Origin of the sequence: Pseudonocardia sp. MH-G8 (genome assembly GCF_002262885.1) — a bacterium.
In the GTDB taxonomy this organism is placed as follows: domain Bacteria; phylum Actinomycetota; class Actinomycetes; order Mycobacteriales; family Pseudonocardiaceae; genus Pseudonocardia.
The window spans coordinates 1-57,671 of the sequence record NZ_NKYF01000027.1; the positions used below are offsets into that span (position 1 = coordinate 1).

General features: G+C 70.0%; 42 protein-coding genes (1 of these 42 running past the window's edge). 22 read left to right on the top strand and 20 right to left on the bottom strand.

What is annotated here, in order from left to right; all coding sequences use genetic code 11:
* The 8 genes from CFP66_RS37350 to CFP66_RS37385 all read right to left on the bottom strand — a co-directional run.
* Nucleotides 1-1,199: SCO6880 family protein (locus CFP66_RS37350; protein WP_094930088.1), on the bottom strand; the 1,199-nt coding region annotated here is incomplete at its 3' end.
* Nucleotides 1,196-2,302: a hypothetical protein gene (locus tag CFP66_RS48250; RefSeq protein ID WP_094930089.1), complete on the bottom strand. Its 1,107-nt coding sequence runs from the start codon at nt 2,300-2,302 to the stop codon at nt 1,196-1,198. The genes CFP66_RS37350 and CFP66_RS48250, both read right to left, overlap by 4 nt.
* Entirely contained in the window at nt 2,299-2,940 is a 642-nt protein-coding gene (locus CFP66_RS37360) for a hypothetical protein (RefSeq protein WP_094930090.1), read from the bottom strand. The genes CFP66_RS48250 and CFP66_RS37360 overlap by 4 nt, the downstream gene beginning before the upstream one ends.
* Entirely contained in the window at nt 2,937-3,206 is a 270-nt protein-coding gene (locus CFP66_RS37365) for a hypothetical protein (protein WP_094930091.1), read from the bottom strand. The genes CFP66_RS37360 and CFP66_RS37365 overlap by 4 nt, the downstream gene beginning before the upstream one ends.
* Entirely contained in the window at nt 3,203-3,754 is a 552-nt protein-coding gene (locus CFP66_RS37370; RefSeq protein ID WP_143517499.1) for a hypothetical protein, read from the bottom strand. Before CFP66_RS37370 ends, CFP66_RS37365 begins: the two co-directional genes overlap by 4 nt.
* A 1,393-nt stretch (nt 3,755-5,147) precedes the next feature.
* Nucleotides 5,148-11,414, bottom strand: coding sequence for a hypothetical protein (locus CFP66_RS37375; RefSeq protein WP_094930093.1), 6,267 nt, complete (start codon nt 11,412-11,414; stop codon nt 5,148-5,150).
* A gap of 160 nt (nt 11,415-11,574) precedes the next feature.
* Nucleotides 11,575-13,902 (bottom strand): hypothetical protein, encoded by a 2,328-nt coding sequence (locus tag CFP66_RS37380; protein ID WP_143517500.1) that lies wholly within the window; start codon nt 13,900-13,902, stop codon nt 11,575-11,577.
* A complete protein-coding gene (locus CFP66_RS37385; RefSeq protein WP_198961932.1) occupies nt 13,899-20,468 on the bottom strand; it encodes a DEAD/DEAH box helicase in 6,570 nt (2,189 codons plus the stop codon). The genes CFP66_RS37380 and CFP66_RS37385 overlap by 4 nt, the downstream gene beginning before the upstream one ends.
* Nucleotides 20,469-20,782: 314 nt before the next feature.
* Between CFP66_RS37385 and CFP66_RS37390 the strand changes: the two genes are divergently transcribed.
* The 7 genes from CFP66_RS37390 (at nt 20,783) to CFP66_RS37420 (ending at nt 27,555) form a co-directional block, all read left to right on the top strand.
* Nucleotides 20,783-21,409, top strand: a complete 627-nt coding sequence (locus CFP66_RS37390) for a DUF2254 family protein (RefSeq protein WP_255413926.1) — start codon at nt 20,783-20,785, stop codon at nt 21,407-21,409.
* Nucleotides 21,410-21,917: 508 nt separating this feature from the next.
* Nucleotides 21,918-22,355 carry a hypothetical protein gene (locus CFP66_RS37395; protein WP_094930095.1) on the top strand — a complete coding sequence of 146 codons (438 nt, stop codon included), beginning with the start codon at nt 21,918-21,920 and terminating at the stop codon, nt 22,353-22,355.
* 236 nt (nt 22,356-22,591) lie between these two features.
* Entirely contained in the window at nt 22,592-23,593 is a 1,002-nt protein-coding gene (locus CFP66_RS37400; protein WP_158228361.1) for an ABC transporter substrate-binding protein, read from the top strand.
* Nucleotides 23,594-23,640: 47 nt separating this feature from the next.
* Nucleotides 23,641-24,459: an ABC transporter ATP-binding protein gene (locus CFP66_RS37405; protein WP_094930097.1), complete on the top strand. Its 819-nt coding sequence runs from the start codon at nt 23,641-23,643 to the stop codon at nt 24,457-24,459.
* A gap of 25 nt (nt 24,460-24,484) precedes the next feature.
* Nucleotides 24,485-25,318 carry an ABC transporter permease gene (locus tag CFP66_RS37410; RefSeq protein WP_094930098.1) on the top strand — a complete coding sequence of 278 codons (834 nt, stop codon included), beginning with the start codon at nt 24,485-24,487 and terminating at the stop codon, nt 25,316-25,318.
* Nucleotides 25,319-25,346: 28 nt separating this feature from the next.
* On the top strand, nt 25,347-26,570 hold the full coding sequence (locus CFP66_RS37415; protein ID WP_094930099.1) for an NAD(P)/FAD-dependent oxidoreductase: 1,224 nt from the start codon (nt 25,347-25,349) through the stop codon (nt 26,568-26,570).
* A gap of 46 nt (nt 26,571-26,616) precedes the next feature.
* Nucleotides 26,617-27,555 (top strand): ABC transporter substrate-binding protein, encoded by a 939-nt coding sequence (locus CFP66_RS37420; RefSeq protein WP_198961934.1) that lies wholly within the window; start codon nt 26,617-26,619, stop codon nt 27,553-27,555.
* Nucleotides 27,556-27,565: 10 nt separating this feature from the next.
* Here the strand turns inward: CFP66_RS37420 and CFP66_RS37425 are convergent, their stop codons facing one another.
* Together CFP66_RS37425 and CFP66_RS37430 are read right to left on the bottom strand one after the other, a co-directional pair.
* The gene (locus CFP66_RS37425; protein ID WP_094930100.1) at nt 27,566-29,122 is read right to left on the bottom strand and encodes a UbiD family decarboxylase; all 1,557 of its coding nucleotides are present in this window, start codon (nt 29,120-29,122) and stop codon (nt 27,566-27,568) included.
* 29 nt (nt 29,123-29,151) lie between these two features.
* Nucleotides 29,152-30,507, bottom strand: coding sequence for an MFS transporter (locus CFP66_RS37430; RefSeq protein WP_094930101.1), 1,356 nt, complete (start codon nt 30,505-30,507; stop codon nt 29,152-29,154).
* A gap of 135 nt (nt 30,508-30,642) precedes the next feature.
* Between CFP66_RS37430 and CFP66_RS37435 the strand changes: the two genes are divergently transcribed.
* Nucleotides 30,643-31,281, top strand: coding sequence for a UbiX family flavin prenyltransferase (locus CFP66_RS37435; protein WP_233160033.1), 639 nt, complete (start codon nt 30,643-30,645; stop codon nt 31,279-31,281).
* Here the strand turns inward: CFP66_RS37435 and CFP66_RS37440 are convergent.
* The 9 genes from CFP66_RS37440 to CFP66_RS37480 form a co-directional block, all read right to left on the bottom strand.
* Nucleotides 31,278-32,177, bottom strand: a complete 900-nt coding sequence (locus tag CFP66_RS37440; protein ID WP_158228362.1) for a LysR family transcriptional regulator — start codon at nt 32,175-32,177, stop codon at nt 31,278-31,280. The genes CFP66_RS37435 and CFP66_RS37440 overlap by 4 nt on opposite strands.
* Before the next feature lie 49 nt (nt 32,178-32,226).
* Nucleotides 32,227-32,751 (bottom strand): flavin reductase family protein, encoded by a 525-nt coding sequence (locus CFP66_RS37445; protein ID WP_233160034.1) that lies wholly within the window; start codon nt 32,749-32,751, stop codon nt 32,227-32,229.
* Nucleotides 32,748-33,113 (bottom strand): cupin domain-containing protein, encoded by a 366-nt coding sequence (locus tag CFP66_RS37450; protein ID WP_094930104.1) that lies wholly within the window; start codon nt 33,111-33,113, stop codon nt 32,748-32,750. Before CFP66_RS37450 ends, CFP66_RS37445 begins: the two co-directional genes overlap by 4 nt.
* A 1-nt stretch (nt 33,114) precedes the next feature.
* Nucleotides 33,115-34,593 (bottom strand): 4-hydroxyphenylacetate 3-hydroxylase family protein, encoded by a 1,479-nt coding sequence (locus tag CFP66_RS37455; RefSeq protein WP_304528785.1) that lies wholly within the window; start codon nt 34,591-34,593, stop codon nt 33,115-33,117.
* 3 nt (nt 34,594-34,596) lie between these two features.
* Nucleotides 34,597-35,271 carry a DUF2848 family protein gene (locus CFP66_RS37460; RefSeq protein WP_094930106.1) on the bottom strand — a complete coding sequence of 225 codons (675 nt, stop codon included), beginning with the start codon at nt 35,269-35,271 and terminating at the stop codon, nt 34,597-34,599.
* Complete coding sequence (locus CFP66_RS37465; RefSeq protein ID WP_094930107.1) at nt 35,268-36,080, bottom strand: carbon-nitrogen family hydrolase; 813 nt, start codon at nt 36,078-36,080, stop codon at nt 35,268-35,270. The genes CFP66_RS37460 and CFP66_RS37465 overlap by 4 nt, the downstream gene beginning before the upstream one ends.
* A complete protein-coding gene (locus CFP66_RS37470; protein WP_094930108.1) occupies nt 36,077-37,423 on the bottom strand; it encodes an MFS transporter in 1,347 nt (448 codons plus the stop codon). Before CFP66_RS37470 ends, CFP66_RS37465 begins: the two co-directional genes overlap by 4 nt.
* A gap of 296 nt (nt 37,424-37,719) precedes the next feature.
* On the bottom strand, nt 37,720-38,340 hold the full coding sequence (locus tag CFP66_RS37475) for a GntR family transcriptional regulator (protein ID WP_233160035.1): 621 nt from the start codon (nt 38,338-38,340) through the stop codon (nt 37,720-37,722).
* Between the two features lie 177 nt (nt 38,341-38,517).
* On the bottom strand, nt 38,518-39,042 hold the full coding sequence (locus CFP66_RS37480) for a flavin reductase family protein (protein ID WP_094930110.1): 525 nt from the start codon (nt 39,040-39,042) through the stop codon (nt 38,518-38,520).
* Between the two features lie 152 nt (nt 39,043-39,194).
* Here CFP66_RS37480 and CFP66_RS37485 point away from each other — a divergent pair, with 152 nt between their 5' ends.
* The 3 genes from CFP66_RS37485 (at nt 39,195) to CFP66_RS37495 (ending at nt 42,696) form a co-directional block, all read left to right on the top strand.
* Nucleotides 39,195-40,550 (top strand): MFS transporter, encoded by a 1,356-nt coding sequence (locus CFP66_RS37485; protein ID WP_094930111.1) that lies wholly within the window; start codon nt 39,195-39,197, stop codon nt 40,548-40,550.
* Complete coding sequence (locus CFP66_RS37490; RefSeq protein ID WP_094930112.1) at nt 40,547-42,025, top strand: 4-hydroxyphenylacetate 3-hydroxylase family protein; 1,479 nt, start codon at nt 40,547-40,549, stop codon at nt 42,023-42,025. The genes CFP66_RS37485 and CFP66_RS37490 overlap by 4 nt, the downstream gene beginning before the upstream one ends.
* A 146-nt stretch (nt 42,026-42,171) precedes the next feature.
* Nucleotides 42,172-42,696 (top strand): MarR family winged helix-turn-helix transcriptional regulator, encoded by a 525-nt coding sequence (locus CFP66_RS37495; RefSeq protein WP_143517502.1) that lies wholly within the window; start codon nt 42,172-42,174, stop codon nt 42,694-42,696.
* A 59-nt stretch (nt 42,697-42,755) separates the two neighbouring features.
* Here the strand turns inward: CFP66_RS37495 and CFP66_RS37500 are convergent, their stop codons facing one another.
* Nucleotides 42,756-43,511, bottom strand: coding sequence for a FadR/GntR family transcriptional regulator (locus tag CFP66_RS37500; protein WP_094930114.1), 756 nt, complete (start codon nt 43,509-43,511; stop codon nt 42,756-42,758).
* 100 nt (nt 43,512-43,611) lie between these two features.
* Between CFP66_RS37500 and CFP66_RS37505 the strand changes: the two genes are divergently transcribed.
* The 11 genes from CFP66_RS37505 to CFP66_RS37555 form a co-directional block, all read left to right on the top strand.
* A complete protein-coding gene (locus tag CFP66_RS37505) occupies nt 43,612-44,352 on the top strand; it encodes a gamma-glutamyl-gamma-aminobutyrate hydrolase family protein (RefSeq protein ID WP_094930115.1) in 741 nt (246 codons plus the stop codon).
* Nucleotides 44,343-45,392 carry an L-2-amino-thiazoline-4-carboxylic acid hydrolase gene (locus CFP66_RS37510; protein WP_094930116.1) on the top strand — a complete coding sequence of 350 codons (1,050 nt, stop codon included), beginning with the start codon at nt 44,343-44,345 and terminating at the stop codon, nt 45,390-45,392. The genes CFP66_RS37505 and CFP66_RS37510 overlap by 10 nt, the downstream gene beginning before the upstream one ends.
* Nucleotides 45,392-46,720: an MFS transporter gene (locus tag CFP66_RS37515; protein ID WP_094930117.1), complete on the top strand. Its 1,329-nt coding sequence runs from the start codon at nt 45,392-45,394 to the stop codon at nt 46,718-46,720. Before CFP66_RS37510 ends, CFP66_RS37515 begins: the two co-directional genes overlap by 1 nt.
* A gap of 1,854 nt (nt 46,721-48,574) precedes the next feature.
* Nucleotides 48,575-49,777: an ABC transporter substrate-binding protein gene (locus CFP66_RS37520; RefSeq protein ID WP_158228363.1), complete on the top strand. Its 1,203-nt coding sequence runs from the start codon at nt 48,575-48,577 to the stop codon at nt 49,775-49,777.
* A gap of 34 nt (nt 49,778-49,811) precedes the next feature.
* Entirely contained in the window at nt 49,812-50,570 is a 759-nt protein-coding gene (locus tag CFP66_RS37525; RefSeq protein WP_143517503.1) for an ABC transporter permease, read from the top strand.
* A complete protein-coding gene (locus CFP66_RS37530) occupies nt 50,567-51,463 on the top strand; it encodes an ABC transporter permease (RefSeq protein WP_158228364.1) in 897 nt (298 codons plus the stop codon). The genes CFP66_RS37525 and CFP66_RS37530 overlap by 4 nt, the downstream gene beginning before the upstream one ends.
* A gap of 102 nt (nt 51,464-51,565) precedes the next feature.
* Entirely contained in the window at nt 51,566-53,329 is a 1,764-nt protein-coding gene (locus CFP66_RS37535; RefSeq protein ID WP_094930121.1) for a CocE/NonD family hydrolase, read from the top strand.
* A 26-nt stretch (nt 53,330-53,355) separates the two neighbouring features.
* A complete protein-coding gene (locus tag CFP66_RS37540; RefSeq protein WP_143517504.1) occupies nt 53,356-54,237 on the top strand; it encodes an ABC transporter ATP-binding protein in 882 nt (293 codons plus the stop codon).
* 78 nt (nt 54,238-54,315) lie between these two features.
* Nucleotides 54,316-56,070 (top strand): CocE/NonD family hydrolase, encoded by a 1,755-nt coding sequence (locus tag CFP66_RS37545; protein WP_198961935.1) that lies wholly within the window; start codon nt 54,316-54,318, stop codon nt 56,068-56,070.
* Nucleotides 56,071-56,086: 16 nt separating this feature from the next.
* Complete coding sequence (locus tag CFP66_RS37550) at nt 56,087-56,509, top strand: transposase (protein ID WP_255413924.1); 423 nt, start codon at nt 56,087-56,089, stop codon at nt 56,507-56,509.
* 313 nt (nt 56,510-56,822) lie between these two features.
* A protein-coding gene (locus CFP66_RS37555) for a helix-turn-helix domain-containing protein (protein WP_158228365.1) crosses the window boundary here: on the top strand, nt 56,823-57,671 show its start. The gene runs 948 nt beyond the window's last position; 849 of the gene's 1,797 nt are visible here — the first part of the coding sequence; its start codon is at nt 56,823-56,825; the stop codon falls past the right edge of the window.

A 57,671-nucleotide genomic window follows, 5' to 3' on the forward strand; every position in this document is an offset into this window, starting at 1 on the left:
CGGGTCGCCCAGGCCCGGCGGATCTGGCCGCCGGTGACTTCGGCCTCGACCTTCGCGGCTGCCTGATCGGCGGGGTAGGGCTGGTAGAGCCAGGTGACGCGGCGTGGAAACACCCCGGGTGCGAGTAGGGGCGCGAGCACGGTCGGGCCGATGGCCTGGCGTGGGGCCTCACGCAGAGCCCAGCTGACCGAGACGGCGCCGTCGTGGCGGTAGTGGTCCCAGCGCTCGAGCGCGGCGACCGGGCCGGCGTCGGCCCAGTGCAGCAGCTGTGCGGCGTCGCTTCCGGTGGCGATGTCGCGGTGCGCCGCGGGGTCGAACGCGGCGCGGATGCGTCCGGTGAGCCAGCCGATCTCAGCGCGCCCGAGTACCGCCACGCCGCAGGTGCCGATCGTGGCCTCGAGTCCGGGCAACCAACGGCCCGCTTCGACGACGGCCGCGAACAGATCGGGAGGCTTCGGGGTGGCCTGGTTCGGGTCGAGGCACACGGTCAGGCGGACGTCGACCGCGGCACAGCTTGCCGGCGTCGCCGCCACCAACTCACCGAGCACCCGTTTGGCCAGCGCCGGAGCCGCCGGGTCGAGCTCACGGGCAACGTGCTCGGGGACGGTGGTGCCACCGGCGGGCACGGTGTCGACGGTGACCGCGATGTGGCGCACCAGCGGCTGGTAGCCCAGGTCGGCGAGGAACGCGCCCCACGACGCGACCCACGCGTCGGTCTGGTCGCGGTCGGCCAGGTCGAGGCCGACGGGGGAGCAGCGCAGGACCGCGGCGAGCGTCCCCGTGCGCCGGTTCCACAGCAGCGCGTGACGTCCACCGCGGCCGTCGTCGACGTCGAGAGGGAGGAGCGGGGCAAGTACCCCCGGCAGGTCGGCAGCGCGTGGGTGCTCGGTGAGCACCCCGGCTGAGAGCTCGGTCCAGCCAGCCACCCGGGCCCGGGTGAACCTGCCCCGGCGCACGAGCACGTCGGCGAGACTGATCCCGCCGACGCGTACGACGACGCCGGCCACGACGACGGCGGCCGCTCCGGCGAGTGGCAGGACAAGGCGCGGCGCGACCGACATCGCCAGCAGCGGTAGGAGGATCGCGAGGAACGCCGTGATGGTCGCGGCGCTGCTCAGTCCCGCGACGCCCCAGCCACGTTCGGGGCGCCAGTTGCCGTAAAGCCGGGGTTCCACCGCCCGGTTCTCCGCGGTGGTCATGACGGCCCGCCGTTCTGCGGTGGGGCGCCGGTCATGCGTTCGGCCGCACCACGGGCCATGGCCCCACCGGCCGCGACCGCCATGCCGGCCGCGCCGGCCCGTCCGGCGACCGCCGCTGCGCCCGCGGGCCGCGGTGATGCGCTCGTGGGGGCGGAACCGGGTCCGGTGGCTTCCATTGCGGCGGCGCGACGGACCGCGGGGGACTGGCCGTAGCTGCGGGCCATGGTCGCTGCGCCGACGGCTCCGAGGAATCCGGAGCCGCCACCGGAGGCGCCGCCGATCTGGGTGCCGGTCCAGGAGAAGAACTTGAGCATGACCGGCATCGCGATCACGGCCAGCACGAGCACCATCAGCCCAGTGATCAAGGTGCTGATGTCGCCCGGGGCGTTCGAGCTCGTCGTCGACAGGTAGGAGAAGCCGATGTAGTAGATGAATGCGGCGGCCGGCTTGTAGGCGACGATGGCGATCAGCCACACGATCAACCGGTCGAGCCATCCGCGCGTGGAACGGGTCAGGGACCCGGAAGCGGCGAGCGGCAGCATCGCGGCCAGCACCAGCAGCCCGGCTTGGCGGATCGCCATCAGCACCCACTGGACCAGGGACAGCACGGCGGCGACGACCGCGACGAGCAGGACGACGAACGTGCCCGCGGTGCTGGTGGTCAGTGCGTCGCGCATCAGCAGCGCGAAGTTGTTCGCCGCCCCGTTCAGTAGCTCCTGGGCCAAGGCGTCCCCGGCACGCAGGGCGGCCTGCAGGATGGTGAGGCCCAGTGCGGACACGACGGCGAAGCGGAACAGCCCGGTCGCCACCATGATCAGCGGCTCGCCCTTGCGGCTCAGAATCATCCGGATCGCCTGCACGAGGACCGATCCGACGAGGATCGTCGCGACCAGCGGCGCGGTCACGTCCTGTGCGGCGAGCACGGCCGAGTCCGCGGGGTTGACGCTGTCGGTCTCCGCCCACCAGGTCGAGGCCGTCACGACGAGGTCGGCGGCGCCGCGGGCGACCTCGGTGACGAGCGCCTGGAACGTCGAGGAGATCGCCTGCCCGGCCTGGCAGCCCAGGTCGAACGTCCCGCATTCCTGCGGCGGCTGGGCGATCACGACGTCCGCCCGAGCAACGTGTAGCCCTCGGTGCTGGGATGGATCGAGGGTGCCGGCAGGGGCACCCGCAGGCGCCAGTCGCCGTCGATCCAGCTCAGCGTCGCGTCGATTCGGGAGAGCCCTCCCAGGTCCCGGGCCTGGGGAGTCTCGGCCAGCAGCGACACGACGACGGCGTCGCCATGCGGGTCGCCGGCGAGAACCCGGTAGTGCAGCGCCTGCGGTTGCAGCGCCGCCCGGGAGGGCGAGTCCGACATCGGCAACGCCGAGCGCAGCCGGGCCAGCGTGGTCGGGATATCGCCGAAGCACTGCTCGATGACGGCGGCTTTGGCGACGTCGCCGGCAGCGGGGGAGACCCGCGCGGTGAGGTTGCTGGCGGCGATGGCCGCTCCGAGTTCGTCATGGGCGAACCCTGCGCTGCGACCGTCGTGATGGTCGCGTGGTCCATGGGAGTCCGAGACGGCAGCGATCCCACCGGGAACGGCCTCGACCACCACGACAGGTTCCGGGGGTACGCGCGGCGCCGGTTGGTCGGCGGTGAGGTACCCGATCGTGCCGATGAGCATCAGCACGACGGTCAGCCCGCCGCCGATCGCGAGACTGCGTCGCCATGCCGCCCAGCCGGTCAGGGGTGCGCTCACAGTTGGAACGCCCCGACGATGAGTGCCGCGACGGACGCCAGTCCGAGCCCGCCGAGGACCCACGCCGAACCGACGAGGCCCTCGTAGGCGGTGGCCGAGCGGTTGCGGCGGCCGATGATCAGCATGAGGGCGCAGATCAGGATGCCGATCAGTCCGGCGAAGATCACGCCCCACTTCAGCCAGCCGAGCAGCTGGGAGGCGAGTTCGTCCAGGCCCGGTGGAGCCGACGGGGGCGGGTCAGGTGGCGTGGCGAGCGGCGCAGTCATCGCGCGGTCCTTCCGATCGTGGGTACGGGGCGTGCCAGCGGCGCAGCCGTGCGCCGGGTCGAGGCGGGTAGTGGGGCGCCGACCGCTGCCCGTAGCTCGCGGGCGGCGGTGGCGTAGCGGCGCAGCTGTCGGGGGAGCTCGGTGAGCGGCCGGGTGAGCAGGTCGCGGACGTCGTCCAGCGGGACCGCGAGCTCTCGCCATCGGCGGACGAAGGGCAGCACCACCACGGCCGAGGTGTGCGGCTCGAGCAGCCGCAGCCGTGCTGTGACGGGGCGGGTCGGGCCGGATGCGTCGGCGGCGGTGACGGCGACGACGGGTTGGTGGCCGGCGATGGCGAGGACGTGGGTGGCTCGGGACGCGCGCACGAGTGAGTCGCCGGTCGCGCGGCAGACTAGGACGTCGACCGGTCGGCCGGTGAAGACGCCGCGGTCGAGGCCGGCGATCGCGCTCGCCACCGTGGTGGTGCCGACGCCGCCGGCCACACCCGCGACGGTGACCCGTGCCGGGCCTCGCCGCGCAACTCCGTCTCGCCCGTCGGTACTGACCATGTCCGCTCCTCGCGCCTGGAACCGCTGGCACGACGATGGCGAGCGGGCGTGGTCGCGGGATGGCGCGGACGTGGTCGATGTCTGGTGAGCGGCGACAACGCCGTGACCACGTGCCGTCGTGGCTGCTCGCTGCCGGGAGCAGCGACGCCCGCGAGCGACGGGGCGGATCCGGCTGCGCGAGCCAGCTACTCAATTGTCTCGACGCCCTCGGTCAGCGCCCGGAGAGCTGCGTCTGGTGGGCGAGGGACGGCGTCGGCGCGACGACCACGGCGCGCGCCATAGGACGACCACCCCGGAAGAGCACGGTCAGCGACGGTCGAACGAGGAGGCATTCGTGACGATCCGTCGTGTGGTGGTGCCCGGACCTATCGGTCGTGAGGAGCGCCGCTGGCAGTCCGTCGAGAACCTGTGCTGTCCGGTCTGCCGGCGCTCGGTGCGGGCTCAGCCGCCGGGCTACTGGCGTGTCGCCAACGGCCCGGTCCCCAGGTGGTCGCATCGCGATGGCCGCGCGTTGTGCCGCATCCGCACCGACGACGGCACTCGCTTCGTCGACCCCGTCCCCCGATCGGTGGCGGCTCGCTCCCACCAGGCTGATCGAGGTGGAGCTGCTGGTCCGCAGCTCGGCTGACGAACCCTGAGCCTGACGTGGGCGGCGCCGGCGGATTCGGGTCGAGCATCCGGCCGGCGCCAGTAACACGCAGCAAGAGGCGGTAGCTCAACTCATCGGATCGGCCACGAGGCGGGTGATCGCCAGCTGGCCCTCCGCCATCCGAGCTGACGGTCCGCGTTCGACCAGCCCCGCGGCGCTGCGAACGATGCCACCGACGGCGACGTGCACACCACCCAGGTTGATCGCCGGCAGAACGGCGCTCCTGAGCAAAGCCGTACCCAAAGTAGGAGGAGACCAGCATGCGAATCGTTCCGGCAGGGTCGCTGTCCAGGCGATGGCCGCGCATCACGGTTTTGGCACCGATCACTGTCTCTCTCGGATTGAGTGTCTCCGGCGGGGCGGCGGCCGCGGGGCCGCCGCCGCCCGGGTCTCCGATACCCGACGCCGGGCAGCCCGCGCCAGCTCCAGCTGCTCGCCGCCGGGGGCCAGCTCGGCGAGCTCGAACAGCAACTGCACCCCGGCACTGAGCCCTCTCCAACCTGGTCAGGGCAGCCGGGTTCGGACGGGAGTGAAGCTCCTGGTAGACGATATGTACGCGCCGCCTGTCCGGCGCGGAACGGCCAGCATGGCGGCAGGGGGCACGGCATACCGGCCGTGTCGGGCAGCAGAGCAAGGCCGAAGTGGCGCACCGCCGCGGCGAGACGCCTGACCTTGCGAAGCGAGCAGCTCCGACCGTGACGGTCGGGGCTGCTGCGTGTCCGCATCGGCCGAAGGCATCGCCGGTCAGGTCAGCGACGCCTGCCAGGCAGCCAGCAGGCGCGCCTCGATGCTGTACGAGCCGTCGCTGTGGGTGTCGAACACCTGCAGCGCCAGCAGCCGCTCAACGACATCTCTGGAGGAGCCGTCCATGTCGGCGGCGTCCTGCAGGTCGGCCCGGCTGACCTTCTGGTCGTCGACGAGTGCGACGATCGAGGCGTAGGCGCGCGCCAGGTCGGGGTCGTGGGTGAGACCGACACCATCGAGCAGGTCGCTGTGACCGGTCGGGCTGTTGACGTACGCCTCGAGCTCGTCCAAGGCGGTGGGCTCCTGCGCGCCCTCGCTGTCGGCGAGGGTGGCGGCGTGCTCGACGAGCATCGGCCACCCGCCGGTGAGGTCCCACAGCCGCTGCAGACGCTCGTCGTGGCTGAACATCTGCCGCGTGATCGTCCAGACCCGCAGCGTCTGCTGGTTGTAGCGGCGTAGTGCGACAGCGACGCCGTGCTCGAAGGCGCTGTCCCACAGCTCGGCCTGCTCCGGGCTGGAGATCAGGACTGCGGCGCGGGTGACGCCCGCGGCGGTCGGCACGTGGGTGAGTGCCAGGTCGAGCGCCTCCAGGCACGCCGACGCCTGCGGCTGGAGGCTGGCCAGGTCGTCGATGATGACCCGCCGCCGTCCGGCCCGTCCGCCCCGCAGCTCCTCCTCGAACGCGCGCCGGCCGCTGATCGGTGGGATGTCGAAGTCGCCGGCCTTGCTGGTGACCTCACGCAGCGCCTCGTCAACGTGGTCTAGGCCCGTGGCACGTGACCCGACGACGACGCGGACGTGCGTGCTGTGGTCGCCGAGGATGTCGTCGAGCTGCGCAGCGGTCAGCGGCGCGCTGCTGCTGTCGGACAGCTGCGGCCGGCCTTCCAGCGCCAGGAATGTCTCGGGCACCGACTCGGACTCGGCCATGAGCAGCTGCCGCTCAACCTCGGAACGGTTGCCGATCATGTTGAGCACGTTCGGGCTGCGCAGCCGCCACCCGCGCCCGTCGGTGTTCGGCGCGACGACTCCGAGGCCGTCCATCTCATTGAGGTAGGCACGAAAGCTCTCGCTGTCGAGCGACTCGAAGCCCGCACGCCACCAGCTCAGGCACTCCTCGCGCAGGTCTGCGTCCTGCAGGCGGGCGTCGAAGCCGAACCGGAACGCGTGGTCGGCCAGCACGTTGGCGATGACGTTGTATCGGGGGTCCAGGTTCAGGGTTTCTTGGAACGCCGAGGTGACGTCGGCGCGCAGGTCGCGGTTGCGCTCGATCACCGCGACGTCGTTGTCGGTGATGATGTACGGCGGCTGGTCGCCAGCCAGGCCGTCGCGCCGCTTGGCGTGTAGCGCCTCGACCAGCCGGTGGCCGAACATCTGCAACAGGAACGGCTGGTATGAGCAGTAGCCCAGGACTCGGTTGACGAGGTTGTCGTCGGCGAACTCGTAGCCGAGCACACCCAGCGGGACGGTCAGCAGGTCGGCGGCGAACTGCGGGCGCAGCGGCCCGATAACGGTGGGCCGCTGCGCGAGGTGGCTGAACGGACCGTTGCGGGCGCTCTTGGCGTACCGCTGTACCGAGTGAAGGCCGGCGAACACGACCTTGATGTTGTTGTCGGTGACGACGCCGATGTCGCGCAGCCGCTTGGTGTCTAGGAATGCTGGTGCGTCGGCCTCGAAGAACTGGTCGGACTCGTCGAGCAGGATGAGCAGCCGGTTGCGACTGTCCTTGTTGCGCCAGTCGAGCATCCCGGCGCGGACCTGGTCGTAGACGTTGCCGGTGTTCTTGGCCTTGCCGGACGGGGCGGACAGTACCTCGCGCTTGATCAGCTCGTTGCGCAGCCCGACCCACAGGGCGTCCTTGCTGAAGGCGGCACCGGCAGCGACCGAGTCCAGGCTCAGGTAGATCGTGATGCGCTGTCCAGTCTCGGCGGAGGACTCGAACTTCTCGGCTGCGTAGCGCAGCAGCGCGGACTTGCCCAGGCCGCGACCGCCGTAGAGCACCTGCGTGCCGTCGGGATCGATGACCTGCACGCGCTCGAGGTCGCGGCCGTAGAACATCTCCTCGGCGACCGCGCCGCGCTTCATTCGGATGTAGGGGTTGACGGCGGCGAACGGCATGAGGATCGACATAGTCACGCCGAGCTGGCGGTTGCCACGAGCGGCGAGGTAGGCCAGGGCGGCGTCGTCAAGGATGGCGACGGGACCGCCAGTGCGCTCGACGCGGGAGGCGAACTTCGCCCGCGCGGCGGCGCTCATGGTGCCGAAGTGCGCGATGAGCAGGCTGTCGCCGGACTGGTCGTGGTCGGCGTAGGTCATCAGCAGGTCCTCGGTGGGCTGGCCCCACACGAGCAGGACGCGCAGTCGTCCGCCGAGCTTGCTGCCGAACGCTGGGATCTGCGCGTCCCTGTTGGGCCGGACGTCGGTGATCTCGATGAACCGGCGCTCGCCGCTCTTGGGCATGTCCTCCAGGCGCCGGATCTTGGAACACTCGTAGCCCATGAGGCGGATCGCCGGCAGCAGCAGGTCGCGTTCGGTGATGCTGCGCCGGCCGGCCACCGGCGCGGTCGCGGCCTGACGCCAGGCGCCGAGTGCCTCGGCGATCTGCTCGGCGGCGGCAGGCGACAGGTGGCTGTAGTCGAGCACATCGCTGCCGGCGTAGCTCGTCCGCTCGCGGACGGCGGTGACCAGCTCGGTGGTGATGCCCTTGGGCAGCGCGTCCGGGATGGCGGGGAAGAACGCGCGCAGGTCGCGCCGGCTGTGGTCAGTACGGGGGACAGGCTCGCCGACGTCCTGGAAGTACAGCAGCTCCTCGGCGGTGAGCAGGTCGCCCTTCTCGATCGGGTCGCTGATCCGGGCCCGCTCCTCGTCGTCGATGTCCAGCGCGACGAGCCGGTCGCGCAGCCGCTGCGCGGCCTGCTTGCGGTAGTCCGGCAGCAGTTTGCTGATCGTGGCGAGGATGGCGCGGACCTGGCCGAGGTTGCCGCGGGTCGGGTCGGCGCTGGCCAGTAGCGCGGTGAGCTCGCCGTCTGCCTCCTCGGTGACGACGTTGCTGCGGCGGGCACGACGCAGGTCGGCGTCGACGGTGTTGCGTTCGGCGACCATCTCGGTGCGGCTGCGCTCCAGCGCCGTGGTGTAGCGGCTGCGGGCGTCATCGCCTAGGGCGTCATCGGCCAGGATGCCGGCATCCTGCATCTTGAGCAGGTACCGCGCGGCGGGGTAGTTCTCGTGCTGCAGCTGCAGCGTGAACGCCCCGATCCAGTCGCGCTGGACGGCGCTGATGAGCGCGGGAAGCGGGTCGGTGCTGTGCAGCTCGAGGGTGCCGACATCGGTGACGACGACGTCGTCGGCCTTGAGCAGCTCGAGGTCCAGCGCGACCGTGACGCTTGGCTCGCCGGCCTGCAGCGGCTCGCCACTGTCGAGCATGGTGAAGGTGTGCCGCAGGCTGGCGTGTGCGGCCTGTGCAGCGGCGCCCAGCAGGGGGTCGGCGGTCTGGGTCTGCGTCAGCAGTGCGGCCAGGGCGGCGTCGCGTTGGGCGAGCACCGCGCGGCGCATGTCAGCGACCTCGCCGGTCGTCCACTCGTCGCGTCCGGCGCGGGTGCGGGCCAGAGCGCTCGTCAATTCGATCCAGCTGCGGACGGGCCGCAGCGTCTCAAGGATCAGCGCGTGCAGGTCCTGCCGTCCAGATCCCTCGATCGGCTTGCCGCTGTGCCCACGGAAGTGGGCGTCAAGCTCGTCGATGTGCCGCTCGCGGACCGAGGCGTCGGACAGGTGCTGAACCCCGGTCTGTACCTCGACGAGGCGGTCAGCGTCGTTCGCGACGACGATGTCGAGCAGCCGGCCCAGAACGCCGTTGCTGTCGAGCCAGCGCTTGGCGATGTCGCTGCACCGCTTGAAGCGCAGCGTCCGGGGCCGTCGGGCTGCGCTGGCCTGCTCGACAACAAGCTTGAGGTCACGCTCGGCGTCGCTGACGTTGGCCAGGACGTTGAGGGCCGGGGTGGCGTTCAGGACGCCGCGCAGCGCGCGCCTGCCGATCTCGTCGGCGATGTTCGACAGGTTCGGGTCGAGCCGGCTGCTGAACTCGCCGAGCAGCGCGCCGGCTGCGGGCTCGCCGGTCACGAGCGCGACGCGCACGAGGCTGCTAACGGCGATGAGCAGACTGACGTTGTCCTCGGCGACCTGGTTGCTGTCCAGGTCGGCCAGTTCCTGGCGCAGCATCGCGCCGCAGGGTCCGGTGTCGATACGGACGGCTCGGGCTAGCCCGGCCATTCGGAAGGTACGGATGCGGGTGTCGCCCCACTCGGCTCGGGCGGCCAGATGGGACGCCATCCCGTAGCGGCAGGTGGACAGCAGCTCGGCGACAGACCGCTCGACGTCAGCAGGGGTGGGCCCGTGCTGCTCGGTACTGCTCCGCCCTGTGTCGCTCTGATCTGCGCTGCGCTCGGTAGTGGTGCGTGGGGCGGCCGGTGCGCTGGCGGGCCGCGAGCCGGGTTGCGTCGGGACGCTGCTGGTCCGCGCGGTGGTCGTGGCCGGCTCAGGTTCCCGAGATGCGGCGGGGGTGGCGGTGCCGGCGGGTTCGCCCAGGGCCTGGGCAGCTGGGTCGGCTGTCACGACCGGTGCGTCGTGAGCCGGCTGCGGGTGAGGCTGCGGAGGGGTCGGCTCGGCGGTGGTCTGGGCAGGCTCCGAGGGTTCGGTCGGCACGTTGACGTCAGCAGTGTCCGTGGTGACATCGGCGGCGGGGGCCTGCTGCGTCGACGCAACGGCTGCAGGTGCGGGCGGCGGTACGGCAGCGATAGCCGTCGGCTCCTGCCCGGCAGGCGGCTCGGGGTCCTGCCCGGTTGGCGGAGCTGTGCCGCTGGAGGGTGCTTCGAGCGTCAGCTGGTCGGCGAGCATGCTGAGCACGGCGAGGGCGGGCAGCGAAGCCACTGCTCCGCTGACGCGGGCCTGCAGCTCCAGGCGGGTCTCCGGCGCGGCTTGCGGATTGCGGACGAGCTCGACCAGCGCGGCGATCGCGAGCGCCAGCGCGCGCTGAGCGTCGGTCCAGTCGTGCGCTGCCAGCAGCTCTGCGGACAGCGTCCTCAGCTGCGCGACGTGCTCGGAGATGCCAGGGGCGTCGCTGGTGATGCGGGCTGTTGCGGCGATGCTCTGGCGCAGCGGCGCGTCCGCGTCCCGCGTGGCGCGCACCGCGAGCATCTGGGCGATCTCGTCCAGCGTCGGCCGCACGTCGGACGCGGCGCGCGGGTCCTCCTCGCCTGCCTCCTGGACGGCGGAGCAGGCATGGCTGTAGGTGCTCTGGGCGGCGCGCACGGCGAAGACGTCGTCGTCGGCGGGTCCACGGCCGGCCCGCAGGTCGGCCAGGATGTGCTCGGCGGAGACGACGGCCAGCGCGAAGCACTCGCGGGCGGCGTGCAGCGCCTGCTCGGCGTCGGCCGGAGAATCCGGAGCTGCCGCAGGTGAGGTCTGCGGGTCTGCGGGGCGGACGGTGCTGGCGACGGCCGCGGCCATGCTCTCCGGGGAGGTGCGGGAGTTGGGCAGGATTCTGCTGCCTTCTGGCGCTGTGGCGGCCTGGCTGGGCGAACCGGAGGGGGCGACGGGTTGGTCGTCGGGCGTGTCGTCGCGGTCCTCGAGGACGGCGTCGCGGTCGGCGGAGTGGGCGATGACCTGCTCGGCTGCGGTGCGGATCTTCGCGGCGGTGGAGGTGTCGACCGCGCCGTGGACGAACCAGGGCCGTGCGACCGCCCACGTCCACACGCGGGCCGACATCTCGTTCTGGGCGATGTCGGACCACAGCGCCAGGCGCAGCAGAGCGGGCGTCCAGCGGCTCTCGAGCTCGTCGTCGACCTCGTCCGAGCTGCGCTCATCCGGTCCGCCGGCGGTAGCCATGGATCGCGCAGCAAGGGTGTGCAGCCTGCCGTAGAGCGCCCCGGCGGTCAGGTGGAACGCCGCGTGCCGAGCGGTGGGTTCCTCGGCTCGCTGCAGCCTGCCAACGACGTCGCGGCACAGCCCCTGCGACAGCGTCTTGGGGGTCAGATGGATGCCGAGCGGCTCAAGAGCGTGCTTCCGGGCGCGGATCGGCAGGGCTGATAGGGCGTTGAGGACGTCTCGGGTGGTCAGCTCCTCGACGACGTCGCTGATCGGTCGGTCGACCGTGTTGAGCACCTCGGCCAGCTGCTCGAGCGCGGCGCGCAGCTCGTCGTTGATGTCGCGGATGAGCGGCCGGACGATGTAGCCGGCGTACGCATCGTCGCGGCAGCTTGATCGGGTGCGTGCCATGGATCTCCTCGGTGGTCCGCGCGGGCAGTGGGTGGGCGGTAAGTCGGGCGGGCGGCAACCATCTCGCACGGGTGTGACAGCTCGCGGTCAACCGGGGCATTCTGTCCCGGCCGCGGGCCCACGAGCGCGGTCGCGTGTTGCGGTCAGCTTGCGTCGGGACTCAGCTCCCACGCTCGTGCGGGCGTACGAACGTCCAGCCCTCGGGCAGCTCGGCCGGACCGGCCAGCCCGTGCCGCGCCCGGTACTCACGGTAGGCGGCACGTGCGTGCGGGCTGGCGCTCTGCCCCAGGTGGTCGATGCGGCGCAGGAAACCGGCGACGACGTGCGTGCTGACGAACCGTGCGTCGAGCCGTTGGAACCGGCGCGGCCGCGGCGGTCCGGTGACTACGGTGGGTGTGTAGCAGAGCAGCGGCACGATCGGCTGTCCGGCGACGGCCGGGAACGCGATTCCATCGGCGGTACGCGAGCCGGTGTCCTGGGTGAGCGCCCCGCGTTCCAGTAGCTGCGCGACGGCCGTGCCGAGGGCTTGTTCCGTCTGCTCGCTGCTGCTGCTGCCGTACACCTCCTGGGTCAGCTGGTCACGTGCCAGGCGGGCGACGCCGTCAGGATCGAGTAGGCCGAGGCGCCGGACGGCCCGAAGGATGCGCTGCGCCAGGGTGGCGCTGGTGCTGCCGGTCCGGTCGAGGGCGTCCCGGGTGACGATGCGTGGGTCGTAACGGTGCTCGATGTCGAGCTCGTCGTCGATGGTGACAGGCATGTCCAGCAGCGTGCTGGTGATCCGCAGCGTGGGGGTGTTGCGTGGCCAGGTGACGGTGAGCAAGATTCCGGGGAAATAGTCCATCGGCCAGGACACGCCGGTCAGCACCGCGGGGGAGCTGTGCAGGTCGGCGGTGGCCATCTGGGTGGCGTCGGTGACGTCGAGCTGGTAGCCGTCGTGGTTGAGCAGCAGGCGCATGCGGGAGCCGTCGCGCCGGTCGTTGATCAGAACGTGCGCGGCCGATTGCGGCAGCGTGAGCAGTCCGGCGTCGATGTGTGCGGCGCGCAGCGCGACGGTCCAGCTGATCTGCGAGTCGCTGACATCGAGCTCGTCGTCGGCGTACCCGTCCTCCGGGTCCAGGTCCGGGTCCGGCTCAGGAGTGGGCGGTTCGACAGCGGGAGGCGGTACGGGCGGGGCGAGCGTCTCGGCCCAGCCGAAGCCGCGGGGTACGGTTGGGTCGAGCAGCGCATGGGCGCTGCCGGGTGCTTCGGCCCGCCAGATTCCACCGCCTTGCCAGGAGTCGTCCAGGCGCAGGTGCACCTTGTCGAACAGCAGTCCGTCCTCGGCGTCGCCGCGCAGGTAGTCGGCGAAAATGAGGTTGGCGTGCAGCACGACGACGGCGTATCCGGCCCCGTGCATCGGGGTGGCGCTGCCGTCGACGCAGCGCAGCCTCGATCCGAGAGCTGTGTAGGTCACCTTCCGGGCCGCGTCAAGCCGGCGGCTCTGGTCGGGAAGTGCGCTATGCGCGGTAGAGCTCGCCAGGGAGGCGATGTCGTCAGCGCCCAGCACATCGCAACTGCGTAGCCGGGCGGACAGGCCGGCTCGGGAGACGGCGTAGGACTGCCACATGCGCACGGTGTCGAGCTCGTGGAGCGCGGCGGTCACGGTCGCGAACAGCCCGTCGAGCGCTGCCTGGTGCTGTTCGGGTCCGGCGTCCTCGGTGAGCAGCAGCGGTAGTGGCGCTGGGGCGGCGGTGCTGAACAGCAGGTGGTGGCCAGCGCCGAGCAGGTAGTGCCGGTAGAAGCCGGCGTCGTCGAGCTCGGCGAGTTCGGCGGTGGCGTAGCGGGAGCCGACGAGCAAGTGGCCGAGCTCGTCGAAGCGGCCGCGTCGGGTCAGGCGGGCTATCTGCGCGGCGGTCGGCGCGAGCCCGAAGACGTCGAGGTCGAGCACGAGCCGCTCTTGCAGGACCGGCTGGCTGTGCAGGTCGGTCTGCGCTGGGCCGGTCGCGCCGGCGGGTGCGCCGGACAGCCAGGACGGCACGGCGCCGTCGTCCCCGAGCTCGGAGTGGGCGCCTTCCTTGTAGACGACTTCTGCCCAGATGGGGTCGCCGCCGGACGCCACGTTGATCAGAGCCCCAACGGGCAGCGCGTCGATCGTCTGGCCGAGCGCGACGGTGGGGAAGCTGGCCGGGTCCACAGCAGCGCCGGCGTAGCCGGTGGTCAGGTCATACCCGAAGTAGCAGGCGTTGAAGGCGACGTTGACGTGGACCGGGGTGTTGCGGGCGGCGACGAGCGCCCCGAGATAGCGGCGCAGCGCCTGCATCTGGCTGGCCGGGACGTACTGGGGTCCCAGCGTCATCGCCGGGGTCAGCAGCGGGTCGTCGGCGTACGGGCGCCACGGGCGGGCGGCGGCGGAGCGCGCCGGTTCGGGGACGGCCGGTGCGAGCTGCCGCTGCGCGACCGCGTCCGGGCGGGTGGTGGTGCTGCTGTCGGGCGGGACGGTGGTGGTCACGGCGCTGTCCCGGCGGGAACCGGCGTGGCGGTTGCGGCGGCGCGGGCGGCTGCGGCGGCGGCCCGGTCGGCGTGCCCGCGCTCGCGCCACATGCCGTGTCTGAGCGGCACGACGCGACCGTCGGCTTCCAGCCGGGCGAGGCTGTCCTCGATCTGGTTGAGCTTGACCATGTGCTGGGCGCCGAAGTAGCGGGACACGACGAGGTTGTGGCGCAGGCGGACCCGACGTCGACGGATCGGGTGATAGTAGGAGTCCTCGCCGCGCAGCGCCCGGTACACGTCGCGCGCGTGCACGCCGCGGTAGTCGGCCCAGACCAGCCGGTACACCTGCTCGTCGAGGCGCTTCTGCCGGACGCTGCTGTCGGTGCGGGCGCCGGCCAGCCGCGGCTTGGGCATGTTGAGCGCGTCGCCAGCAGCGGGTGGCTTCTGCTCGACGGGGATGGTGGTGTCGTTGTCCCAGCAGGCCGAGCACCGGTTCGCGGCCGTGTTGCAGCACCCGTCGGGCAGGGTGTCGACGCCGAAGTAGTCGGCGAACTTGCGGTTGGCGCAGGTGTTGCGGTCGGTGAAGAAGTCGTGCAGGAGCCGAATCTCCTCGGCGGCGCGCGCGGCCTTGCCGGCCAGCGCGCTGGCGTACCCGGCAGGCAGCGTCGGAGTGTGCACCGCGATCCCGGTGACGAGCTTGCGGCTGGGTGCTGCGGACACATCGAGCTGGCCTCGGTCGTGCAGATCTGCCAGCAGCTGCCACGTGCTGGGCGGGTCGTCGGCGAGATCGGCGTAGCGCTCGACGGTCGCGCTCAGGTGCCGGTGCAGGCTCGGGACGTGCAGCCGGGCCCGGTGCAGGCTGGTGCGGTCGTCGCTGCGGCCCGGCAGCGCCAGGATCGCGTCGACGACGGCCTGCTCGGTCGGGTCGGTGTCCTGGTCGCCGCTGTTGCGCAGCTCGCCGGGCTTGATGGTGCACAGCGGTGGGAAGTCGCCGAGGTCGTCGACGACGCCCAGCGCCGACAGGGCGGCGAACGCCCGCACGACGCCGGAGGTGTACTGCTCGCTGGTGCGCGACTTGGCGGCGTCGTCCTGGCTGAGTCGGCCGGCGTCGACGTCTTCGGCGATGAGCCGGTCGGCGATGGTGCCGGCGTCCAGGACACCGTTGTGGACGGCCAGGACGGCCTTGCCCATCCGGACGAGCAGTGGCGCGGGCAGGTCGCTGGTGGTCATGAAGCGGGCGGTGCGGAGTCCGCGCGGGGTGAGCAGCGCCAGCCCGACGTTCGCCAGCGGCGTCGCGGCTGCCGCTGCGGTACCCCCCGCGGTGCCAGCGGTGGTGCCGTCGGCGGGCGAGCTGTCGGCGGGCGGCGCGCCGGTGGTGGCGGATCCGGCGACGTCGCGGCCGGCCCGGCCGACCTGCTGGTACAGCTGCGACAGGTCGGTGGGGGTGCTGACGCAGAAGACGGTGCGGATGTCGGGCCGGTTGATGCCGAGCCCGAAGGCGCTGGTCGCGACGATGAGCATCGGTGCGAACCCCTCGTCTCCGCACCGGGGCGCCTCGCGGAACTCGGTCATGACGGCATGCTTCTCGGCCTCGGTGAGCCGGCCGTGGAAGCGCCGGACCCGCACGTTGCCGTCACCCACGTAGTCGCGCAGGTGGGCGTGCAGCGCGACGACGTCTCGCACGGTAAGGCAGTAGAAGATCGCGTGGTCCTCTATGTGGTCGACGACCTCTTCGGCCAGTCCGGCGTTGACGGCCGGCCCGGCGGGGCTGATCGAGCGGCGGAACAGCGCCAGCTCAGGCCGAATCGGGTTCTCCCGGACGGTGACCAGTCCGGTCGGCCCGGCCGCGCTGGCCTCGGCGAGCGCCTCGGCGCTGCTGACCGTGGGGATGTCGGCGTCGAGGCCGAACACCTGGGTGCGCAGCCCGGCATGGACGGTGCGGTTGGCGGTGGCGGTCAGCGCGGTGACGGCCAGCCCGTGGTCGGCGCGCAGCCGAACCAGGAACTGCGCGGCGCGGCGCATAGACGGGCGGAAGTCGTCCCACTGCACGACCGTGTGCGCCTCGTCGATGACGATGCGGCTGATCACGCCGGTGCGGACCGCTTCGGTGACGATCTGACGGAAGCGCCGCTGTCCGAGGCGCTCAGGGCTGGCGTAGATGAGCTTGATGTGGTGGTCGGCGCGGCCGAGCAGCTGGTCGGCGATTTCGGTCTTACCGGCGCGGCTGCTGCTCTCACGCAGCGGAGCGACCAGGGCGCGGACGGCGCCGCCGATGCTGGCGTTGAGCTCGAGCGCCTGGTCGTGCATGAGCGCCACGAGCGGGCTGATGACCAGGGTGACGCCGGGCAGCACGAGCGCGGGCAGCTGGAAGCAGTAGCTCTTGCCGAAGCCGGTCGGCAGCAGTCCAAGGGCGTTGCGGCCCTCGGCAACGGCGGTGATAACGGCCTGCTGGGAGCTCTTGAGCTCGGTGGGGGTGTCGGACAGCTTGAGCAGCCCGCCGACCTGGGCGCACCGGTCGAGCACCTCGGCGACGAGCCTGCCGCCTGCCTGGTACTGCGTGACCTCCTCGGCGGTCAGAGCGAGCTCACGGATGCGCCGGGTCTGAGGCAGGACGGTGTGCTCGAGCAGCGCCTGAGGCGTGGACAGCTCGCCGGCGCGGGCCGGGTCGAGCAGACTGTTGCGGACGTAGAAGTCCCAGATACGCGTCCAGGCGTCGGCCATCGGCATGACATTGCCGCCGGTACGCTCGCCGGTCACCGGGTCGGTGCGCAGCAGGTCGGCATCGAGGCTGCCCAGGAACGTCTCGCGGTAGGCGCGTCGCAGGGCGGTGTGTCCGGCGAGCTTGCGGTCGCTGATGATGACGACGCCGCGGTGCTGCTCGGAGCGGATGAGCCGGCCGACGGCCTGCCGCAGCTGGAGCGCGGCCAGCGGCAGGTAGTACGTCTCGGTGGCGACCGCGTCGGGGTCTTCGGCGTGGGCGGCGTCGGCGCGGGCGACGACGGCGGCGCGGCGCGCTTCGATTACGGGGGCGGCGAACGGCGCGAACGGCAGCTTGTTGATCCAGACCAGGCGCAGCCGGTCGGGGTCGGCGATGTCGACGCCTTGCCACAGGCCCTTGGTGCCGACCAGGACGCCGCCCCCGTCGGTGTGGTCGTCGAACTGCCGGACGGCGCGGGGGTTGCCGAGCAGGACGGCGCTGTGCACCGGGGTGGTGTCGCCGTCGCGTCGCAGGCTCTCGGACAGGTACCGGCTGATGCCGGCGGCGGTGCTCTTGGCGGTCGTGAGGACCATCGCGCCGCCGTCGTAGCCGCCGCGGGCGTCGTAGTCCTGGGGTTCGTCGTCCTCGTCCAGGACCGGCTGGATCATCTCTCGGGTGTAGCCGGTGAGCTGGTGGGCGACGGTGCGCATGGCGCCGTCGCTCTGCTCGGCCCAGGAGGGGAAGTCGGCCAGGCAGACGAGCTCGGCCTGGTTCTTCATGTCGAACGGTGTCGGCAGGTGCAGGGTCGGGACGGTGCTGCGCAGCCCAAGCCGGGTCCGGATGAAGGTCCACTGCGCAGCGACGCGCAGCGTGGCAGACACGTAGTAGGTGCGCTCGAAGGTGGCCAGGAACTGCTGCCAGGTGCCGTCGGCGGGCAGCTCGATCGGACTGGTGCTGATGCGGAAGCGGTAGCGGCGCAGCTCGGCGCGCAGCGCTTCGACCTCCTCGGCGTACACGACCTGGTTGGTGGTGCCGGGCGGCAACGCGCCCAGCGGCGGTGCCGCTCCGTCGCCGGTCCTGGCGTGATCGGTCGCGCCGCCGTCGCCCGTGCCGGTGGGGCCTTCAGCTGCGTCGGGGTCGAGGTCGTCAGGGTCGGATTCGCCGGCGGGGTCGGTCGCGTCGAGCGGCAGCGTCTCGTCCGGATCGTCTACGGCGGCGTCGGTTGCGGTGCCGCTTTCGGTGCTGCGGTCGTCGTCGGTGTCGTCCGTGCTGGGGCCGCCGTCCGGGCCGGGGCTGCCGCCGGGCGTACTGCCCTGGCCGGTGCCGGGTGCTCCGGGGGTGCCGGTGGTGGGCAGGCCGAGGGCAGCGTCGGTGTCGGCAACGATCCTCTGTGCGGTGGCGCTGACCTCGGCTGCGCCGACGACGAGGGCGTCGAGGCGTTCGAGGTCGTAGAAGCTCATGGTGGTGGCGTGCGCGCCGCGGTAGGCCGATAGGGTGCCGACGAGCACATCGCACATGCCCGACAGGCGCAGCAGCTGGCCCATCAGGTATTGGACCTGTCCGGTGCCGCTGGCGCCGCTGTACGGGCTGGCCAGGGTGACGGTGCGTGAGCCGACGAGGGTGCCGACGCCGGTGCCGCGCGCGTCGAACGCCTGTCCGGCGACCTTGGGCAGCGCCTCGTGGTCGAGCAGCAGGCCGAGGTTGCGCACTCCTTCGGCGGCCTGGTCGCGTTCGGTGCCGGGCCGGGCGTCGCGGGTCCAGCTGTCGAGCTCGCTGTACAGGTCCTCCACCAGACGGTAGTCCAGTGTGGCGGTCAGGGCGCCGGTGGCGCTGTCCTCGAGCTGGTGGGCCTCGTCGAGGATGAGCAGGGTGTCCGGGCCGAGGTCGGACAGCTCGTCGAGGTGGGCGAGCAGCAGCGCGTGGTTGGCCAGAATGAGCCGGTGGCCGAGCAGGGCCTCCTTGACTCCGTCGGTGTGGACGGCCAGCGGTGTGGGGGCGGCCGCTTCGTACTCGCCGGTGTTGGCCTGGGACAGCGACTCGAGCCAGATGCTGACGGCGTTGTTGCTGTAGCCGGTGAAGAACAGCGGCACGTCGACCGGGTCGACCGAGTGTGCGGTCCAGGACTGCTCGACGGTGGTGGAGGCGATCAGACGCAGCGTCAGGTAGGCGAGCAGCTCGCGGAAGATGACGCGCCCGAGGAAGCGGTTGCGACTGGTGCTGTGGCTGCGCCGTGGGACGGTCGGCGCGGCGAGCAGCGCGGTTGCGTCGGTCAGCGACAACGTCAGCGCGCGAAGCGACAGCCGGTTGGCCTTGCCCTTGACGACGTCGGAGGCGTTGAGCAGCCCGGGGATTGCCGCTTCGAGGTGCGCGACGTCGGCGGCCAGCTGCGCCTGCAGCTGCTTGGTCGCGGTGGTGATGATCGCGGTGCGGTCGGGGTCGCCAGCGAGCCAGTCCAGGGCGACGGCGAGCACGGCGAAGCTCTTACCGGTGCCGGTGGGCGCTTCGACCAGGCCGGAGCTGGCCTGGTCGGCCCAGGTGTGCATCTGCTGGGTCATCTGCGTCTGCGGCTGGCGGGGTGCGGCGCCGGGACGGACGGCGCGGGCGAGGGCGGTGACGTCGACCTTGCCGTCAGTTCCGCGCAGGCTCGTGCTCACGCTGACCGCCGAGCGTCCGATCGGTCCGGTGGGGCTGCGCCGCGGGGTATGTCCGGCCAGGTCGGAGTTCAGGACGCCGGCGACCTCTGCGGTGGTGTGGACGCGCTCGTCGCCGAGCAGCTCGTCCTGCGGCGCGCCGACGTGCCCGGCGGCCAATGAGCGCACCAGGGTCCAGGCGGGGGAGTCGGCGGTCAGGCTGGCGAGCAGGTCCTGACGGTCGGCGGGCATCGCGGCTAACGTCTGTGCGCAGTGCTGCAGGACGCGGGCGAGCAGCTCGCTGTCGTCGACGGCGTCGTGCCAACCCAGCCCGGCGCGGTCGATGCCGAGGTCGTCGGCCAGGGGCGCGAGCGCGTGCCGGGTGGCGGTCGGGTAGAGCGCGAGGGTGAGGTAGAAGGCGTCGACGTAAGTGCCGCGCAGGTCGGGCATGTCCTCGCGGGCGGCGGTTGCGCTCAGCAGCGGGAAGTCGGCCTGGGTGCCGTTGTAGGTGACGATCAGGTCGGTGCCGTCGGTATAGGCGTACAAGTCCTCCAGCGCCTGTCTTGGGCTGACGGCCGCTGCGGCGTGCGCCTCGCGGACGCGCGTGGAGCGGATGACCCAGGTGTCGTCGGGAAGTTCGACGTAGGCGCTGAACTGCGGCTGCTCGGCGACCCAGGCGCTGTCGTTGCTCAGCCGGACGGCGCCGACCTGGTAAATCCGCTTGTCGGTGTACGGGTCGCTGGTGGTGGTGTGCACGACGGACTCGAGGTCGACTATGACGGCGCGCACGGTGCGCCCGACGGCGCCGAGCGCACCGGTGGGCGGTTCGGCGGGCGGCTCCTCGGCAGGATCGGCGGGCGCGGGCAGGGTCGTGGTGTCTGCTGTCGAGGCAGTGACGGCCGCACCGGAGGCAGTGGCGTCGGCGGTGTCGTCGGCGGACGGACCGGGGGTGGGTGCGGCGACGGCCCGGGCGGTCGGGCCGCCGGGTGCGCTGATGTGTCCAGGGCTGTCGCGGTGGAGAAGACCGGCGGCCACCGCCTCGTCGAGCAGTGCGGCCAGGCGCTCGCGGCGTTGGCCGGGGAAGCGGCGCATGACGGCCGTGAGCAGCTCGTCGACGCTGACCGCGGGGTGGTCGCGCAGGTGCTCTACGGCGAGGGTGGCGAGCCGCTGGGCGTGCGGGGACGCCGCACTGTGTCCGGCTACGTTGGCCGAGGGGCCGAGTATCGTTGTATTCCCGCCCTTGGATAGCCCGACCACGTTGCCCCTTTGCTACTTCCCTGCCGTGCAGACTGTCTGTCGTCAGGACGTAGCCGTCTGTTTCAGGCAGCCAACGGCCCAACACCTGCTGAGGCTCGCCGTCGGGGCGGTGCTGTCCGGTTGGCGCTCAGGGATGCGCGGCCCAGGCGCTGCCACTGACGGACGCCTTCGGCAAGGCCTGGCCGACCCGCGACGAGTTCGGCTGGCTTCCGCGATCACCGACAAGACGGTGCTGATCAGCCGCTGGACACGAGCAAGGGCCCGGTCGAGGGGCTCGCCGCGGGGCCAGCGGAAGACCTCGACCGTGTGCGCCCCTGTTCCGCATTCACGGACAAGCTGCCCGCATGGATCACGCGCAGCTCGCCGGGCTCGTCGTCCTCGCCGCCGAACGCACCCACGGCGACGATCCCGGCTACGGCTTCCGCAAGCTCGTCGACATCGCCGAACGCGGGATCGCCCAGCCCTTCAACGACCCCACGACCGCCATTATGGCCATCGACCGCCTGCACGACAGCCTCCGCCAGCTCGCCACCCGGAGCTTCCCGACCGGCCGACACAACGATGGAGGTGGCGACGTACGGCTCATCGAACGGACTCTCGGGTGGGACGGGTACGTCCGACTCGCCTTCGACGAGCTCCGGCTCGCCGGCGCAGCATCACCGCAGGTTCCACGCCGGATCTCGCCGCACTGCATGACCTCAAGGCCATCGCGTCACCGGAACGGCATCCTCCGCTCGACCGACAGTTGGACCTTCTCTCCGCCGGGGTCGAGCAACAGTTCGACGACGGGCCCGATCGACACGCCGCACTCGTACCCGACCAACAGGGCCTCGGATCCGGAACCGACCTCAGCAGCTGGAGTCAACCGTCAATCTGTCCCACGCGGGGCTGGTCGCCGCGCGCAACGACGTGACCGGGCGCCACCGCCCGGGATCTCCTGACCGCTGGAGCGTTCCTCAGCAGCGACAGTTAGCGAATCGATGCACGTCGGGCTCCGTCTCGTCGACCTGATGGTCGAGGCCGGCTGGGCGGACCTCGGCCCTCTATGACGGCATCGCGGTGCGTCGCGACGCCCTACGTCACGTCCTGGTGTGCGACGAGCACAGCGCCGTTTTCGCGGCAAACGACACGCCTGCACGACCGGCCGGGCGGGCGCGTGTGACGCCACGGTCGGTCCGAGCGCCACGAACCTGGTGTCGAGCCCCGCAGCTCGTCGATCCCGTTGCCCGCGATGCCGCCGCCGCTGAACCGGAGCGCCGATCGGCTGCAGCATGGGAAGTCCGACGTCGAGGATGCTGGCGGATGTCGACGCGTAACGCGGCGGCGCCGAACGGACCGCCCGAACAGGGCGCTGGTCGCGTGATGGACTGAGACCGGCCACACGGGTGGTCATGCGCAACGAGGGGTGAGCTCATGGATGGTGCTTCCGGTGCCAGGATTCCAGAATCCGTGCGAGCGCTGCTTGACGGGTCTGGTCTGAAGTCCAAGATCGGCGTGACGGTTCTGCTCGTCGTCAACGACGAGGCCGCCTGGCCGAGGGTCGCGAGCCTCAGCGTGGGGGAGCTGCTTGTGCGCGGGGACGAGGTCCTCATGACACTCTGGGAGCGCAGCCGGACGACCGCTGCGCTGCGCGCGGCGCGGGCTGGGCTGCTCCACGTCGTCGACGGTGGCGGGATCGTCCGCATCGGTGCTGGTTTCGATCCGATCGACGTGGAGACCGGTGCGGGTCGAGTGACGTTCCGAGGAGTCGTCGAGGAGGTCGAGCTCGATGTGGTGCCGTACGCCGTCGTCACCCACGGGATCTCGTTCGAGCTGACGGATCCCGACGACGCGATCGCTCGGTGGGAGCAGCAGCTCGATCGCCTGCGGCAGGTACCCGTCAGGTGAGAGGTGCCGCGCCACCGCGGCGTCGATGGACTCGCCAGTGCGTCGCGCGCGTCCGACGTGTCGCTCGCGGGGATGGTCGGGCGAGTGGGTCGGTCCCGTAGCCGACTCCGCGGGCGAGGCCACGTCGTGCGCGGTAGGCGCGGCCGCGCGTGTCGCGGGGGTTGTGCAGGCTGTCGACTGTGTGTATACAAACTGTCGATGCTCGGTCCACAGGGCTCCTGCGGAAGGCGATGTCGATGGATGTGCGGCCAGGGATTCGCCGGTTGCTCCCGCTGCTCCTCGTCGTCGTACTCAGCGCGGGGTGCGCTACGGGGACGGACAACGGTGATCAGCTGACCTGGAAGGTCGGGACGCTGCAGTGCTCGACCGACTGCGGCTTCCTCAAGATGGCCGAGGAGAAGGGCTTCTTCGAGCGCCGCGGCGTCGAGGTCGAGTTCGTGACCCTGCAGAGCGCATCCCAGGCACTGCCCGCCCTGGCCTCTGGCGAGGTGGATGCGGTGGAGCAGAACGCGGGCGCGTTCTTCATCGCCTCCGAGCGGGGAGACCTCGACGCCTCCATTATCGGGTCGACGATGATCGGGTTGCCGTGGGCGATCTACGCGAAGAAGGAGATCACCAGCCTCGACCAGCTGCCGGGTACGAGTATCGCGATCTCGTCGCCCACGGGGCTGCCGGCGACGATCGCGGACGTCATGTTCGCCCAGGCCGGGGTGTCCGGTGAGTCCATGCAGAAGCTCAACGGTGGCGGCAACGCCGACCGGTACCGCGCGGTCGTCGCCGGGACCACCGACAGCGCGTCCTCGCCCGCCGACTACGTGCCCCGGGCAGCCGGCGACGGGGTCAACGTGGTGGCCCTGTCGCCCGACGTCGTCCCGGACTACCCGCGGTACTCGATCATCGCCCGGAACGACCGGCTGGCCGCCAAGCCGGAAGCGGCCCGTCGCTACCTCGCCGGGCTGATGGACGGATTCCGCTACGCCTACGCCCATGCGGAAGAGGCCTTGGCGCTCGCAGCGAAGGAGGCCGGGACCACGCCCGACGATCCGTACATCACCTACATGCACGACCTGATCGTCGACAAGCAGCTGGTGGATCCCGATGCCGGTGTGGCCGAGCCGCGGTTGACCTACCTGTCGACGATGCTGACCGACACCGGGCACCTCCGCCGGCCTGCGGATCTCGCCACGTTGGTCGACGACCGGCCGCAGAACGACGCGCTGGCGATGACGCGTTCGTGAGCCACCAGCCGCAGAGGATCCGCAGTGAGCGCGCCGGAAGGAGACCCATGGCCGACAACCAGGCGGGCGTGTCGATCGAGGACGTGTCCAAGACCTTCACCGTGCGCGGAGGCAGGCAGGTGGAGGAGGTCCACGTGCTGGACCGCGTCTCCTTGCGGGTCGAACCGGGCGAGATCATCGCTCTGACCGGCTTGAGCGGATGCGGCAAGACGACGCTGCTGCGCATCCTCCTCGGGCTCGAACGGCCCGACTCCGGGCGTGTGGTGGTGAACGGCACCGAGGTGGAGGGATGCGGCGCGGACCGGAGCATGGTCTTCCAGAACGCGCAGCTATTCCCGTGGCGCACCGCGCTGGAGAACGTCGAGTTCGGGCTGGAGGCGCGGGGGGTGTCGACGCAGGAGCGGCGCCGCACAGCGCTCGAGAAGCTCGAACTCGTCGGGCTCGCGCACGCCGCTGACCGGCGCCCCGACCAACTGTCCGGCGGCATGCAGCAGCGTGTCGGCCTGGCGAGGGCGCTCAGCGTCGACCCCGCCGTGCTGCTGATGGACGAGCCGTTCGGCGCGCTCGACGCGCAGACCCGGGAAGGCCTGCAGGCCGAGGTGCTGCGCATCCATCGGGAGACCGGCAAGACGATCGTCTTCGTGACCCACGACCTGGACGAGGCCGTCCTGCTCGCCGACCGCGTCGTGCTGATGGCGCCGGCCCCCGGCCGGATCGACAGGATCTTCCCGATCGGGCTGCCCCGCCCGCGAACCGACCTGATGACCGTACGCGGGCTCGAGGAGTTCGGCGCGCAGCGCTACGAGATCTGGCGCCGGCTTATGACCGGAGCACCCGCGCAGGCGGACGCGCCGGCCTCCACCTAGCCCACAGCCCGGACGGAGCGCAGAGATGATCACGACGGAACAGAGCGGACAGAAGGCGGCGCGTCCGCCGGCGTCCACGGGGCGGCGGCCGCACCTGCGCGTCCGACACGGGCTGATCACGACACTGTCGATCGTCGTGGTCCTGTTGTTCTGGGAGATCACCGGACGTCGGATGAACCCGATCTTCGCTTCCTACCCGACCGCCGTCGTGCAGAAGTTCGGTACCCAGCTGAGGTCCGGGCTGCTGCTCGAGGCCCTGCTCGACAGCCTGCAGCCGCTGCTGCTCGGGTTCCTGCTCGCGGCGCTGATCGGCATCCCGGTCGGACTGCTGATCGGCCGCTACAGGGCGGTCGACGCCGCGCTGGGCGTCTACGTCACCGCCGGGTACGCGATGCCGCTGGTGGCGCTCATCCCGCTGTTCATGCTGTGGTTCGGGTTGGGGTTCACGGTGAAGGTCGTCATCGTCGTGGTGATGACGGTGTTCCCGATCGTGATCAACACTCGGGCCGGGGTGCTCGCGGTGCCGCGCGCGCTGACCGAGGTCGGCACCTCGTTCATGGCCTCCGAGTTCGCCATCGTGCGAAAGATCATCCTGCCGGCCACCGTGCCGCACATCATGACCGGGCTCCGGCTGGGCATCGGCCGCGCGGTGATCGCGATCGTCATCGCCGAGTTCTTCACCGCGATCGGCGGACTCGGCGGGCAGATCATCCTCGCCGGCCAGAGGTTCGACACCGCGGGCCTGTTCGTGCCGGTGACGGTGCTGATGGTGCTCGGCGTCGGGTTCACCCGCCTCGTGGGCTGGCTGGAGACGAAGGTGGCCCCCTGGGCCGGGCCCGCCGACCCGGAACGCGGCTGAACCACGGTCACGGATACCTGAGGGAGACATGTCAGACCGAGAGTCCATCATCATCGTCGGCGGCGGACCGGTGGGCGCCGTCGCAGCGCTCGCGGCGGCGGAGCGCGGCTTCCGCGTGACGATCGTCGAGCAGAACGCCGACATCGAGATCGACAGCGCGCCGCGGGCCGCGACCTTCCACCCCTCGACGCTGGAGCTCATCGACGAGGTCGGCATCATCGACGAGTTCATCGCCGTCGGCCTGGTGTGCCGGTACTTCGACTTCTGGGACAAGGCCGCAGGCACCCTGGTGGCGCGGATGGATCACGACACCCTGCGAGACGACACGCCGTTCCCGTACGTGGTGCAGACCGAACAGCACAAGCTGGTCCGGATCGCGCTCGACCGGCTGCGTCGCATGCCCGACGTGGACGTCCGCCTCGGCTGGTCGGTGGAGAGCGTCGACCAGGACGCCGACCGGGTCAGCGTGCGCGTCCGCGACGGCTCCGGCGAGCAGGAGGTCCTGACCGGCGACCGGCTGTTCGCCTGCGACGGCGGCCGTAGCACCGTGCGCAAGTCGATGGGCATCGACTTCGAGGGTTACACGTGGCCGGAACGGTTCGCCGTGCTCACCACCCGGAACGACTTCGCCGCCGAGTTGGGCTGCAGCACGCGGAGCTACTTCGCCGATCCGGACCAGTGGGTGAACCTCTTCAAGGTCGCGGGCGACGACATGTTGGGCCGCTGGCGCGTGGTGTTCGCCGCGCGTCCCGACCAGGCCGACGAGGAGGTGCTCGGCGACGAACACGCGGCGCGGGTCCTGTCCGCGATCCACCCCGCGACCGGGCCGCGGTCGCTGGTGCACCGCAACATCTACAACGTGCACCAGCGGGTGGCCACCCGCTTCCGGGACGGACGCGTGTTACTGGCCGGCGACGCGGCGCATGTCAACAACCCGATCGGCGGGCTGGGCCTGAACTGCGGCGTCCACGACGCGCTGGAGCTGGTGCGCACCGTCGACGAGGTGTCGTCCGGACGCGCCGACCCGGCGTTGCTCGACCGGTACGAGCGCCGCAGGCGCACGATCAACATCGAGTTCGTCCAGCAGCAGACCGTGGACAACAAGCAGCGGCTGGAGGAGAAGGACCCGGTGAAGCGGCGTGCACGGCTCGACCGCCTCACGGAGATCAGCAACGACGCGCAGGCCCAGCGGCGCTTCCTGCGCAGGACCTCACTGCTCGACTCCGTTGCGCGCGCGCGAGACATCGACTGATCAGCGACCGCTGTCCGTCCTGAACCCCCGACACCCCGAGGACCGCATGTTGCGAATCGCCGTACCCGATCTGGTGTCCCCGTCGTACTTCCCCGCCATCGCGGCCGTCGAGCTCGGCCTGGCGCGCGACGAGGGACTGGACGTCCGGCTGGACCTGCTCTATCCCGTCACCGACGCGGCTGAGGCGTTGCGCACGGGGGAGATCGACTTCCTGGCGGGTGCGGCGCACGCGCCGATGCACGCGTTCCCCGGGTGGCGCGGCGCGAAGCTGGTCGCTGCGTTGTCGCAGGGCATGTACTGGTTCCTGGTCATGCGCGCCGACTCCGGCATCGCCCGAGGCGACCTCGGCGCGCTGCACGAGGTGCGGATCGGTGCCGCGCCGGGTCCCGACCTCGGCCTGCGCCAGTTGCTCGTGGCAGCCGGGATCGACACCGAGCGCAGTGGCATCGAGGTCGGGCCCGTCCCGGCCACGGAGGGCGCCGGCACGTCCTTCGGCCTTGCGGCGGCACAAGCGCTCGAGGAGGGGCTGATCGACGGGTTCTGGGCCAACGGGATGGGGGCCGAGCTGGCGGTGCGCCATGGCACCGGCACGCTCGTGCTCGACGCGCGGCGCGGTGACGGCCCGCCGGGTGCCGAGGCGTACACCTTTCCCGCCCTCGCCGTCACCGACGAGACGATCGACCGCCGTCCGGACGCGGTCGCTGCCATGACCCGGGCGATCGTCCGCGCGCAGGAGATCCTGCGTGCCGACCCCGGCCGCGCCACCGAGGTCGGCGAGCGCGTCTTCCCGCCGGGGGAGGCGTCCTTGATCGCCGACCTCGTCCGCCGCGACGCGCCGTACTACGACCCGCGGATCGACGCGGAAACGGCGCGCGCGCTCGTCGACTTCGGTCAGCGCTGCGGGCTCCTCGACGCCCCGGTCGATTACGGCGCGGTCGTGGCCACCGCCTTCAGCGACCTCTGGGACACCTCGCCCCGCGGCTGACCGTGCCGGACTACCTGTCGATCGCGTAGTCGGCCCAGCGCCGATGCACGAGATCGAGGTCGTCCTTCGCCGGCAGCACGGTGGGAGGAAATGTCCGTCCGCCCCAGGCCTCCTGAGGTGCATAGCGGAAGGTGCGCGTCGCGTCGATCAGCGTGCGGTTCCACAGGCCCGCGCCGAGACGGCCGACATCGCGATCTTCCAGCGGCGTGCTGGGGTCGATCGGGGAGCCGAAGCTCCCGGGGAAGGTGACGACGTCGTCGCTCCCCGGCTGCACCCGGTAGGCGATCGCCCAGTCGAGGGCCGAGTAGTCCGACGGGTCGACGTCCTCGTCGACGACGATGACGTACTTGTAGCGGTAGAGCGCGGCGTTGCTGCTCCACAGCGCTGCGGCCACCATCTTCGCGTGGCCTTCGTGGACCTTGTCGATCTGAACCACGATCGTGGTCCCGTTGGTGACGGGATGCACGTAGACCTGGCGGATCCCGGGAACGCGAGCGTTCTCCAGCGTCGCCCACGCGATGCCGGCCCGCTGTACGGAGGACAGGTAGCTGTTCTCACCGGGCGACCCGGGAAGCGATCCCTCCAGGGTCCCGCGGAAGATCGGGTCGTCCCGGTGGGTCACGCAGGAGGCCTCGATGGTGGGCCGCAGCTTCGGTACGTCGCTCACGTACCCGGTGAACTCGCCGAACGGACCCTCCCACTCATAGGTGTCCGGATCCGGGGACACGTGACCCTCGACGACGATCTCGGCAGTCGCCGGCACCTGCAGATCGACGGTCTCGCACTGCACCAGCGGAACCGGGGCGCCCAGGAACCCGCCCATCACGTCGTACTCGGAGACACCCTGGGGGATCGGGCTGCCGGCCAGGATGTCCATCACGGGGTGCCAGCCGTACACGCAGGCGACCGGCATGGGTTCCCCTCGCTCGATCCACTTCGCCCAGTGGCGGCCCCAGCCCTGGCTGGGCACCATCAGGGTGGCGATCTTGTTCCGGCCGACGATCATGCCGCGGTAGACGCCGAGGTTGACCGTCCCGTCGTCCGGATCGCGGGTCACGACCGCGGCGAAGGTGTTGATGTACCGGCCGCCGTCGAGATAGTGCCAGTGGGGGACCGGGAGGTCGTGGAGATCGACGTCCGCTCCACGGACGATGTTGTCGCGGACCGGGCCGGCGTCGACACGGACCGGCTCGATCCGCTTCTCGTTGTGTTCTCGCACGTGCTCGACCAGTGACGTGTACGGCGTCTCGGGATCGAGGCCGAGCAGGATCGCGATTCGGCGGTGGCTGGCGAGCAGGTTCGTGGTGACCTTCCCGCACCGGCTCGACTCATGGTTGTAGTCGGTGATGTTCTCGAACAGGAGGCCGGGCGAGTTCCGTTGCAGCGCGACCCGGCTGACGGCGCCCAGTTCCCTGTTCCAGTGGACTTCGCTGGACACCGCCGACAGCTCGCCATGGGACCTCAGATCGGCGAGCGCCGATCGGAGGTCCGCCGTCGTCGGCGTGCCGTTCGATGAACCCGCCCCATTTGCCAGTGAGGTGGCGGTGTCCGGGCTGGTGTTCGTCATCGCCCATTGCTCCTTCCAGAGACGTGCGCCTATCCGACGGTGGCGTTGGACTCGGGTAGCTGTCGCGTCGGGTTCCTCGGTTTGGTCTCGGGCAGGAGAATTGCGCAGACCACGAAGAGGACCACCCCGACCAGGCTGGCGACCCCCATCCCGACGCCGAGATTCCCGAATGCGAGCACGGCGACCAGGCTCGGTGCGAGCGCGGAGACGCCGCGGCCGAACATGTACGCGGTCGAGGTTGCTGTGGCCCTGATGCGTGTCTCGAAGCTCTCCGGCAGCCACGCCCCCATGAGCGATGCCTGCGCGTTGCCCATGCTCCAGAGGAAGAAGAGCCAGAACAGTGACCACACCCAGATGCTGCCCGGATAGGTGTGCTCGCCGCCGAGGCTGACGACCAGGATGCCGATCGATCCCATGAGCGTGAACACCGCGGGCACCAGGGTGGCGGTCTTCCTGCCGACCTTGTCGCCCCACAGGCCGAAGGCGATCTTGAGCGGTACGACCACCCACACAGCGAACGTGTTGACCTCTTGCCACACCGACGGTCCTTGGTCGTAGGTCTCGACGATGAAGGTCGGCATCCAGGAGGTGACGCTGTAGTAGGAAATCATGTACCCGAGCACCAGCCCGAAGGCGAGCAGCCACCGTCGCGAAGCGCCTGATCTCCGCACTTCCCGGAACACCTGGAGAGCGGTCTCGTCCCTGGCCGGCCGCTCGTTCCTGCTCCGCAGCCAGACCTTGGACTCCGGCATCCAGATCCTGATCACCACGCACAGGACGAGCGGGAGGCAGCCGGTGGCGAGGCTCCACCGCCACCCTTCCGGCCCGCTGGTCGCGATGATCTGGGCTGCCACCACCCCGGCGAGGAGGCTGCCGACCGGGAGGGAGCTCTGAATCACCGACGCTCCGAGGCCGCGGTGGCGCTTCCACGCCTCGTTGAACAACGCCATACCGACACCCCATTCGCCGCCGAGGCCGATACCGGCGACGAGGCGGGTGAGCAGGAGCGTGGTGTAGTTCCAGGAGAAGGCCGACAGGAGCGCACCGACCGAGAACAGCGCGATGCTCCAGGTCAGCGCTTTCTTGCGGCCGTGCGAATCGGCGATGCGCCCGAACAGTGCCCCGCCGATGATGGATGCGACGAGCTGAACAGTGATGATCGTTCCCGCTTGTTGGGCGGAGATTCCCAGGCTCGTCGTGATCGAGGGGAGTGCGAATGTGATGATCAGCAGGTTGTAGCCGTCGGTGACGTAACCCAGGATCGCTGACAGCAGGATGATCCAGCGCTGCCCCGTGCTATACGATTCTGCTGGTTCCGCGCTCGAGGTCATGGGGAGTCTCCAGTCGTCGTCCGGCTTCCTCGCCGAGACCGTGCCCAGGATCATGACAAGCCGATGGACGACGACCAATATCGCTTCGCCTATGACCTCTTCAGCGAACAGATATATGTCCGATCCGCCTGTTCGCCACAATGTGCGCTACGGTGAGGAAGCACAATGAGAGTTCGACCGGAGGGCGCCGTGAGCACACCTAAGCGGCTGATCGTCGGGATTTCCGGCGCTTCAGGTGCAGTCTACGGGATCCGCGCGCTGGAGATTCTTCGCGATGCGGCCGGCGTGGAGACCCACCTGATCGTCAGCAAGTCCGCTCGAGCGACGATCAAGCATGAGACGGACTACTCGATGGACCAGGTGAAGGCCCTGGCCGATGTCGTACACAGTGATAATGATATCGGAGCCGCTGTGTCCTCGGGCAGTTTCCGCACGAATGGGATGCTGATCGCGCCGTGCAGCGTCAAGACATTGTCCGGGGTGGCGAACTCCTACGACGACAACCTCATCGTGCGAGCCGCTGACGTCTGCCTGAAGGAGCGCCGGCCCGTGGTTCTGCTGCTGCGCGAGACACCTCTGCATGCGGGGCACATCCGACTCATGGCGGGCTGCGCGGAGTCGGGCGCCACGGTGATGCCGCCGGTCCCCGCCTTCTACACCCTCCCGAACACGCTGGCCGACGTCGTCGAGCACACCGTGACCCGCGCGCTGGAACGTTTCGACATGGCTCCGGACGGGGCCGTCCGGTGGAGCGGCATGGGGGAGTCGATGGCCGAACTCCCGCTGTCCGGGAACGAGGCCGCCGGCAGCCTGCGCTGCGCGACCTAGTCGGTCGTGCCCGACCACGCTCTCGCGTGGTAGATCAGCAGTTCCCGGAAGGCCTGCGCGGACGGCGTCAGAGGCTCGGAAGCGCGGTGGATCAGGCGCAGCTCCCGGCGCGCGTAGCCGTCGCTGAGCAGGGTCGGAGGATCCAGGTCGCCCGCCGCCAGGCGAGGAACGACGGTGACCCCCATCCCTGCGTGCACCATCCGCCAGAGCATCGACAGCTGCCCGGTCTCGACCGAGACCTTGGGGGTGAACCCGGCCTGGTCGCACATCTCGTTCATCAACGTGCGTAATCCGCCGCCGCTGCGTAGCGCGACGAACTCGTCGTCGGCGAGCTCGAGCAGGTGCACAGCACTCCGGCCGGACAAGGGGTGGCCCGGCGGTAGAAGGGCCACGATCGGCTCGGCCAGCAGCAGGTTCGCTGCCAGGCTGGGCACGCGGCCGGAGGTTCGGACCACGGCCAGGTCGAGCTCGCCGTGGTGGACCCGCCGCTGGAACTCGGCCGACGCGTCGATGTCCTGCTCGGTGGTGGTGATCTCGACGCCGGGATGGGCCTGCCGGTACGCATGGAGGACTTCCGGCAGCAGCCCCGTGCCCACGCTCGGCAGGACTCCGATCGCCACTCGACCGATCCGGACTTCTCTGGCCTGCTGCATCTGGTCCTGCAGAAGTCCGACCTCGGCCAGGATCCGTTCGGCATGCACCAGGAAGAGCTCACCGACGCTGGTGGCGACCGCCCGGCGCCCATGTCGCTCGAACAGGTGCACTCCGAGCTCGTGCTCGAGCTTCTTGATCTGCACCGACAGCGAGGGCTGAGCGATGTACAACTTCTCTGCCGCCTGGGTGAAGCTGCCTTCGTTCGCGATGGTGCAGGCGTAGCGAAGCTGGTGGAGCTGCACGCTGTCCTCCGGTCCACGCAGACCCTGCGGAGCTGGTCCGATCCGACAGTCAGTACCACCAGGGGATCTCGGCGCTGCCGAGGTCGCGGAACTCGCCGAACCGCCCACCGTGGAAGGCCAGCCCGGTACCGGCTCGGTCGCGCAGGCAGTCGACCTCACCGAAGTAGATGCGGTGGTCGCCGATGTCGGCGGTCTGCTCTACCCGGCAGTCGGCGTGGACGAGTGCGTCCTGGATCACCGGGATCCCGCTGTCGGTCAGCTCGTGGTCGACGCCGTCGAAGCGGGCGCCGCCGCGGGTGGCGAAGCGCCGGGCGACGGCTTCCTGCCGCACACCCAGGATCGAGACCGCGAACCGGCCCGCCGCGTCGAGGGCGTTGCTGGTGCGGGTGCCGACGGTCAGCGACACCAGCAGCACGCAGGGGTCGACGCTGATCGACGTCAGCGAGTTGATGGTCATCCCCTGCGGCTCGCCGGACGCGTCGACCGCGGTGACGACGGCGACGCCGGTGGTGAACCGGCCCATGCAGCGGCGCATGGCCGCGGTGTCCGGTGAGGCGAAGGGCGCTGCCTTCACGTGGGCTCCCCGGGCCGCGTGCGGTAGCGCACCTCGAAGGTGAGGGCTCCCTCGGGGCCCGTGGTCCACGGCCCGTGCTCCATGCCCGGCGGGCGGCAGGCGTAGTCGCCCGGCCGGAAGGTCCTCCCCAGGCGCAGATCGGTCATCGTCCCTTCGATGATGTAGACCTCCTCCCAGAAGTCGTGGACCTGCACCCCGTTGGGGCTGGTGTCGGTGCCGGGGGCGAGCCGCAGGATGCGGGTGGCGGTGCCGGCCTCGTCGTCCCGCGCGAGCACGCGCTCGGTCAGCTCCGGGACCACGCCCTCGCACGGGGTGAAGTCGACCTCGGTGACGGGAAAGAACTCGAACTCGGGCTTGGGCATCTCAGGCCTCCTGGTCGGGGGTCTCGACGGTGTAACCGGACAGGAAGGACTCGACGTCGGCCACCGCGGCGTCGTAGCCGAAGTTGCGGAAGGCGTAGACGCCGCGGACCACGAAGGGCGCCCCGGCGTAGAACATCTCGTACTGCTGGTGGCGGCCGGCGAACTCGGAGCCGATGACGTCCCAGGCCAGCTTGAACAGCTTGACCCGCTCCGTCGACTCGACGCCGGGGGACTGGATGTAGTGCCGGACGTCCGGGGAGGTGAGCTCGCTGGTCAGATCGCGGACGCTGGCCGGGAGCTGCAACACGCCGCCGCCGACCAGGTCGCGCAGGATGCCGATCACCCGCGGGTAGGTCTCGGGCTGCAGGCCCATCGCCCCGTACAGCGCCTGCTTGCCCGGCACCATCACACCGGACGGGTCGAGGGTGGCGGTGAGCTCGGCCGCGTCGACCCCTGACTGGACGCCGGCCACCACGCTGGCCAGCTCACCCAGCTTGTCCGCGACGGCCGGGATCTTGTCGGTGCCGTTGACCTGCGTGACGCGGCGGGCGATGCCGGCGATGAAGTTCAGCTTGGTGGCGAAGCGGACCTGGGCCTGCCAGTTGCCGAGCGCGTGCGCGGGGGTGCCGAAGAACTGGTCCCGCACGACCGAGAGGTTGCGGTTGGCGAACACCCGCTCCCACGGGACGACGACGTCGTCGAGGACGACGAGCGCGTCCGGCTCGTCGTAGCGGCTGGTCAGCGGGTAGTCGAACGCGCTGGTGGCCGCGGGCGCGTAGGGGCGCCGGCAGTAGAGCTTGAGGCCCTCGGCGTTGACCGGGAGCACCACGGAGATCGCGAAGTCCTCGTCGTCGGGACCGAGGGGTTTGATGCAGGTGATCAGGACCTCGTCGGCGACCGCGGCACCGGTCGCCAGCATCTGCGAGCCGCGCAGGACGATGCCCTCGTCGGTCTGGTCGACCACGCCGGCCTGCAGGAAGTCCTCGCCCCAGCCCGACGCCGTCGCCGCGCGGGAGACCTGCGGCGGGATGATCGCGTAGGAGACGAACAGGTCCTCGCGCAGCAGCCGCTGGTGGTAGGCCGTGACGTTCTCGCCGAAGGCCCGGTCGTCGGTGTCGAACAGCTCCGGGCGCGCGGCGAAGCCGGCGAGGAAGGCGCCGACGTGGTCCGGGCTGCGGCCCACCCACCCGTGGGTGTGGCTCGCCCACCTCTGGATCGCGGCGCGCCGGGCCGCCAGGTCGGCCGCACTGCGCGGGATGCCGAAGACCCGGTTCGCCGTCTCGCCGGTCTCGGGGGCGACGTACTGCATCCCCTGGGACGGGTCGGCGGCGATGTCGTAAAGCTCGGCGATCACCGTGGCCACGGGGGCGAAGGCCGGGTGTGTCGTGACGTCGTCGACGCGCTCACCGTCGAGCAGCACGGTGCGCCCGTCCTGCAGCGAGGAGAGGTACTCCTTGCCGGTACGCATGCCAGCGTGCATCGATCAGACCTTCCTGGCCTCGTAGGTGTGGGAGAGGGTGTCTCCGCCGGGCAGCGACAGGTGCAGCTCCCAGACCGTCCCCGCGACGAACGCGCCCGTGATCAGCGGGACGGTACCGGCGAAGCAGACCAGGTCGCGGCCTTCGTCGGCGCCCCGCTCCCGGAGCAGGTTCAGGATCTCGTCGGGCCGGCGCAACCCCTCCAGACGCCCGTCCTGGTAGGGCTCGCCGTCGACGTGGGAGGACATGCGGATGACGTCCCAGTCGAACGCCGTCCAGTCGGACACCGGGACGACCTGGGCGGCCACCGGCTTGGGGCAGGCGCGCTTGGAGTCGCCGATGTCCGTGGTCTCCATGTCCCGGTCGGTGTGGTCGGAACCGATGCCGAGGTACCAGGAGCCGCTGCAGCGCACCAGGACGGGTTCGGCCTCGCCCGAGGTGTTGTTGGCGAGCACCTCGACGGTTTGCGCGGTGGTCACGGAGGCGGAAGCGATGTCGTAGAACATCGGGACCTGCGCAGGCTCGGGCACGCCGATCGCCGCGAGTTCCTCGATGTGGTGGCGGACGGCGTTCTCGTCGCGGCCGGTGTAGCCGGCCACGACGGCCTGGTACTCGTCCAGGTGCAACGTCTGCCCCGTGCCGAGTACCTCGAGCGTGAGGGCTGCGTCGGCGCTGGTCATGCAATCACCTCGGAAGTGCGCAGGGTGCGGTAGTCGTCCAGGCGGTCGGCGAGGACGGGGAACTCCGCCCGCGTCGCCGCGACCCGGGCCGGGTCGATGTCGACGATGAGGACCTCTTCGGAGTCCCCGGCCTCGGCCACCACCTCGCCCCAGGGGTCGATCACGCGGCTGTGGCCGCCGAGCTCCACACCGTTCTGCCGGCCGCAGCTGTTGCACGCGATGACGAAGGTCTGTGTGTCGAGCGCGCGGGCGGTGGTCAGCAGCTGCCAGTGGCCCAACCGCGCGGCCGGCCACGCGGCGGGAACGAGCACGAGTTCGGCACCGGCCTCGACCAGCTCGTTCCACAGCCCGGGGAAGCGCAGGTCGTAGCAGGTCGTGGAGCTCACCCGCCCGTGCGGTGTCACGGCCGAGCTCACCCGGTCGCCGGGGCTGAGCAGTTCGACCTCCCGGGAGGCGTAGCCGAAGACGTGGACCTTGCTCGTCGTCATCGCGACCTCGCCGGCCGGGTCCAGCAACACGGTGGTGTTGCGCAGCGAGCCGTCCGGCCGCTGCTCGACGATGCTGCCGGCCTGCACCCACGTCGACGTCGCCCTCGCGACCTCGGCGCACAGCTGGACCGTCGGTCCGTCGACGGTCTCGGCCTGCGCGGTGTAGTCGTCGAAGTGGTGGAAGCCGACGGCCCACAGCTCGGGCAGCACCACGAGATCGAGATCCGCGGGCAGCCCGTCGAGGACACCGCGCACGCGGTTGCGCCGCGCGGACGGGCTCTCCTCGCTCGGACTGGCGATCTGGACGAGGGCGATTCTCATTCTTCTCCTGGGTCGGATCGGACTCGGTGGACGGCGGCCAGGTCGGTGTTCTGGGTCTCCTTCGCCAGCAGCGTCGCCACCAGCGAGATCAACCCCATGACGGCGAGGTAGACGGCCACGGCGAACCCGGTCCCGAAGGCCTTGTAGAGGGCGAGCGCGATGATCGGCGCGAGGCCGCCGGCGAGCACGGAGGCGAGGTTGTACGCCAGGGACACACCCGAGTAGCGCACCTCGGTCGGGAACAGCTCGGCGAAGAACGCGCCGATCACGCCGCTGTACGCCGCGAAGATCAGCAGGCCGCCCGCGACCGCCACGATGATCGAGATGCTCTGTCCGGTCTCCAGCAGTGCGAAGAACGCGAACGCCCAGACGATGGTGGCCGCTGAAGCGCCGATGTAGATCGGGCGCCTGCCCACCCGGTCGGCCCACGTGGCGAACAGCGGGATCGCGACGACCGCCAACGCCTGGCCGATCATGACGGCCACCAGCACGGTCGAGCTGCTCATGCCGAGCGCCTCGGTGACGAATGTGATCACGAACAGCGAGTAGATGTAGAAGCCGGCGTTCTCACCGAAGCGGGTCAGCGCGGCGAGCAGGATCTGCCGCCAGTGGTGCCGGACCGCGGCGGCGAGTGGCATCGCGCGCTTCGCCGTCTCCTCCCGCCGCGCCTGCGCCGCCTGGAACATCGGGGTCTCGGCGACGTAGAGCCGCAACCAGAGCCCGATGACGACCAGCAGCGCGGACAGGGCGAACGCGATCCGCCAGCCCCACGAGAGGAACGCGTCCGGGCTCAACACCGTGCCGAGCACCGCCAGGACCCCGGCCGCGAGCAGGTTGCCCAGCGGCGGGCCGACGTTCGGCCACGCCGACCAGAACGCCCGCCGCTCGGATCCCCCGTGCTCGGCGACGAGGAGTACGGCACCACCCCACTCGCCGCCCAGGGCGAACCCCTGGACGAGCCTCAGGACCACCAGCGCGATCGGCGCGGCGATACCGATCGTCGCGTACGACGGCAGCACTGCGATCAGGAAGGTCGAGCCACCCATCAACAGCAGACTCGCGATCAGCGTCGCACGGCGCCCCAGGACGTCGCCGTAGTGACCGAACACCGCCGCGCCCAGTGGGCGCGCCACGAATCCGACCGCGTACGTCGCGAACGCCAGCAGCGTTCCGACCAGCGGATCCTCCGCCGGGAAGAACAGCTTGTTGAAGACCAGCGCCGCCGCGGTGCCGTAGAGGAAGAAGTCGTACCACTCGACGGCAGTGCCGGCCAGACTCGACCCCGCCACCATCGGCAAGCTCTTGCTCCCAGCGTGTTCGGCCCGCTGTGCTGCAGATGGCATCTCGACTCTCCTCGTCAAGCGCGCGCGACGCGGCACCGACCGACGGCTGCTGACCGACTTGCTGGGCCCGGCGGCCGCCTGCCGCCTGCTTCACCCCGCCCGTAACGCAGAAAGTAGACTAACTGTATGCACGGTGTCTACCGGAGTCGCCACGTGCCTGGCCCCACGAGCTGTCGGGCCGCGGCGTGGGTGGGTGGGGCGAACGCGTGGCGGAACGGAGGTATCGCCGGGATGGCGCGGTGGTCGGCGACGGTCAGGCCGGCCGCGCCACCGGGGTACGGAAAGGGCCCGGCGGGTCAGGCCTGGAGAAGCACCTGCATGGTGCGTCCGAGATGGGCGTCGATCGCGGCCAGGGCCGCCGCCTCGTCATGACCGGCGAGCGCGCTGACGATCTCGCCGTGCTCCTCGCAGACCGCGAGCTGCCGGTCGGTGGCACGGAACAGAGCGGTCACTCCCAGCCGGCGCTGCCGCACCCGCAGGCCTGCGTAACTGCGTGCCAACATCACATTGTCGGCGGCATCGACCAGTGCCTGGTGGAAGACCACATCGCGTTCGATGAACTTGGCCGCGGACTCGGCGCTGCCGACATCACCGGTCGTGGCCAACGCCTTCTGCTCCTCCAGCAGTTCTCGCATGACGTGGACCGGCACCGTGTCGCTCGCGATCGTGCGCGTCGCCGCATGACGTTCGAAGAGGCCCCGGAGTTCCATCAGCTCACGGACCTGACGGCCCGAGAGCGGGGGGATGTAGGCGCCGCGGCCGGGGAGCATCTCCACGAGGCCGTCGGCGACGAGCAGCAGCAGCGCCTCCCGCACTGGCGTCCGCGATACACCGATCTGCTTGGCCAGCTCCACCTCGTTGAGGAAGGTGCCCTGCAGCTTCGGATCCGCCAGGACGGTCTCGCGCAGGAAGTGCATGGCGCGATCACGACCAGACTGCTGCATACGGCTTGTATACCACGTCGGAGCGCGGAGGCTCTGCTGCCTCCAGTTTAGGACTGGGCACGCCGCGTCGCGGACGGCCTCCATGGCGACTCTCGCCTTGCCGGTGGGTGGCGTGCCGGAGCGCAGGATCGTCGGCGACGCGCCGGGGCCTCAGCCCGACAGGGCGACATCGTGTCCCGCGCTGCCGAGGCGGTGGTAGCGGCCTCGGTAGAACACGAGCGGGGAGGTCGGAGCGGCGGTGCAGGCGAGCACGCGGCCGACGACGATCACATGGTCTCCGCCGGGGTGGACCGCGTCGACCTCACATTCGATACGGCCGCCTGAGCCGGGAAGAGCGGGAAGTCCGGAGTCGGTGCGGTCGACGGCGAGGCCTTCGAAGTGGTCCTGTCCGAGGCGGGAGAACCGGTCCGAGAGGGGGGTCTGCCCGCGGGTCAGCAGATTGATCACGAACGCTCCGCGGCGGGTCACGGCCTCGGCGGTGCGGGATCCTTCCTCGAGGCAGGCCAGCAGCATGGGTGGGGCGACCGACAGGGATGTCAGCGAGTTGATCGTCATGCCCTGTGGGGCGCCTTCGACCTCCGTCGTGATGACGGCGACGCCCGTGGCGAAGACGCCCATGACGGTGCGGAAGGTGTGCTGGTCGGGAACGGCGGACGCGGGCGGGGCGACGGTCATCGAAAGGTCTCCTCACGGCGAATCGTCGGATTCGACGTCTGGCACGGTAGCCGTGCGGTTTCGCGCACTCAAGTACTTGACCCAAGTCTCATAGTTTGTCACTGTCCTCGCCAGCACGGCCCCCCGATTCGTCCACTCGTACGGGAGACCCAGTGACCTCCACCGCTCCGACACCTCGTGACGCCGCGACGGCCGCCGGCGACGACGCTCAGCGCGCCCCCTGGCGGGTCGCCTTCTCCGGCTTCGTCGGGACGGCAATCGAGTACTACGACTTCTTCATCTTCGGCACGGCCGCCGCACTCGTGTTCGGCAAGGTGTTCTTCTCCTCGCTCGACCCGGTCGCAGGCGTGCTGGCGTCTTTCGCGACATTCGCGGTCGCGTTCGTCGCGCGCCCCGTCGGCGGGGTCATCTTCGGTCACTTCGGCGACCGGATCGGCCGCAAGACCATGCTGGTGGCCTCGCTGCTGACGATGGGTGTGGCCACGGTCGCGGTCGGCCTGCTGCCGGGCTACGACACGATCGGCATCGCCGCACCGATCCTGCTCGTGGCGCTGCGGTTCCTGCAGGGCGTGGGGCTCGGCGGCGAGTTCGGCGGCGCCATGCTGATGGTCGCCGAGCACGCCCCGCCGCGGCGGCGTGGCTTCTTCGCCGCGATGGCCCAGTTGGGGCCGCCGGTCGGTCTCGCGCTCTCCGCCCTGACGTTCCTGATGATCAGCGTCGGGATGAGCGCCGCGGAGTTCGAGGCCTGGGGTTGGCGGATCGCGTTCCTGGCCAGCGCGCTGCTGGTCGTCGTCGGGATCTGGGTGCGGCTCAACGTGAGCGAGAGCCCGATCTTCGCCGAGGTGACCCGCAAGCAGGCCCAGGTCAAGGTGCCGTTCGTCGAGCTGATCCGACACCATTGGGCACGGCTGTTGCTGGCCGCGGGCCCGTCACTGCTGTCCTCGCTGCTGTACTTCCTGATCACGACCTACTCGCTGTCCTACGGCACCACGGTGCTCGGGTTGCCGCAGCAGACGATGCTGCTGGTCGTCGTGGCGGTGGTCGTCGTCAACGCGATCGTCACCCTGCCGCTCGGGGCACTGTCGGACCGGATCGGACGCCGCCGTTCCGTGTTCTGGGGCATCCTCGCGTCCGCGGCCTGGGCGGTCCCGATGTTCTTGCTGGTCCGCACCGGTGAACCGATGGTGATCACGGTCGCCTTCTCGATCGGGATCGTGTTCTACACGATGATCTTCGCCCCGCTCGGCGCGTACCTGCCCGAACTGTTCGACACCCGCGTCCGCTACACGGGAACCTCGGTCTCCTTCAACATCGGCGCGATGCTCGGCGGGGCCCTCGCCCCCACGATCGCGACCTCGTTGGGTGCCGCGACCGGCAACGCCTGGTGGGTCCTTCCCAGCTACGTGCTCGTCGTCGCCGTGCTCGCCCTGGCGTGCGTGCTTCACCTCCCCGAGACCAGGGCGAGCGCCCTGACCGGCTCGGACACCCCACGAAAGGACTCGGCATGACCCGCTCCGGCAAGGAATATCTCGCTCGGTTGAGTGACGGCAGGCGGGTGATGGTGAACGGCGAGGTCGTCTCCGACGTCGCGGCCCACCCCGCCTTCGCAGGCGCAGCCGAGTCCATCGCCCGGCACTACGACCACGCCCACGCGGCCGAGAACCGCGACGTGATGACCTTCCCCTCGCCGACCACGGGCGAGCCCGTCAACCGGTCCTTCGAGGTGCCGCGCACAGCGGAGGACATCGCCACCCGCTCGCGTGCGCTGCGCCGCAGCGCCGAGCTCTCCGTCGGGCTGCTCGGGCGCAACCCGGACCACGTCGCCTCGTTCTTCGCGGGCTGGGCAGGCCGCGCCGATGTCTTCGCCCGCGGCGGTGACCGGTTCGCCGAGAACATCGTGCGCTTCCACGCCATGCTCCGCGACGAGGACCTCTACGCGGTCTACGCGATCGTCCCGCCGCAGATCGACCGGTCGAAGCCCGCACACCAGCAAGCTGATCCGCACCTCTACGCCGGCGTGACCCGCGAGGTGGACGGCGGGATCCACGTCTCCGGCGCGCAGATGCTCGCCACCGGCGGAGCGCTCGCCGACTACATCCTGCTCAGCAACATCGCCCCCCAGCGGCCGGGCGACGAGGACCAGGCGATCAGCGTCGCGGTTGCCGTCGGGGCACCCGGCCTGAAGATCTACTCACGCCGGCCGTACGCCACCGCGGCCACCAGCGTCTTCGACTACCCGTTGACCACCCGGTTCGACGAGACCGACGCCCTCGTCGTGTTCGACGACGTCTTCGTGCCCTGGGAGCAGGTGTTCGTCTACCGCGATCGTGAAATCTGCGCCGCCCAGTGGACCGAGACCCCGGCCCACGTCCTGGGCAACCACCAGGCCCAGGTGCGGCTCTCGACCAAGATGGACTTCGCCGTCGGACTCGCGCACAAGATCGCAGAGTCCACCGGCAACCTCGCCGCACCGCCGGTCCGTGGCGCGCTCGGGGAGCTTGCCGCGCATGCGGGCGTGGTGTCCGGTCTGCTCGCCGCGCAGGAGCGCAACTGCGAGATCGACGACGAGGGCATCGCGTGGCCGGGCCGCGAGGAGTGCTTCGCCGTCATGACCCTGCAGTCGGAGCTGTACCCGAAGGTGATGCACATGCTGCGTGACCTCTGCGGCGGCGGGCTCATCCAGCTCCCATCGGCGGCAGCCGACTTCGCCCATCCCGAGATGGCGGCGGACCTGGAGCGCTACATCGGCGGGCCGGGCGAGACCGCGGTCGAACGCGTCAAGCTGCTGAAACTGGCGTGGGATCTGGTCGGCTCGGAGTTCGCCGGACGCCACCACCAGTACGAGATGTTCTACGTCGGGGCACCTTTCGTGGTGCGCCAGCGGATGTACGGCGTGTACGACTTCGACCGGCGTCGCGAGCTCGTCGACCGCGTCCTGGCTGGATACGACCTCGACACCGCGCTGCCGGGTGCTGCGCGGTGATCGGGCTGCGGGCCGCCACACCCTGACGGATCAGCCCGGGCGCCGCGCTCGCCCCTGCGCCACCCGACCTGACCAGGAGCGGATGGGACACTGAGGTGAGGCACGTGGGTGAGCAGAAGGCGAGACAACTGGTGGCGGACAACCTCATGGATCTGCTGGCCGAGTGGGCGTCGGCGGAGGAGGACGCGCGGTCGGAGAAGTTCAACGGATACGTCCACGGCATTGCCCAGGCCCGCTACATCGTCCGCAAGGTGTGGCGTTTCGTCGACGAGGAGGCGCGCAAGGTAGGCCTCGAGCCCCTGCAGCACCAGGCCTTGCTGCAGGCGTTCGGGGCAGGCCCAGCGCCTCTCACCATCGGAAAGCTCGCCGAACGGCTCGACATCGTCCCTGCCCTCGCCTCTCGTACCGTCAAAGAACTCGCGCAGCTGGGCCTCGTCACTCGCACCCGGCGTCCGGACGACAAGCGCGTGATCACCGTCATAGTGACGGAACCCGGGCGGGACCTGCTGCGCGCGATCGATGCTGCCGTCCACGTCCACGTCGAGTACTTCCACTCCACCCTGACCGACGAGCAGCGCCGCGCAGCGCTCGTCATCCTCACCTTCTACGCCGGCCTCGGGTCGCGCTCTCGGCTGAGTGCGATCATGACCGCCGACATGTCCAACTCGTAGGAAGGTCGCCGACGCAACCGCTGCTCCGCGTTGTGCGTCGCCGTAGACCGCCAGGTCTCTCACCGCGCAGAATTGACGGCTGGGCCCGACGCGTCCACACCGCCCAGGTGCAGGCCGATGAGCCAATCGCGGGTGGCCTCGACGTGGGCGAGTACGCACTCACGCGCGGCGTCCTCCCGGCCCTGCTGGATGCTTCGCACGATCGGCGCGTGACCGCGACCCGACGTGACGCGGACGAGCTCGGCACCCGGCACGGGCGCGATCAGCGTCGACAGCTCCTCCTGCAGTTGCATCTCGGCCGCCACCAGCCGACGCGACCGCGAGACCTCCGCGATGAGGACGTGGAACCGCGCGTCACAGGTGCGGTACCGCGTCGGGTGGGCCGTGACCTCCTGTGCGACGTGGTCGTGCGTCCACAACGCGTCGACGTCCGCGGTGGTGGCCCGCTGCGCGGCGAGTGCTGCCGCTTCGCCGGACACGGCACGACGCCAGTCGGTGAGTTCGTTGAGCCGGTCGAGATCCCACGGCTCGGCGGCGCTGCGGAGCTGCTCGATCGCGGTGTCCTTGACGAACGATCCGCCGCCGCGGCCGCGGCGCGTCTCGAGGTAGCCCTCCTGGCGAAGCGCCGCGAGGGCATGTCGCACGCTCATCGGCGCAACGCGCAGCCGCCGCGCCAGCTCGGCCTCCGCCGGCAGCCGGTCGCCGGGCAACAGCACGCCTGCCCCGATGGCCTCACCGAGACGACGGACGATCTGCTCTACGGCGCCGTTCGCGGCGACAGGGGCGAACAGGACGTCCTCCACCTTGAATTCCATTACCTCTAGACCTTAGAGTTCAAGCGTGCCCGCCTCCACCCAGCGTGCTCAGCATATCCATGCCGGGCGCGGGTCTCAGCGCCCTCGAGTGACGGTCGCGATGCCGATCCGACCCATCCGGCCCGGTGAGGACATCGTGGCCGACCTCGTGTGGGATCTCGCCGTGCTCGCCGACCGCGCGGTCGTCGACGCAGGCGGCGACACCGACTCCGTGAACCCCACGCAGACGGTCGCCGCCGCGACCGCACTGCTGCGGCGTGGCGACGGGTTGCTACTCGTCGGCGGGGGAGACGTCGACCCCCACCTGTACGGCGGGCCACCCGACCACCCGTCCATCAGCCACGTCGACGCCGACCGCGATGCGTTCGAGATCGCGCTCATCGAGGCGGCGCTCGCCGCGCGGATTCCCGTGCTGGCGCTGTGCCGCGGCATGCAGGTGCTCAACGTCGCGCTCGGCGGCACCCTCGTCCAGCAGGTGCGCGACGACGTCATGCGCCACCACGGTCCCGACCCCGCCGTCCTGATGCTGGCCCACCCGGTCCGGGCCGAAGAAGACTCGAGCCTGGCCGCCGTGATCGGCACCGGCAAGGCCACCGTGTGGTCCGGGCACCACCAAGGCGTCGACCGGCTCGGCGCCGAACTGCGGGTGACGGCGTCCGCACCGGACGGCCTGGTCGAGGCGGTCGAACACCGCGACGCCCCGGCTGTCGCCGTCCAGTGGCACCCCGAGTACGGCCACGCGCCCGGTCGGATGCCCGACCCGCTGTTCACCGATCTCGTCGACCGCGCCCGCCGTCACTGCGTCGAGCGGGCGGGAAGGAGCACACAGGCATGGCTCTGATCGCGCAGCGAGAACCCGACGCCGACACGTCCGTCCGGGCGATCGAGCATCTCCTCGAGATAGAGGCGCACCAGTTCCACCACATCGCCACGGCCTTTGAGCAGGAGGTCGGGGTCGCCGACGCGCACCCGGTCCTCGCCTCGGCACTCCGCGAGTACGGCGCATGGCGCGGACAACGCATCGCCACCCGCCACGACCGTGCGGACCTGCCACGCACCCTCGTCAACCTCGTCGCCGGCTGGGGCTCGGGAGACCTGCATGGCGCGCTCGAGCTCGGCTGGGGACGCGGACGTGGTGACGACACCGGCGTCGAGATCACGCTCGCCGGCACGCCGGACGTCCTCCACCTCGCCGACGCCGCCCGTCGTGACCTGGCCCTGCTGTGGTGGGACAACGTCGTGCGCGGCGCGACCGAGGCCTATCTCGGCGACGCCGCCCGCGTCGCGGCCACCGACACCGGCGAGGCGATCGTGGTGACGATTCGCCTCGACGACGGCCGTCCCGACACCTCCGCGACGCTCACCTCGCACGTGTTCACCGATGCGGGCACCGCGCAGCGCGTGGTGCGCCAGACCGTCGACAACCGGGCGGCGCAGGTCGTCCTGCTCGGGCGCGCGTTGATCGCCGCCTTCGACGCGAGCGGGGAGCACGCGTTGCGGGTCGGGATCCAGCGGTTCGGCGCCGAGCGCGGCGAGAGGCTGCGCCAGCGGCACCGGGCGCAAGGCCTCGAGCCCCACCTGAAGCACATGATCGATGACTTCGACTACGGCGGCGAGTCGGTGTGGCTGTTCCGCCCCGGCGGCGAGCTCACCCCACAGCGGTGGTACCAGGACTGCACGTTCTGCCCGTTCGCCGTCGTCTGGCGCGAGCTGGACGCCCTCGACCTCGGCTATCTCTACGACCTCGAGTTCCACGTGGCTCAGTTCAAGGCCTACCACCCCGGCATCCGGGTCCGGTGGGACAGGCTCCAGACCCGCGGGGACGCCGTCTGCGAGTTCCGGTTCGACCTGCCCGACGCCCCGAAGGAACGGACCGCGTGATGACCGTTCCGACCGACGCGCAGAGCAGGGCGACCAGGCGCAGGGTGCTGATCGCCGGCAACTGCGGCAACTTCGTGGAGTGGTTCGACTTCGCGATCTACGGCTATCTCGCGCCGGTCCTGGCGGGCCTGTTCTTCCCCGCCGGCGACCGGACGACCCAGCTGCTCTCGGTCTTCGCGGTCTTCGCCGTGTCGTTCGCCGCCCGACCGATCGGCGCCATGGTGTTCGGTCCGCTCGGCGACCGGATCGGCCGACGCCGTACGCTCGCGATAGTCGTGCTCCTCATGTCGGGCGCGACGTGCGCGATCGGCCTGCTGCCCACCTACGACAGCATCGGGGTGGCGGCACCGCTGCTGCTCGTGCTGTGCCGGATCGCCCAGGGCTTCTCGGCCGGGGGAGAATACGCAGGCGCGTCGATCTTCCTCGTCGAGCACGCGCCCGCTCATCGGCGCGGCTTCTATGCGAGCTTCATCCCGGCGAGCTCATATGCCGCGTTCCTCGTCGCCGTCGCGCTGGTCACCGGCCTCACCGTCGCGCTCCCGGAGACGGCCATGCAGAGCTGGGGTTGGCGGGTGCCGTTCCTGCTCGCGGGATTGTTCGGAGTGGTCGCCCTGTTCATCAGGAGCCGAGTCGAGGACACCCCGGCGTTCAAGGCCATCGAGGCTACGAAGACGGTGGCACGCCGACCTCTGCGCGACACGCTGAGGACTCAGTGGAAGCCCCTGCTCGTCATCTTCGGCATCGTCGTCACCGACTCGGTGTACTATTACATGATCTGGACGTATATGCCGACCTACCTCTCCGAGGAAGTCGGCATGGAGTATTCGGACGCGCTGCTGGCCAACTCGCTCGCACTCACCGTGCTCCTGGTCGTCGTGCCGCTCGCAGGCGTCCTCTCCGACCGCATCGGGCGCAAGCCGATGCTGTTGGGGGCGTTCCTGGGCTTTGCGGTGCTCACCGTGCCCGCGTTTTGGGTCGCCGGGCTCGGTCAGATCGGGCTCGCGATTGTGGGGCAGCTCATCTTCCTGGTGCCCGCGTTCCTGCTCGACACCCCGATGTCGGCGGCGCTCGCGGAGTCGTTCCCTGCCGAGGTCCGGTACAGCTCGGGTGCGCTCGCGTACAACATCGGCTACATCGTCGGCGGTGCGGCACCGTTTGTCTCGACACTGCTCATCGCTTCCACAGGAAATGTGCTCGCGCCCGCCTTTTACATCGTCGCGCTTGCCGTCGGTTCGTTCTTCGTCGTCGCGTTCGGCTTCACCGAGACCTACCGGCGCCGGCTGAGCCCGGCGGATCCGGAGCCGGCCACTGACGGTCCTGCAGGTTGACGGCCGCCCGGGGGCAGCTACGGATGCCGATCGCACCGGGTCCAGGCGGTGTTCTGACGGATGGGGGAGCCGCACTACCCTGCTGGCGGCCGACACGCTTCAGTCCGCCCCTCGGGTTGCCAGTGTGCTCGCTGGTAGTCCGAATGTCGATCCCGGGCTCATCGCACCGTGAGCGGCACGATCTGAATGGCATGGCGACATGCTCAGCGGGGCGGTGGTACGATCTTCGCGTAGCTTTCTTGGGAACGGCGCAATCGACTCAAGTTCGATCGGGCACAAGGGGTGATCCCATGGAGCGAAAGATCGGTGAGGCACCTAGGGTTTCAGGTCGGCTCAGATCATGATCGCGCTCCTCGGTGCAGCGCTACTCGTTCTGGGTTCCTGGTACGTTGTGCACAATTACCTGCTAAATGGTGTGAATCTTGTTGTCGTCGGGCTCCTGATATTCCTGTTACTTTCGCTAGCCAACCGTGGTCTTCGCTGAGCGGATCACACCGCCGCCGACGCGAATGTTTCAGAGCGGTCCACCCGCAGGTGGGGCGCGAACGGCTGACAGATGGTTGCAGGTGCTCGGTGTCGACCGCTGATAGAGAACCGCGGGATCGAGCCGATCGCGAAGACGCTGGTGCTGATCAGCGGAGGCCGCGAGAGGACGGCGCTGCTCGCCGACCACATCAACATCAACGCGGCGGGAGACCGTCCGACCGGTGATCCCCGTGCTGCACGGTCGGTTGCATGGGGCCACCGGATCGACGGAGCGCGGGTTGGGCAACCTGCGCACCCGCCGGCGTGAGAACGGGGGATGCCCTCGGTGCGATGCTCGAGCAGCCTGAACGGGATAGGCCCCGGTTCGTGCGCAGCGACGAGGTGCAGCGCTGCGACGAGGTACAGCGCGATTGCCGTTCTGTGCGAATTGGGACAGCTCATCGGCGACGGCGCCGACCGGCGCCTGCCGGGCCTGCAGGCTCTTGCCGACGCGGACGCGCGCCGGGGCAGCACATTCCTGCCCACCCTGCGCACCTACCTATCAGGGGCCCTGGCGTTTCTGGATCTTCGCCGGTTTTGGCCTGATCCGGGCAGATGTCAAACACAGCGAAGGTGTCGTCGTGGTTGCGAAGGCGCTGCGGGCGTGGGCGGTGTTGGCGCGTGCCGCGAGGCGGAACGTGTTGATCGCCAGGTTCCGCAAGTTGGCTATGACACGAGGCGTGTTGCCGGTTCTGACCCGGGAATGTCCTCTCCGAAGCTGCATCGGGGGCCAGTGGAGCTGGACCTCCACGTTCCGGTGCTGGCGTTGGTAGTAGTTGAGGCGCTCGGGCCCGGCGAGCGTGGCGGGGAGACTGGTTACTGTAGATGACCTCCTCGGAGGTCCAGGGGCCGTCGAGTTCGCCGACATCGCGATGGTGGCGGAACGCTTGCCAGGCCCCGGGGAACAGGAACTCGCCTACCTCGGCGGTGCGGATCGGGCGACGTTCACGGCGGCCGTGCCCGCGGTCATCGGTGACCGCGCTGGTGGGTTCCCAGTCGGAAACCGGGACCGCTCAGGGCCCGCGCCGCGGTGGTCCGGGCGAGGGGCTGGTTCCCCTTCAGCCGCCGGGCGAGATCAGCCAGCTGGCTCAACGACGAAACACAACCACAATATCGTGGGCACGAGCGCAACCCCCGGGAACGATCTTGTGGTCCAGTGCCTGAAGATCACCAGGGGGCGCTCATCCAGCACGCCGGTTCTCTCACCCCGCGCCCAAACTCGACATCACGTCCGAACGGCTCACGCGCGGGGCGCTGGCTCCGCTCAGTGGCTCCTGTCCTTGTGAAATGAGACAAAACATTGGCCCGCTTTTAGGTGGCACGCCAACGTTGCTCAAATCACAGCTTGATAGCGTTGCGACCGCTTCGGCATCCGCCGGAGGCATGGTGGTGCCGGTCGCCCGACGCGATTCTGAGCTGATATCTGTGCGCCATCGTCGTCGACGCAGCATTCCGGAGGACCAGCCAGTGACGGCTCATCGGCAGATCAATCGACACTCCCGCCTGGTCGGCGGGTGCCTTGCCGTGGTGCTCACCAGCGCCGCTTGTGGCGGCAGCGACGACTCGGGGTCCGGGGCCGGGGCCGACGCCGGGGGTCTGATCTCGGTCTCGTACGGGACGGCGGGAACACCTGTGGTCTACGGCAGCATCCTGCCGCATGTGGCCGATGAGGAGGGCATCTACGAGAAGTACGGCCTGGAGGTCACGTTCCAGAACTTCGCCAACGGGGCCGACTCCCTCCGCGCGGTCGTCGGCGGTCAGCTCGACGCTGCGATGACCTCGACGTCGAACCTGGTCAACGTCGTGGCGCAGGGAGCCGAGGTCAAGGCGATGGCCGGGATGGACAAGCCGGACTACTACATCGCGACGACCGACCCGAGCATCAGCAGCTGCGAGGACCTCGCGGGCCAGACCATCGGCGTGGACCAGACCGGTGGCGCTCGCTACAACGGCACGGTCGCCATGCTGGCGTCCTGCGGGCTCACCGTCGACGATGTCACGTTCGTGAACTTCGCCGGCCCGCCGATCATTCAGGCGCTGGTCCAGGGGCAGATCACGGTGGGCACGATGCACTACGACGAAGAGGCATTCATCGAGACCACCACAGATGTGGCTCTCGAAGAGGTGATCAGTCTCGTCAAGGACGTGAACCCGAACACCCACTACGTGGAGCAGGTCGCCATGACCGACTACATCGAGGAGAACCGGGACACTGTCGTCCGTCTCACGGCTGCCTACATCGAGGCCAACGACTTCATCCGCGACCCGGCGAACATCGATCGGTTCGCGGAGATCGCCGCGGAGCACAACGGGCAGCCCATCGAGGTCGCGCGGCAGTCCATCGAGCTCTTCCTGGAGTTCGAGTTCTGGCCTGAGGGCTCCGGGATCGATGACGGGGCGAAGTTCCAGGGCGTCATCGATGAGCAGATCGGCGCCGGCGCGGTCACCGAGGCCGAGGCCCCGGCGTACGAGGACATGGTGGACCTGAGCATCTACGAAGACGCCATGGAACTCGTCGGGTCGACGAACTGATAGCGACGGGGGAAGGGAGGCCGGACTCGTGGTCATGGACAGCAGGTGGACGCGGTGGTGCGTTTATGGCCTCAGCCTGGTCGTCCTCGTCGTGGTATGGGAGGTGGCCGCCGAGCAGGCGGGCCTGTTGCTGGCGAGTTTCTCCGAGACGATGGCCCGCCTCGGAGAACTCGTCAGCAGCGGGGAGCTGCAGTCGGCACTGTGGTCCTCGGGGCGCATCTTCGTCGTCGGCCTGGGGTTGTCCGTCGTCGCGGGGTTGCCGCTCGGGCTCGTGTTCGCCCGGTTCCCGCTGATCACCGCGGCCGTGGAGACGTACGTGTACGCCCTCTACGCCATCCCGGTGATCACCCTGGTCCCGTTCATCCTGTCGGGACTGGGTTTCGACTTCCGGGCGAAAGTCCTGGTCGTCGTCCTGTCGGCGATCTTCCCGATCTTGATCAGCGCGATGGAGGGGGCGCGGAGCGTGCCATCCCGGCTGCTCGACGTCGCGCACTCCTACGGGTCGGGGGAACGGCAGCTCTGGGCCGACGTGGTGATCCCCTACACCGTCCCGTACGCAGCGACCGGCATCAAACAGGGGATCGCAGGGGCACTGGTCGGCACGATCATCGCCGAGCTGTTCCTCAACGCCACGGGCGTCGGCGACCTGCTGATCCGCGCCTCCACGAATTTCGACTCCGCCGGCGCCCTCGCGGTGACGCTGGTCATCTCGATCATCGCCGTAACGTTCATGGGCATCAGCGGCGCAATCGAGCGGCGATTCGCCGCATGGCGAGAAGGGCTCTCGGGATGACCGAGCGGTCACGGATCAAGGATCCTGGCGCGAGCGCGGACGCTCCCGCGGCGCAGACCACGACGCCCACCGAGGCCGTGCCGCTGCCCGCGGAGCCTTCCTGCGTGCCGCAGGCGGTGCCCCCGGGACCGGTGCAGGAGGAGCATCGAACGCCGCCGAACTGGCTGCTCCGCGCGGTCACGGGGATCCTCCTCCTGGTCCTGTGGGAGGTGGCCGCCCGGCTACTGGGTGAGGAGTTCATCGCACGCCCCACGGCGGTGGCCGCGGCGCTCCCCGAGGTGTTCGCCACGGAGACGTTCTGGGAGGACGCCGGGGACACGATCGGATCGGTGGTCTACGGCGTCATGATCGGAGCGGTCGCGGGACTGCTCCTCGGCCTGGCAATGGGCCGGATCAAGCTGGTGCGCTGGTTCTTCACCACCTACGTGAGCGCGCTCTACACGCTGCCGATGGTCGCCGTGGTCCCGCTCATGACCATCTGGTTCGGCTACACCAGCGACACCCGGCTGATCGCCGTCGCGCTGTCGGCCTTCCTGCCGATCGTGGTGACGACGGCGGACGGGTCGCGCGCGATCCCGAAGGAATACCTCGACGTCGCCCACACCTTCGGGGCGAAGATGCACAACATCTGGTTCGGCATCGCGCTGCGCAACGCGATCCCGTACCTGGTTGCGGGCCTGCAGCTGGCGATCGCCCGCGCGCTGGTCACCGCGGTCGCCGTCGAGTTCCTCGCCGGAGTGCCGGGGCTGGGCTACTCGATCCTGCAGCAGACGCGCAGCTTCCAGCAGAATGAGGCCTTCGTCGGGGTCATCCTGCTGACGCTGTTCGTGGTCGCGGCCCGGGCACTGCTCACCCTGACCCGCCGGCGCTTCCTGCCCTGGTACGGCCGCTGACAGCTGACCGAGCGCACCACCCGATCCGCACTCCCTGTCAGCGCATCGAACGTTCCCGCACCGTCGTGGCGACGGCTGACCGCATCCGAGAAGGAGACCCGAATGCCGTTGATCGAGACCCCTGGCGCCCACCACCGGGAGACCACGCCCGAGGACATCCTCATCGAGTGGGACGTGCCGATCCAGATGGACGATGGGTTGGTCCTGCGTGCCGACGTCTACCGGCCGGCGGCCGAGGGCCGGTTCCCGGCGCTCATGTCCTACGGGCCTTACGGCAAGGGGCTGCCCTTCCAGGAGGGCTACCAGACCTCCTGGGAGATCATGGCCAGGAACCACGCCGACGTCACCGCCGGCTCCACGAACCGCTTCCAGAACTGGGAAGTCGTGGACCCGGAGAAATGGGTGCCGGAGGGCTACGTCTGCATCCGGGTCGACTCGCGCGGCGCGGGCCGCTCTCCCGGGCACATGGACCTCTTCTCCGCGCGCGAGGCCTGCGACTTCCACGACTGCATCGAATGGGCTGCCGGACAGCCCTGGTGCACCGGCAAGGTCGGCCTCGACGGGATCTCCTACTACGCCATCAACGCGTGGCAGGTGGCCTCCCTGGAACCGCCGCACTTGGCGGCCATCTGCACCTGGGAAGGCGCATCCGATTTCTACCGGGAGATGAGCCACCACGGCGGGATCCTCTCCACGTTCGTGGCCAACTGGATCCCGATGCAGGTCAACACCGTGCAGTACGGGCTCGGTGAGAAGGGGCCCCGAGATCCGAACTCGGGGCTGCTCGTGTGCGGCGACGAGACCTTGAGTGACGAGGAACGGGCCGCGAACATGACCAACCTCGGTGACCAGTTCAGGGAGCACCCCCTCGACGACGAGCTCTACGCGGAGCGGGCACCGAACTTCGACAAGATCAGCGTGCCCGTGCTGTCGACCGGCAACTGGGGTGGGCAGGGCCTGCACCTGCGCGGGAACATCGAGGGCTACCTGCGGTCGGCCTCGTCCCGGAAGTGGCTCGAGATGCACGGCCTCGAGCATTGGAGCCACTTCTACACCGACTACGGGCGTGAGCTGCAGCTGCGCTTCTTCGATCACTTCCTCAAGGACGAGGACAACGGGTGGGACCAGCAGCCGCCGGTGCAGCTGAACATCCGGCACGTGGACAGCACCTTCGTGGTGCGCCACGAGCAGTCCTGGCCCCTGGAACGCACCGAGTGGACCCGCTTCTACCTCGACGCCGACTCCGGCTCCCTGAGCGGCGATCGGCCTGCGTCGGCGGGATCGGTGTCCTATGAGACCACCGGGGACGGCGCGAGCTTCATCCTCGGCCCCCTGCCCGAGCAGACGGAGATCACCGGGCCGCTGGCGGCGAAGCTCTTCGTGGAGTCCAGCACCGCCGACGCGGACCTATTCCTGGTGCTGCGTGTCTTCTCCGCAGAGGGGGAGGAGGTCGTCTTCCACGGCGCCCTGGACCCCCACACCCCGGTCGCGCAGGGCTGGCTGCGGGCCTCCCACCGCAAGCTCGACGGCAAGCTCAGCCGGCCGTACCGGCCGTACCACACCCACGATGAGCTGCAGCCGCTGCAGCCGGGCTCGGTCTATGAGCTCGACGTCGAGATCTGGCCCACCTGTCTGGTGGTGCCCGCGGGGCACACCGTCCAGCTCGACGTCCGCGGCAAGGACTACATCTACCCCGGCCCGGCCGAGCACCTGTCGAACATGAAGAACCCGATGACCGGCTGCGGGCCGTTCGTCCACGACGACCCGGTGGACCGTCCCGCGGAGCTCTTCGAGAGCACCGTCACCGTTCACACGGGCGGCGACCGGCAGTCCTACCTCCTCCTGCCTCTCATCCCCTCCGCCTGACGCGCGCACGGACAAGGAGTTCCGCGATGGTGCGATCCACTGCCGGCACCGGCACCGGCACCGGCACCGGCACCGGCACCGGCACTGGCGCCGGCTCCACCGGCGGCGCCGGGCCTCACGATGCCGGGGGCTCGGTGGCCGACCGGGTCGTCGTGTCCCAGGCTGGGGTGCGCTACGGCGACCTGACGGTCTTCGACGGTATCGATCTGACAATCAAGGACCGGGAAATCGTCTCGATCGTCGGCCCCTCCGGCTGCGGCAAGACGACCCTGCTGCGCTCCGTCGTCGGGCTCACCCGGCTGAACTCCGGCACGGTGACGATCGACGGCAAGCCGGTCAGCGGTCCGACGCCGGGCGTCAGCCTGGTCTTCCAGCACTTCGGGCTCTTCCCCTGGAAGAACGTGTACAACAACGTCGCCTACGGGCTGAAGCTGCAGAAGGCGCCGAAGGAGAAGATCGAGCAGCTGGTGCCGGAGTACATCGAGATGGTCGGTCTCGCCGGCTTCGAGACGTCCCTCCCGCATCAGCTCTCCGGCGGTATGCAGCAACGCGCCGGGCTCGCCCGGGCCCTGGCCGTGGAGCCGCAGGTGCTGCTCATGGACGAGCCGTTCAGCGCCATCGACGCCCAGACCCGTGAGGTGCTGCAGTTCGAGATGCTCCGGATCTGGGAGAGCCGGCCGATCGCGATGATGTTCGTGACCCACTCGATCGACGAGGCTGTGCTCATGGGCGACCGTGTCGTCGTGCTAAAGGGCCGGCCCAGCCACATCCACGAGGTGATCGAGGTGGGCATCCCGCACCCCCGGAGCCGGGAGACCCTCAAGAGCCCGCGGTTCCAGGAGGTCACCGCCCACGTGTGGGACCTGCTCATGCAGGACGTGATCGCCGCCGAGCGAGAGGTCAGCTGAGCCGTTTTCGCACGTCGGCTCCGCCCGACCCGTCGCGACCGGCACATGCACACAGCCCATCGAGGGAGAAGGAGTTCAATGCGCCACAGGGAGAAGACCGAGTTCCGTGACGGGATGCTCATCGACTGGGACATTCCGATCGTCATGGACGACGGAGTCGTGCTCCGGGCCGATATCTACCGTCCGCCCGCGGAGGGCCGGTACCCGGTGATCATGACTCTCGGGCCGTACGGCAAGCAGCTGCACTTCGAGGACGGGTACGCCCACCAGTGGCACCTGATGTGCACCGAGCACCCCGACGTGCCCACCGGCTCGACGAACAAGTACCAGGTCTGGGAGGTCGTCGACCCGGAGAAGTGGGTCCCGGACGACTACGTCGTGATCCGGGTGGACAGCCGGGGAGCGGGCACCTCCGAGGGGGTCATCGACATCTGGTCCCTGCGCGAGGCCCAGGACCTCGCGATCTGTGTCGACTGGGCGGGCGAGCAGTCCTGGTCGAACGGCAAGGTCGGCCTCAACGGGATCTCCTACTTCGCGGAGAACCAGTGGCAAACCGCGGCCCTGCAGCCCAAGCACTTGGCGGCTATCTGCACATGGGAGGGCGCCGCGGACTTCTACCGGGACATGGCCCACCACGGTGGGATCTTCTGCAACGGCTTCTCCAAGTCCTGGTCGGAGGCGCAGGTCTGGACCGTCCAGAATGGCAAGGGCGCCAACGGCTATCGCAGCCGGTTGACGGGCGACTGGGTCTCCGGGCCGGAGACCCTCTCCGAGGAGCAGCTTGGTGCCAACCGGCGGAACTTCTACGAGGACTGCCTGGCGAACAAGCTCGACACCTCGGAGTACTGGCAGTCGCGCATGCCCAACTGGACGAAGGTGGAGACGCCACTGCTGTCGTCGGCCAACTGGGGTGGCCAGGGCCTGCATCCGCGCGGCAACTTCGAGGGCTTCGTGCGCTCGGCAAGCGAGCAGAAGTGGCTGGAGGTGCACGGGCTCGAGCACTGGACGGAGTTCTATACCGACTACGGCGTGGCGCTGCAGAAGAGGTTTTTCGGACACTTCCTCAAGGGAGAGAACACCGGCTGGGACCAGCAGCCGAAGGTTCTGCTGCAGGTGCGCCACCCCGGAGAGCGCTTCGTCGAGCGGCACGAGAGCGAGTGGCCGCTGGCCCGTACCCAGTGGACGAAGTACTACCTCGACGCCACCGACCTCAGCCTCTCCGACGCGCCGCCTTCGACCGAGGGCTCGATCACCTACGAGGGCTTCGGGGACGGAGCCACCTTCCTCACACCCCTGGTGACCGAGGAGACCGAGTTGACCGGGCCGCTGGCGGCCAAGCTGTTCGTCTCGTCGGAGACGGCGGATGCCGACCTGTTCCTGGTCGTGCGGGTGTTCGGGCCGGACCTGAAGGAGGTCGTCTTCCACGGCGCCCTCGACCCGCACACCCCCGTCGCCCAGGGCTGGCTGCGCGCGTCGCACCGCAAGCTGGACACAGAACTTTCCCTTCCCTACCGGCCCTACCACACACACGACGAGATCGAGCCGCTCGAACCCGGCGAGGTCTACGAGCTCGACGTCGAGATCTGGCCGACCTGCATCGTGGTGCCCCCGGGACACCGGATCGCCCTCACCGTCCGCGGCAAGGACTACGTCTACCCCGGGGACATCAGCGACACCGGCGAGAAGCTCGGCGGCGTCTGGAACGGGGTGGGCCCGTTCAAGCACGACGACCCCCGGGACCGCCCCGCCGAGGTCTTCGGCGGGAACGTTACCGTCCACACCGGTCCGGACCGCCAGTCCCACGTGTTGCTGCCCGTCATCCCGCAGGCCTGAGAGCGCATCTCGGAACTTGGCCCGCGGGTGTGCCACGCGGAACTCCAGCGCTTTTCGATCATGCGGGGAGAGCTGTGGTGTTCCGCTCACCCGCCGTGGGTGCACTCAGCCCCCGAGCTGCCGCATGGTGCTGAACGCGACCTTCTATCTGGTCGCCGGTGGGATCGCCGGGGCCGCGCTGCCGCACGACTTCCCGCCCCACCAGACCGTCTACGGTCTGTTCCGCCGCTGGGTCATGGCCGGGGCCTGGCAGCAGATCCACGACGCGCTGCGCGGGGACGAGGTCGGTCGAAGAGGCGATGCGGCGGAGATCGCCCGATTCGCCGACGGGTTCGAGCTGCTGGAGCCGGGCCTGATGTCGCCGTCGCTGTGGCGACCCAACCTGACCGAGGTCGGCCGGCCCGAACCCGTACACGGGTTCGCTGCGGTCGGCCGCTAACTCTGACGGCCTGGATCGCAGTTTCACGGGTTCACCTCCGGATCTCTCGCAGACCGCGTTCGTCGATCATCGGGTCGTCGAAGTCGACGATGATCTGGCTGCATGCGAGCAGGGCGGTCATCCGCGAGCCGCCTTCGCACCTCGGCGAGCCTGACAACCGGCGCAGGCCCTGACCTTGCCTCGCCGCAATTCGAGGGCGAGAGTCTTGCGGTGAGGGCGTGAGCTGCAACGGGGCAGCTCGCGGCGATGAGCGCGAGGAGGCGGGATGGACCCGTTTCAGGTATCGACCTCGCTGCGATCGTGGATGTCTGCCGTGAGCGAGATCGCGCAGGCCGTAAACGCTGGTGAGCCGCTCGACGTGCTGCTGACTCGAGTGTCCGAGCAGGCGTGCGCTCTGATCGGGTTCGAGTACTGCGCGGTGATGCTGGCCGACGGGAGCGACGAACGCTTGGAGGTGGCCGGATCCTCCGGGCTCACAGCCGGCTACGTCACGCTGATCAGTGAGGCCGGCTCGCTGATGACGCGGCCGCCGGGACCGCAGCTGGACACTCCGGCCGCGCGCGCCTACCGCGACGGCCGCACTGTCGTCGTGTCCGACGTCGGGGGCGTCACCGGCTACGGGCGGCTGCGCCACCTCGCGCCCGCCCAGGGGTACCGGGCCCTGATGGCCGCCCCGTTGGGCAGCGCGGCGGAACGGGCGGGGGTCGTTGTTGGCTACTCGGTCACGGCGCGCGAGTTCGGACCGGCCGAGCGGGAGCTGCTCGAACTGCTCGCCGACCAGGCTGCGCTGGCCCTGCAGACGGCGCAGCTGCGTGCCCGGCAGCAGGCGGCGATCAGCGAGCTTTCGTTGGCGAACCAGGAGCTGCGCCGGGGCCGAGTGGCCATGGAATGGGCGGAGAAGCAGCACCGGCGCCTGATGGAGCTCGTGCTGGCGGACGTCGGGCTCGCCGACATCGTGGCGTCACTGGCCGAGATCCTCGGGGCGTCGGTGACGGTCGAGGACGCCGAGGGCGGGTTGCTCGCCCGCGCGCCGGAGCATGGCTACCGGGCGCCACCGGACGTCGTGGCGCGCCGGCGCCCCCCGACGCGTACCGCGTTGGAGGCGCAGACCCGCAGCTACGAAGTCGTCCGCGTCCCGGCCACGCCCGCCGGACGGGCGGGC

What these genes read in the sequence shown, in the direction of transcription:
- CFP66_RS37365 (WP_094930091.1), bottom strand. Translation starts at nt 3,206, where the DNA reads ATGACTGCGCCGCTCGCCACGCCACCTGACCCGCCCCCGTCGGCTCCA.
- CFP66_RS37370 (WP_143517499.1), bottom strand. Translation starts at nt 3,754, where the DNA reads ATGGTCAGTACCGACGGGCGAGACGGAGTTGCGCGGCGAGGCCCGGCA.
- CFP66_RS37375 (WP_094930093.1), bottom strand. Translation starts at nt 11,414, where the DNA reads ATGGCACGCACCCGATCAAGCTGCCGCGACGATGCGTACGCCGGCTAC.
- CFP66_RS37400 (WP_158228361.1), top strand. Translation starts at nt 22,592, where the DNA reads ATGGATGTGCGGCCAGGGATTCGCCGGTTGCTCCCGCTGCTCCTCGTC.
- CFP66_RS37405 (WP_094930097.1), top strand. Translation starts at nt 23,641, where the DNA reads ATGGCCGACAACCAGGCGGGCGTGTCGATCGAGGACGTGTCCAAGACC.
- CFP66_RS37410 (WP_094930098.1), top strand. Translation starts at nt 24,485, where the DNA reads ATGATCACGACGGAACAGAGCGGACAGAAGGCGGCGCGTCCGCCGGCG.
- CFP66_RS37415 (WP_094930099.1), top strand. Translation starts at nt 25,347, where the DNA reads ATGTCAGACCGAGAGTCCATCATCATCGTCGGCGGCGGACCGGTGGGC.
- CFP66_RS37420 (WP_198961934.1), top strand. Translation starts at nt 26,617, where the DNA reads ATGTTGCGAATCGCCGTACCCGATCTGGTGTCCCCGTCGTACTTCCCC.
- CFP66_RS37425 (WP_094930100.1), bottom strand. Translation starts at nt 29,122, where the DNA reads ATGACGAACACCAGCCCGGACACCGCCACCTCACTGGCAAATGGGGCG.
- CFP66_RS37430 (WP_094930101.1), bottom strand. Translation starts at nt 30,507, where the DNA reads ATGATCCTGGGCACGGTCTCGGCGAGGAAGCCGGACGACGACTGGAGA.
- CFP66_RS37450 (WP_094930104.1), bottom strand. Translation starts at nt 33,113, where the DNA reads ATGCCCAAGCCCGAGTTCGAGTTCTTTCCCGTCACCGAGGTCGACTTC.
- CFP66_RS37455 (WP_304528785.1), bottom strand. Translation starts at nt 34,593, where the DNA reads ATGCACGCTGGCATGCGTACCGGCAAGGAGTACCTCTCCTCGCTGCAG.
- CFP66_RS37460 (WP_094930106.1), bottom strand. Translation starts at nt 35,271, where the DNA reads ATGACCAGCGCCGACGCAGCCCTCACGCTCGAGGTACTCGGCACGGGG.
- CFP66_RS37465 (WP_094930107.1), bottom strand. Translation starts at nt 36,080, where the DNA reads ATGAGAATCGCCCTCGTCCAGATCGCCAGTCCGAGCGAGGAGAGCCCG.
- CFP66_RS37470 (WP_094930108.1), bottom strand. Translation starts at nt 37,423, where the DNA reads ATGCCATCTGCAGCACAGCGGGCCGAACACGCTGGGAGCAAGAGCTTG.
- CFP66_RS37475 (WP_233160035.1), bottom strand. Translation starts at nt 38,340, where the DNA reads ATGCACTTCCTGCGCGAGACCGTCCTGGCGGATCCGAAGCTGCAGGGC.
- CFP66_RS37480 (WP_094930110.1), bottom strand. Translation starts at nt 39,042, where the DNA reads ATGACCGTCGCCCCGCCCGCGTCCGCCGTTCCCGACCAGCACACCTTC.
- CFP66_RS37490 (WP_094930112.1), top strand. Translation starts at nt 40,547, where the DNA reads ATGACCCGCTCCGGCAAGGAATATCTCGCTCGGTTGAGTGACGGCAGG.
- CFP66_RS37495 (WP_143517502.1), top strand. Translation starts at nt 42,172, where the DNA reads ATGGATCTGCTGGCCGAGTGGGCGTCGGCGGAGGAGGACGCGCGGTCG.
- CFP66_RS37500 (WP_094930114.1), bottom strand. Translation starts at nt 43,511, where the DNA reads ATGGAATTCAAGGTGGAGGACGTCCTGTTCGCCCCTGTCGCCGCGAAC.
- CFP66_RS37505 (WP_094930115.1), top strand. Translation starts at nt 43,612, where the DNA reads ATGCCGATCCGACCCATCCGGCCCGGTGAGGACATCGTGGCCGACCTC.
- CFP66_RS37510 (WP_094930116.1), top strand. Translation starts at nt 44,343, where the DNA reads ATGGCTCTGATCGCGCAGCGAGAACCCGACGCCGACACGTCCGTCCGG.
- CFP66_RS37515 (WP_094930117.1), top strand. Translation starts at nt 45,392, where the DNA reads ATGACCGTTCCGACCGACGCGCAGAGCAGGGCGACCAGGCGCAGGGTG.
- CFP66_RS37525 (WP_143517503.1), top strand. Translation starts at nt 49,812, where the DNA reads ATGGACAGCAGGTGGACGCGGTGGTGCGTTTATGGCCTCAGCCTGGTC.
- CFP66_RS37530 (WP_158228364.1), top strand. Translation starts at nt 50,567, where the DNA reads ATGACCGAGCGGTCACGGATCAAGGATCCTGGCGCGAGCGCGGACGCT.
- CFP66_RS37535 (WP_094930121.1), top strand. Translation starts at nt 51,566, where the DNA reads ATGCCGTTGATCGAGACCCCTGGCGCCCACCACCGGGAGACCACGCCC.
- CFP66_RS37540 (WP_143517504.1), top strand. Translation starts at nt 53,356, where the DNA reads ATGGTGCGATCCACTGCCGGCACCGGCACCGGCACCGGCACCGGCACC.
- CFP66_RS37545 (WP_198961935.1), top strand. Translation starts at nt 54,316, where the DNA reads ATGCGCCACAGGGAGAAGACCGAGTTCCGTGACGGGATGCTCATCGAC.